Annotated in this window: 54 protein-coding genes (2 of these 54 cut by a window edge); 21 read left to right on the top strand and 33 right to left on the bottom strand. The window is 43.1% G+C overall.

Annotated elements, in window-relative coordinates; genetic code table 11:
* Both AB6E52_RS03215 and AB6E52_RS03210 read left to right on the top strand, forming a co-directional pair.
* Positions 1-800, top strand: the 3' portion of a protein-coding gene (locus tag AB6E52_RS03215; RefSeq protein WP_017067418.1) for a YjiH family protein. The gene continues 571 nt to the left of window position 1, outside the view; the window shows 800 of its 1,371 coding nt (coding positions 572-1,371); its start codon lies off the left edge, out of view; it ends in the stop codon at positions 798-800.
* Between the two features lie 435 nt (positions 801-1,235).
* Positions 1,236-3,107 carry a methyl-accepting chemotaxis protein gene (locus AB6E52_RS03210; RefSeq protein ID WP_102321342.1) on the top strand — a complete coding sequence of 624 codons (1,872 nt, stop codon included), beginning with the start codon at positions 1,236-1,238 and terminating at the stop codon, positions 3,105-3,107.
* A 112-nt stretch (positions 3,108-3,219) separates the two neighbouring features.
* Here the strand turns inward: AB6E52_RS03210 and AB6E52_RS03205 are convergent, their stop codons facing one another.
* Together AB6E52_RS03205 and ppiC are read right to left on the bottom strand one after the other, a co-directional pair.
* Entirely contained in the window at positions 3,220-4,626 is a 1,407-nt protein-coding gene (locus AB6E52_RS03205) for an alpha-amylase family glycosyl hydrolase (RefSeq protein WP_017062749.1), read from the bottom strand.
* 283 nt (positions 4,627-4,909) lie between these two features.
* Complete coding sequence (gene ppiC, locus AB6E52_RS03200; RefSeq protein ID WP_258185064.1) at positions 4,910-5,191, bottom strand: peptidylprolyl isomerase PpiC; 282 nt, start codon at positions 5,189-5,191, stop codon at positions 4,910-4,912.
* Between the two features lie 281 nt (positions 5,192-5,472).
* On the opposite strand from ppiC, the gene AB6E52_RS03195 reads away from it, so the two are divergent.
* Entirely contained in the window at positions 5,473-6,387 is a 915-nt protein-coding gene (locus AB6E52_RS03195) for a chemotaxis protein (protein ID WP_017062751.1), read from the top strand.
* A gap of 94 nt (positions 6,388-6,481) precedes the next feature.
* Here the strand turns inward: AB6E52_RS03195 and AB6E52_RS03190 are convergent, their stop codons facing one another.
* The 4 genes from AB6E52_RS03190 to hutW form a co-directional block, all read right to left on the bottom strand.
* Positions 6,482-7,042 carry an ATP:cob(I)alamin adenosyltransferase gene (locus AB6E52_RS03190; RefSeq protein WP_102321341.1) on the bottom strand — a complete coding sequence of 187 codons (561 nt, stop codon included), beginning with the start codon at positions 7,040-7,042 and terminating at the stop codon, positions 6,482-6,484.
* A gap of 113 nt (positions 7,043-7,155) precedes the next feature.
* Positions 7,156-7,686 carry a heme utilization protein HutZ gene (gene hutZ, locus AB6E52_RS03185; protein WP_004731858.1) on the bottom strand — a complete coding sequence of 177 codons (531 nt, stop codon included), beginning with the start codon at positions 7,684-7,686 and terminating at the stop codon, positions 7,156-7,158.
* Between the two features lie 155 nt (positions 7,687-7,841).
* Positions 7,842-8,363 carry a heme utilization cystosolic carrier protein HutX gene (hutX, locus tag AB6E52_RS03180; protein ID WP_016784265.1) on the bottom strand — a complete coding sequence of 174 codons (522 nt, stop codon included), beginning with the start codon at positions 8,361-8,363 and terminating at the stop codon, positions 7,842-7,844.
* Between the two features lie 48 nt (positions 8,364-8,411).
* Positions 8,412-9,821: a heme anaerobic degradation radical SAM methyltransferase ChuW/HutW gene (gene hutW, locus AB6E52_RS03175; RefSeq protein ID WP_102321340.1), complete on the bottom strand. Its 1,410-nt coding sequence runs from the start codon at positions 9,819-9,821 to the stop codon at positions 8,412-8,414.
* Between the two features lie 161 nt (positions 9,822-9,982).
* Between hutW and AB6E52_RS03170 the strand changes: the two genes are divergently transcribed.
* From AB6E52_RS03170 to AB6E52_RS03145, 6 genes are all read left to right on the top strand, one after another.
* On the top strand, positions 9,983-10,774 hold the full coding sequence (locus AB6E52_RS03170) for an energy transducer TonB (protein ID WP_102321339.1): 792 nt from the start codon (positions 9,983-9,985) through the stop codon (positions 10,772-10,774).
* Positions 10,775-10,776: 2 nt separating this feature from the next.
* Positions 10,777-11,478: a MotA/TolQ/ExbB proton channel family protein gene (locus AB6E52_RS03165; RefSeq protein ID WP_102321338.1), complete on the top strand. Its 702-nt coding sequence runs from the start codon at positions 10,777-10,779 to the stop codon at positions 11,476-11,478.
* Complete coding sequence (locus tag AB6E52_RS03160) at positions 11,475-11,888, top strand: biopolymer transporter ExbD (protein WP_102321337.1); 414 nt, start codon at positions 11,475-11,477, stop codon at positions 11,886-11,888. Before AB6E52_RS03165 ends, AB6E52_RS03160 begins: the two co-directional genes overlap by 4 nt.
* A gap of 148 nt (positions 11,889-12,036) precedes the next feature.
* Positions 12,037-12,924 carry a hemin ABC transporter substrate-binding protein gene (locus AB6E52_RS03155; protein ID WP_102321336.1) on the top strand — a complete coding sequence of 296 codons (888 nt, stop codon included), beginning with the start codon at positions 12,037-12,039 and terminating at the stop codon, positions 12,922-12,924.
* A 103-nt stretch (positions 12,925-13,027) separates the two neighbouring features.
* Entirely contained in the window at positions 13,028-14,065 is a 1,038-nt protein-coding gene (locus AB6E52_RS03150) for an iron ABC transporter permease (RefSeq protein WP_102321335.1), read from the top strand.
* Positions 14,065-14,847, top strand: a complete 783-nt coding sequence (locus AB6E52_RS03145; protein ID WP_050620596.1) for a heme ABC transporter ATP-binding protein — start codon at positions 14,065-14,067, stop codon at positions 14,845-14,847. The genes AB6E52_RS03150 and AB6E52_RS03145 overlap by 1 nt, the downstream gene beginning before the upstream one ends.
* 384 nt (positions 14,848-15,231) lie before the next feature.
* Here AB6E52_RS03145 and AB6E52_RS03140 read toward each other — a convergent pair whose 3' ends face one another.
* On the bottom strand, positions 15,232-15,693 hold the full coding sequence (locus AB6E52_RS03140) for a TetR/AcrR family transcriptional regulator (protein ID WP_017062760.1): 462 nt from the start codon (positions 15,691-15,693) through the stop codon (positions 15,232-15,234).
* A gap of 530 nt (positions 15,694-16,223) precedes the next feature.
* Here AB6E52_RS03140 and AB6E52_RS03135 point away from each other — a divergent pair.
* Positions 16,224-16,523 carry a YfcZ/YiiS family protein gene (locus AB6E52_RS03135; protein ID WP_017062761.1) on the top strand — a complete coding sequence of 100 codons (300 nt, stop codon included), beginning with the start codon at positions 16,224-16,226 and terminating at the stop codon, positions 16,521-16,523.
* Positions 16,524-16,559: 36 nt separating this feature from the next.
* Here AB6E52_RS03135 and AB6E52_RS03130 read toward each other — a convergent pair whose 3' ends face one another.
* Positions 16,560-16,856, bottom strand: a complete 297-nt coding sequence (locus AB6E52_RS03130) for a YnjH family protein (RefSeq protein ID WP_017067955.1) — start codon at positions 16,854-16,856, stop codon at positions 16,560-16,562.
* Between the two features lie 103 nt (positions 16,857-16,959).
* Here AB6E52_RS03130 and AB6E52_RS03125 point away from each other — a divergent pair, with 103 nt between their 5' ends.
* Positions 16,960-17,559, top strand: a complete 600-nt coding sequence (locus AB6E52_RS03125) for a hypothetical protein (protein ID WP_102321334.1) — start codon at positions 16,960-16,962, stop codon at positions 17,557-17,559.
* A 149-nt stretch (positions 17,560-17,708) separates the two neighbouring features.
* On the opposite strand, the gene AB6E52_RS03120 is transcribed toward AB6E52_RS03125, so the two are convergent.
* On the bottom strand, positions 17,709-18,815 hold the full coding sequence (locus AB6E52_RS03120; RefSeq protein ID WP_102321333.1) for a 1-acyl-sn-glycerol-3-phosphate acyltransferase: 1,107 nt from the start codon (positions 18,813-18,815) through the stop codon (positions 17,709-17,711).
* A 175-nt stretch (positions 18,816-18,990) separates the two neighbouring features.
* Between AB6E52_RS03120 and AB6E52_RS03115 the strand changes: the two genes are divergently transcribed.
* Positions 18,991-19,617: an AraC family transcriptional regulator gene (locus tag AB6E52_RS03115; protein WP_102321332.1), complete on the top strand. Its 627-nt coding sequence runs from the start codon at positions 18,991-18,993 to the stop codon at positions 19,615-19,617.
* A gap of 133 nt (positions 19,618-19,750) precedes the next feature.
* Here the strand turns inward: AB6E52_RS03115 and AB6E52_RS03110 are convergent, their stop codons facing one another.
* Both AB6E52_RS03110 and AB6E52_RS03105 read right to left on the bottom strand, forming a co-directional pair.
* Entirely contained in the window at positions 19,751-20,236 is a 486-nt protein-coding gene (locus AB6E52_RS03110) for a hypothetical protein (RefSeq protein ID WP_017067958.1), read from the bottom strand.
* Positions 20,237-20,263: 27 nt separating this feature from the next.
* Positions 20,264-20,785 carry a nicotinate-nicotinamide nucleotide adenylyltransferase gene (locus AB6E52_RS03105; protein ID WP_102321331.1) on the bottom strand — a complete coding sequence of 174 codons (522 nt, stop codon included), beginning with the start codon at positions 20,783-20,785 and terminating at the stop codon, positions 20,264-20,266.
* A 109-nt stretch (positions 20,786-20,894) separates the two neighbouring features.
* Between AB6E52_RS03105 and nadE the strand changes: the two genes are divergently transcribed.
* Entirely contained in the window at positions 20,895-21,725 is an 831-nt protein-coding gene (gene nadE / locus AB6E52_RS03100; RefSeq protein WP_102321330.1) for an ammonia-dependent NAD(+) synthetase, read from the top strand.
* A gap of 106 nt (positions 21,726-21,831) precedes the next feature.
* On the opposite strand, the gene AB6E52_RS03095 is transcribed toward nadE, so the two are convergent.
* Both AB6E52_RS03095 and AB6E52_RS03090 read right to left on the bottom strand, forming a co-directional pair.
* Positions 21,832-23,703: a hybrid-cluster NAD(P)-dependent oxidoreductase gene (locus tag AB6E52_RS03095; protein WP_102321329.1), complete on the bottom strand. Its 1,872-nt coding sequence runs from the start codon at positions 23,701-23,703 to the stop codon at positions 21,832-21,834.
* A gap of 209 nt (positions 23,704-23,912) precedes the next feature.
* Positions 23,913-24,677, bottom strand: a complete 765-nt coding sequence (locus AB6E52_RS03090) for an EAL domain-containing protein (RefSeq protein ID WP_017062770.1) — start codon at positions 24,675-24,677, stop codon at positions 23,913-23,915.
* 269 nt (positions 24,678-24,946) lie between these two features.
* Here AB6E52_RS03090 and AB6E52_RS03085 point away from each other — a divergent pair, with 269 nt between their 5' ends.
* Positions 24,947-25,903 carry a helix-turn-helix domain-containing protein gene (locus AB6E52_RS03085; protein WP_102321328.1) on the top strand — a complete coding sequence of 319 codons (957 nt, stop codon included), beginning with the start codon at positions 24,947-24,949 and terminating at the stop codon, positions 25,901-25,903.
* 96 nt (positions 25,904-25,999) lie between these two features.
* Entirely contained in the window at positions 26,000-27,010 is a 1,011-nt protein-coding gene (locus AB6E52_RS03080; protein WP_102321327.1) for a helix-turn-helix domain-containing protein, read from the top strand.
* Between the two features lie 255 nt (positions 27,011-27,265).
* On the opposite strand, the gene AB6E52_RS03075 is transcribed toward AB6E52_RS03080, so the two are convergent.
* The 7 genes from AB6E52_RS03075 to AB6E52_RS03045 all read right to left on the bottom strand — a co-directional run bounded on the left by AB6E52_RS03075 (position 27,266) and on the right by AB6E52_RS03045 (position 34,527).
* Positions 27,266-27,529 (bottom strand): hypothetical protein, encoded by a 264-nt coding sequence (locus tag AB6E52_RS03075; RefSeq protein WP_017062773.1) that lies wholly within the window; start codon positions 27,527-27,529, stop codon positions 27,266-27,268.
* 533 nt (positions 27,530-28,062) lie between these two features.
* Positions 28,063-28,803 carry a LysM peptidoglycan-binding domain-containing protein gene (locus AB6E52_RS03070; protein WP_102321326.1) on the bottom strand — a complete coding sequence of 247 codons (741 nt, stop codon included), beginning with the start codon at positions 28,801-28,803 and terminating at the stop codon, positions 28,063-28,065.
* A complete protein-coding gene (locus tag AB6E52_RS03065) occupies positions 28,800-29,927 on the bottom strand; it encodes a hypothetical protein (RefSeq protein WP_102321325.1) in 1,128 nt (375 codons plus the stop codon). Before AB6E52_RS03065 ends, AB6E52_RS03070 begins: the two co-directional genes overlap by 4 nt.
* The gene (locus tag AB6E52_RS03060; RefSeq protein ID WP_229648578.1) at positions 29,884-30,588 is read right to left on the bottom strand and encodes a hypothetical protein; all 705 of its coding nucleotides are present in this window, start codon (positions 30,586-30,588) and stop codon (positions 29,884-29,886) included. Before AB6E52_RS03060 ends, AB6E52_RS03065 begins: the two co-directional genes overlap by 44 nt.
* Positions 30,589-30,601: 13 nt before the next feature.
* A complete protein-coding gene (locus AB6E52_RS03055; RefSeq protein WP_102321324.1) occupies positions 30,602-33,403 on the bottom strand; it encodes a CS1-pili formation C-terminal domain-containing protein in 2,802 nt (933 codons plus the stop codon).
* The gene (locus AB6E52_RS03050) at positions 33,403-33,930 is read right to left on the bottom strand and encodes a hypothetical protein (RefSeq protein ID WP_240800848.1); all 528 of its coding nucleotides are present in this window, start codon (positions 33,928-33,930) and stop codon (positions 33,403-33,405) included. The genes AB6E52_RS03055 and AB6E52_RS03050 overlap by 1 nt, the downstream gene beginning before the upstream one ends.
* A 66-nt stretch (positions 33,931-33,996) precedes the next feature.
* The gene (locus tag AB6E52_RS03045; protein ID WP_102321323.1) at positions 33,997-34,527 is read right to left on the bottom strand and encodes a hypothetical protein; all 531 of its coding nucleotides are present in this window, start codon (positions 34,525-34,527) and stop codon (positions 33,997-33,999) included.
* Positions 34,528-35,345: 818 nt separating this feature from the next.
* Between AB6E52_RS03045 and AB6E52_RS03040 the strand changes: the two genes are divergently transcribed.
* The 3 genes from AB6E52_RS03040 to pyrC all read left to right on the top strand — a co-directional run bounded on the left by AB6E52_RS03040 (position 35,346) and on the right by pyrC (position 38,625).
* On the top strand, positions 35,346-36,959 hold the full coding sequence (locus tag AB6E52_RS03040) for an adhesion domain-containing protein (RefSeq protein WP_372189942.1): 1,614 nt from the start codon (positions 35,346-35,348) through the stop codon (positions 36,957-36,959).
* A 286-nt stretch (positions 36,960-37,245) separates the two neighbouring features.
* Positions 37,246-37,404 carry a YqaE/Pmp3 family membrane protein gene (locus tag AB6E52_RS03035; protein WP_017059962.1) on the top strand — a complete coding sequence of 53 codons (159 nt, stop codon included), beginning with the start codon at positions 37,246-37,248 and terminating at the stop codon, positions 37,402-37,404.
* A gap of 192 nt (positions 37,405-37,596) precedes the next feature.
* Positions 37,597-38,625 carry a dihydroorotase gene (pyrC, locus tag AB6E52_RS03030; RefSeq protein WP_102321321.1) on the top strand — a complete coding sequence of 343 codons (1,029 nt, stop codon included), beginning with the start codon at positions 37,597-37,599 and terminating at the stop codon, positions 38,623-38,625.
* Between the two features lie 117 nt (positions 38,626-38,742).
* Here the strand turns inward: pyrC and AB6E52_RS03025 are convergent, their stop codons facing one another.
* Positions 38,743-39,648, bottom strand: a complete 906-nt coding sequence (locus AB6E52_RS03025) for a DUF808 domain-containing protein (protein WP_102321320.1) — start codon at positions 39,646-39,648, stop codon at positions 38,743-38,745.
* Positions 39,649-39,822: 174 nt separating this feature from the next.
* Here AB6E52_RS03025 and AB6E52_RS03020 point away from each other — a divergent pair, with 174 nt between their 5' ends.
* Entirely contained in the window at positions 39,823-40,749 is a 927-nt protein-coding gene (locus tag AB6E52_RS03020) for a M14 family metallocarboxypeptidase (RefSeq protein ID WP_102321319.1), read from the top strand.
* Between the two features lie 219 nt (positions 40,750-40,968).
* On the opposite strand, the gene AB6E52_RS03015 is transcribed toward AB6E52_RS03020, so the two are convergent.
* The 10 genes from AB6E52_RS03015 to xsc all read right to left on the bottom strand — a co-directional run bounded on the left by AB6E52_RS03015 (position 40,969) and on the right by xsc (position 53,250).
* Complete coding sequence (locus AB6E52_RS03015; protein WP_102321318.1) at positions 40,969-42,576, bottom strand: BCCT family transporter; 1,608 nt, start codon at positions 42,574-42,576, stop codon at positions 40,969-40,971.
* A gap of 485 nt (positions 42,577-43,061) precedes the next feature.
* Complete coding sequence (locus AB6E52_RS03010) at positions 43,062-43,634, bottom strand: malate synthase (RefSeq protein ID WP_017070684.1); 573 nt, start codon at positions 43,632-43,634, stop codon at positions 43,062-43,064.
* Between the two features lie 236 nt (positions 43,635-43,870).
* Positions 43,871-44,791 (bottom strand): cache domain-containing protein, encoded by a 921-nt coding sequence (locus AB6E52_RS03005; protein ID WP_102321317.1) that lies wholly within the window; start codon positions 44,789-44,791, stop codon positions 43,871-43,873.
* An 11-nt stretch (positions 44,792-44,802) separates the two neighbouring features.
* Positions 44,803-46,143, bottom strand: coding sequence for a TRAP transporter large permease (locus tag AB6E52_RS03000; protein ID WP_102321316.1), 1,341 nt, complete (start codon positions 46,141-46,143; stop codon positions 44,803-44,805).
* A gap of 37 nt (positions 46,144-46,180) precedes the next feature.
* Complete coding sequence (locus tag AB6E52_RS02995) at positions 46,181-46,723, bottom strand: TRAP transporter small permease (RefSeq protein WP_017059970.1); 543 nt, start codon at positions 46,721-46,723, stop codon at positions 46,181-46,183.
* A 164-nt stretch (positions 46,724-46,887) separates the two neighbouring features.
* A complete protein-coding gene (locus AB6E52_RS02990) occupies positions 46,888-47,889 on the bottom strand; it encodes a TRAP transporter substrate-binding protein (RefSeq protein ID WP_102321315.1) in 1,002 nt (333 codons plus the stop codon).
* Between the two features lie 117 nt (positions 47,890-48,006).
* A complete protein-coding gene (locus tag AB6E52_RS02985) occupies positions 48,007-49,473 on the bottom strand; it encodes an FAD-binding oxidoreductase (RefSeq protein ID WP_102321314.1) in 1,467 nt (488 codons plus the stop codon).
* 48 nt (positions 49,474-49,521) lie between these two features.
* Entirely contained in the window at positions 49,522-49,959 is a 438-nt protein-coding gene (locus AB6E52_RS02980; RefSeq protein ID WP_050643310.1) for a nuclear transport factor 2 family protein, read from the bottom strand.
* A 265-nt stretch (positions 49,960-50,224) separates the two neighbouring features.
* A complete protein-coding gene (locus AB6E52_RS02975; RefSeq protein ID WP_102321313.1) occupies positions 50,225-51,040 on the bottom strand; it encodes an FRG domain-containing protein in 816 nt (271 codons plus the stop codon).
* Between the two features lie 398 nt (positions 51,041-51,438).
* Positions 51,439-53,250, bottom strand: coding sequence for a sulfoacetaldehyde acetyltransferase (xsc, locus tag AB6E52_RS02970; protein ID WP_017057935.1), 1,812 nt, complete (start codon positions 53,248-53,250; stop codon positions 51,439-51,441).
* A gap of 264 nt (positions 53,251-53,514) precedes the next feature.
* On the opposite strand from xsc, the gene AB6E52_RS02965 reads away from it, so the two are divergent.
* Positions 53,515-54,495 (top strand): AAA family ATPase, encoded by a 981-nt coding sequence (locus AB6E52_RS02965; protein WP_102321312.1) that lies wholly within the window; start codon positions 53,515-53,517, stop codon positions 54,493-54,495.
* 3 nt (positions 54,496-54,498) lie between these two features.
* Complete coding sequence (locus tag AB6E52_RS02960; RefSeq protein ID WP_102321311.1) at positions 54,499-56,217, top strand: cobaltochelatase CobT-related protein; 1,719 nt, start codon at positions 54,499-54,501, stop codon at positions 56,215-56,217.
* An 84-nt stretch (positions 56,218-56,301) separates the two neighbouring features.
* Here AB6E52_RS02960 and AB6E52_RS02955 read toward each other — a convergent pair whose 3' ends face one another.
* Complete coding sequence (locus AB6E52_RS02955; protein WP_102321310.1) at positions 56,302-57,066, bottom strand: sulfite exporter TauE/SafE family protein; 765 nt, start codon at positions 57,064-57,066, stop codon at positions 56,302-56,304.
* A 66-nt stretch (positions 57,067-57,132) separates the two neighbouring features.
* Positions 57,133-57,671 carry the 3' portion of a phosphate acetyltransferase gene (gene pta / locus AB6E52_RS02950; protein WP_102321309.1) on the bottom strand. The gene runs 535 nt beyond the window's last position, so 539 of the gene's 1,074 nt are visible here — the last part of the coding sequence; its start codon lies beyond the right edge, outside the window; it ends in the stop codon at positions 57,133-57,135.

Here is a 57,671-nt window from a genome sequence, read left to right as displayed (position 1 = left end):
GGTTGGGTGACGGCAGTGTTGGTATCCTGCTTACAAGCAAACAGTACGAGAAGAAATTCTACACTCAGCGTGAAGCTGCGGTTGTTGGTACGACTTTCTCAGCAGTATCTATCACATTCAGTCTTGTGGTTATTGCTCAGGTAGAACTAGAGCACCTGTTCCTACCTTTCTACGCAGCAATCTGTTTAGCGGGTATTGTGGCAGCGGTGATCATCCCTCGCCTTCCACCACTAAGCATGAAGAAAGATACTTTCATTGATGGCAGCAAGCCGCACAAAGACGCTGACGCGATCCCAGCAGGTCACTCAACGTTCTCTTGGGGTCTTGAGCTAGCGGTAAATAAAGCATCTCAAGTAAAGTCGGCTAAATCTGTATTTGGCGAAGGCGTTCGTAACGCCGTAGATATGGTATTTGGCGTACTGCCTGTTGTTATGGGTTTAGGTACAATGGCACTGGTTATTGCGGAATACACGTCTGTGTTCTCAATCCTAGGTCAGCCTTTCATTCCATTCCTAGAGCTACTTGGTGTTCCTGAAGCGGTTGCAGCATCTGAAACGATTGTTGTTGGTTTTGCGGACATGTTTATCCCAGCAATCCTTGCGGCTTCTATCGACAACGAGATGACTCGCTTTGTTATTGCAGCAATGTCGGTAACTCAGCTGATCTACATGTCTGAGGTGGGCGCTCTACTTCTAGGAAGTAAGATTCCAGTGAACATCTTAGAACTGTTTATTATCTTTATTCTACGTACGTTAATTACGCTTCCAGTTATCGCTGGTGTAGCGCATCTAATATTCTAAATTAGATACTACTTATGTAACTCAATAAAGATTCAGTTTATAAAGCCTCACTTTTGTGGGGCTTTTTATTAGCACAAATATATACACAGCATTATTTAGAGTTCAATCAATTTATAAGTTCTGTATATCACTTGATTTCATATCATTTATTCAACCCAACTCTTGTTAATAGAAAACTGAACGCATAATCGTCAAATTAATACATTCTTAATCCCTCCTTAAACTCTGTCTAGCCCCATTCCCCAACTCATTGAACCAAATACTAAAAGTAACAAATATGTGATTTAGTGAATTTTGTATTGTTTATGTTGTTGTATTTTTGCAGTCTATTTTGTGAAATTACATTCAAGTAAAACCCAATCTAGTCGATATATATAATTACAAAAACACGATTAACTTTAGTCTTCGCAAAGCCTGTGAGAAGGGGAAAACTCAATGAAATTTAGCCATAAGGTGGTTGCTGCATCATCAGCCTTGCTGCTAGTGACAGTATCATTGCTTTCAATACAACAACTTTACACTGTAAGAAGTGCAGTAGAAAACCACGTCAATGCGAGCCTGAAAGAGATGGTCTCGGGCGTGAAAAATACCGTCGTATCGGAGATGAACGCCAAGAAAGCGTTGGCTCAATCGACGACTGAAGTCATCGAGATCAACCCTGAAGATCGCGCTTACGTTAAAGAAATCTTAGAAAAGCCAAAGCTTAAAAACAGCTTCCTAGCGGTTGGTTTTGGTTATGAAGCAAACGGTTTCGTTATTGAAAATGATGATGGTTGGGATGCCGGTCCAGACTACGACCCACGAATTCGTCCTTGGTACATTGATGCTAAATCCAAAAACAGTTTAGTTGTTACCGCTCCTTATGTGGATGCATCAAGTAAGAAAGTCATCATATCAGTAGGTACTCCAGTTAAAGACAACGGCCGCTTTACTGCGGGTATGTTCTACGACCTAGAATTGACGAACCTTGCTACCTTGGTCAACCAAGTGAACTTGTTTGATGCGGGTTACCTGTTCCTAGTAACAGCCGACGGCACCACGATTGCTCACCCAAATGCGAAAAACAACGGTGAAACGCTATCAAGCTACATGCCACAAGCGACTATTCGTGAAGGCTCTCAAGAAATTGAAGTCGACGGCAAAATGTTCCTAGTTAATTTCACCCACATCCCTAGTGAAGATTGGTATATAGGTGCCATCCTGGATGAAGAGATCGCGTTCCAAACCGTTGAAGAATTGAAGAACAGCTCAATGATCTACTCGTTGATTGCAGTTATTCTCAGCATCATTGCACTGACTGTTCTGATTCGTGTGTTAATGCGTCCACTGGATGCGCTTAACCAAGCCATTCAAGATGTGGCGAGCGGTCAAGGTGATTTAACTAAGCGCCTAGATACCAACACAGACCAAGAGTTCTCTGACCTAGCGAAAGGTTTCAACACCTTTACTGAAAACCTGCAAAATCAGATCATTCAATCGAAAGCGATTGGTGTTGAAATTAAGCGTGGTACTGAAATCACGGTTAAAGGTGCAGGCGAATCAGCGAAAGCGATGAATACCCAACTGGAAGAGCTTGAACAGTTAGCGACTGCAATGAACGAGATGGCGGTTACTGCAACTGAAGTTGCAAACAATGCTCAAGGCGCAGCAGCGGCAGCCCGTGAAGCAGACGAAGCAACGCTAGGCGGCACATCTGTCGTAAGTGACACCACTCAAGCGATTGATAACCTTTCAGCACGTATCGACCAAGCGGTTGCCGAAGTACAAGTACTTGAATCAGCAACAGCCAACATCGAAACAATTCTAAAAGTAATCAACGATATTGCAGACCAAACCAACCTACTGGCATTGAATGCGGCTATTGAAGCGGCGCGTGCTGGTGAATCAGGCCGTGGTTTCGCAGTCGTTGCCGATGAAGTTCGTACTCTGGCACAACGTACTCAAGAATCAACTACGGAAATCCGCAACATGATCGAGCAGCTCCAAGCGGGTGCAAGCTCAGTATCGAACGCGATGAACCAAAGTAAAGACACAGCCACTGACGCCGTTGAACGCGCTCAGCAAGCGAACTCTTCACTTGACCGTATCCGTGACGCGATTCAACGCATCTCAGATATGAACATCCAGATTGCTTCAGCGGCAGAAGAGCAGAGCTTAGTAGCGGAAGAGATCAATAACAACACTGTTAAGATCAAAGACCTTTCAACACAAGTATCAACAGCGGCCCAAGAAGCGAATACCGCAATGCAGCAGCAAACTGACAATGTTCGCCAACAAGACGAGCTATTGAATAAGTTTACGGTTTAACCAAGGTTTGGCTCAGTTGCCGTTTGGTTTAGTTACCGAGCAATAGCTTAAAATAAAAAGCCCCGATTACTGATTGCCAGTAAGCGGGGCTTCTCTTTCTAGTCTATCCAAGTTAACTCGTGACAGGCTTCAATTCATTCGTCGTTAACATCATGCATTGGTTCGATTCCACCTTGATGGTTAAATCCTTACCAACACATTCAAACACATCATCCGACAGTAAATCGGTTACCGCACCAGTCCAATTTAATGAGGCTGTTTTGCTTCGCTTCGACTTGTTGATCACCACAATGCCTTTATCGCCACGGACAAACACCAACAAATCATCATTCGCTTCAACCACACGCATCGCTTCGCCATGAACATGGTTATGGAATTGAATCATGCTTTTCATGTAAGGCGCTTGCCAGTCGTTAAGCCAACGAGGCTGACCGCTCTTGTCCAGAATACCGCTGGTGCTCAGTTCACTGTAAACAAGCGGCACACCGCCGTCTCGACCAAGAATGAAAGCATGAGCCAATCGCTCATCCACTTCATCCATCACATGCTCCAAAAACACCTCGTTATTGGGAATATCATGAGTGACCGCAAACGTGATCGCTCGCATATTCGACAGAGCCTGACCAAAACAGTATGGGTTAATCAAAGACTTAAAGCTGCCCTGCTCTTCAAATGCTTTGAAGATGGTGTTGAACAACGGGAAATCGTAAGCGCCTAAGCGAGTGTGTTTAAGATAAGGCTCAAGGAACAGCTCATACTCTTCTTCTGTCGCGCCGCCATCGGTAATGATCTCACCGAAGATGTGCATTTCTTCGCAGATGTCATCCGTCCACACCTTGCGTAGGTGTGCCAGTGTCATATGCTTTGCCGCATCAATGCGAAATCCTTTCACACCAATCTCTTTCAGTGCTTTTAGGTAGGCTCTTTGTTGTGCCACCACATTATCGTTATCGAGTAGCGTTGGCAGGCCAGGATCGCTGGCGCCACCGGTAATACGCCCGTTTTGCACTTCCCACGTGTCTTTCCAGTTCTTGATACCAAACGCTTCCACGAAGTCGTTCTCATCAAAAAGAGGCTCAGAAAGGTCACCAAACAAACGTATGGATTCATAATAGTCAGCATCTTTTTGATAAGACGCCATGTCTTGCTGATTGGGATACGTTAGATCACCGCGGATACCCGATTCGTTGGCCATGTGGTTAAACACCACATCCACATAAGTACGAAGCCCATGTCGCTTTAACGTGTCGACCATCGCTTTAAAATCTTGTGTGTCACCCAACTGATTATCGATCACACGATAGTCTTGGGGCTGATAGCGTTGCCACCATTGAGTACCAGAATTTCGATCGCAACCTTTAGGGCCGCGCAGCGATTTCATCGCCGGTGATACTAAAACAGATTTATAACCCAACTCTTGGATCAGTGGGGCGTTCTTCATTACGTCAGCGTAGCACCAGTCAAAGGCATGCAATATGACATCTGTCGCTGGTTTGCTTAACATAGCTGAACTCTCCATGTTGTTCTCCTACCAAACTCGTTTACAGCTTTTTAGAAAAGGCAAAGGCTAAAAGGCAAAGCTGCAATAAATTTCCTCAAGAATGGCATTTATTATATGAGTTACTCATTAAAAACCCTCCTCCTCCTACCAATTACTCACGGTGGATGGTTGAGGGCGTAGCACCAATTATCGCATAACGTCTGGGATGAACACTCAACCGTAGTGCTTTAAAACGCTCACAAAAGTCACAAAAAAGGAGCGTATATACGCTCCTTTTATTCAATCTAACACATATTTATAACTAAGTTCTGTAAAGAACCTTCACGACGTGCCAGCCAAATTTTGTTTTCACAAGGTGTGGTACAAGCGTCTCGCCAGAGAAACAAACCTTATCAAACTGAGGCACCATTTGACCTTTTTTGAACTCACCTAGGTCGCCGCCCTTTTTACCAGATGGACAGGTTGAATGTTTCTTCGCTAGCGTTTGAAATTTAGCGCCCTTTTTAAGCTGCGTCATGATGTCTTCTGCTAGTTCTTTATGCTTCACCAAAATATGAAGCGCTGCTGCTGTTCTTGCCATGATAATTCTCAGTTTGTTGCTGCCAGTTTACTTACGACGATTACTTAGAACATCGCGAATGAACTGACTGTTGTAAATCTGTTTGCCGCTAACGGCTTATCGACATAAATTCATCGACAGCCAGCGTTTAGCGTGATTTTAACCCAAGAACCGCTATTCTTCACTCTATAACCGAAAACAACTGCCTTAAAGGCCATTAAAAACCGCATCGCGACTTGCTGCGGCTTCCATTTCCCTTTAAATTAATCCTTATAAATTAAGCGCGTATTAAGTAGGAGCCACTTATGGCCAAACCGATCAGTAAAGCGAGTCAGTCACAGGGAATGTTGATGTTCAAGTTGTCCCTCACTCAAAGTTTTGCGATTGGCACGCTTAAGGTCAGAGAAATCGTCCCTTTTCAGCCGATGACTCAGATCCCCTACTCCCATCATCACGTGATTGGTACAGTGACTATCCGCGACCTTACAGTTCCTGTGATTGATATGTCCGCTGCGATTGGCTTCCGTCCGATAACACCCGCTGAATACCAAGATTGTGTACTCATCGTTACTGACTGTTTGAGAACAGTTGTGGCGTTCTTGGTTCGTTCAATTGATAAAATCATTGAATGCGACTGGAAGAGCATTGAATCTCCACCCACCAGTGTGGGTCGCAATGTGTTTGTAACGGGTATTACACGTTTTGAAGACCGTATTGTGCAAATGCTCGATGTGGAACTGCTGCTTTCTAAGATCTACCCAGCTTATGAGAATGCTCATATCCCGATGCTGACCGATGTAGAAAGGGAACGCCTCAAAGCATTGAACATCTTATTAGTGGATGACTCTTTGATTGCACGTAAACAGTTATCTGATGCCTTAGACAGCATCAACATCCCTTACAGCATATGTAACAACGGCTTAGATGCCATCGACCTAATGCGACGCCAAGCCAGCGCTGGCAATGCCATTGATCTTCTGGTGAGTGATATCGAGATGCCGGGATTAGATGGTTATGAGCTTGCATTTGAAGTGCAAAACGACAGCGCTTTAAGTCACGCTTACTGTATTTTGCATACCTCACTGTCCAGTGAGATCTGTGTCGACCGTGCTAATCAGGTGGGGGCGCATGAAGCGCTTGAGAAGTTCAACGCGGGTGAATTAATCGAAGCTATGCTACGCGGCGCAAAAGTCTTAAACGGCGCCTCTACGGCTGCTTAGGCTCTGTTATAGAAGCTAAACCTGGCATAGTGCTCAATGGTTTAGCTTCTTAGTCTCTTCTTTCTTCAAATCTTAATAAGAATAGAGCTAACCGTTAGTCTTTGTTTTCTGGCATAGACTTTTTCGGCATAGAGTAGCTCTTACTCACAAATTCCACTTCCTCGACTTCATTCACATGATTGGTAAAAGAGGCCAATGCATAGAGAGTGTTCGCGACTAGGTTGGCGTATTTAAAAAGAATCGGGTCTGGCGACTTTTTGCTTTCATGATGTTCAATACTCACCAAAGCTCGCACAACTTTCTTAGCCTGACAACGACACAAGTGAAGTTCACTAGACACTCGGTGTCCACCGGGTAAGACAAAGCCTTTAACCCCCCCTTCTAACTGCTCACGGATACGATGATAATCTTGCTTGAGCTCGACCAATTTAGACTCGGTGATGGCAAGCTTACCGCGCACAGAGCCATTCAAATGGTAGATGTTTGGCTGCAAGCGTTGCAGGATCTCACGAACCTGAGGCTCTAGCTCTAAAGACAACACCAATCCAACTCGGCAACAAAGTTCATCCGACAAAATCTCAAAATCACAGATAGGACTGTCTTCATAGATAAACGGATAACAAAACTCGTCCCAATCTCGACTTACTGGTTTCACGTACCGATCCTTACACATAAATAGTCATCAAACGTCAATATACCAAACTCTTTGATTTAGACATAAAAAAGCCCTCACATTGGAGGGCTCCTGAAGAAATCGGTTAAACGAGATTACTCGTTAGATACTTTTTTGTGGCCTTCTTGTAGGTGAACGAAGTCCACCAGATCGTCGCCTGACACTTGGTATGCTTGACCAAAGCCTTTAACGAACAGGCCGTTCTCAGCTTTAAGGTTAAACAGAGAGAAGTCTTGAAGTTGGCTCAAACCATCAATGATTTCACCAAAACGCTCTTGCATCTGGCCAATCACTTGAGTCCAAAGTTCCGTTTCACGCTCCACAACACTTGCTTGAGCATCAAACGTTAAACGCTTACGTGCGTAAAGCTGCTTCGAGCTCTCTTCGTCTTCAATCATCATCAAAGATACCTGAGGGTTCGCTTTCAAGTTACGAGCATGACGAGCAATATCAGAAATTAGAACAAAGTAACCTTCTTGGTTCTGAACGAAAGGTGCGTAACTTACGTTCGGGCGACCTTCTTCATCAACCGTTGCAAGTTGAAGGGTACGGCGCTCTTGGCGAAACTCTTTAATTTCTGGACCTAGGCGACCTTGTAGACGTTCTTGTTTTACTTGCTGTTCCATGGGTAATTCCTTTCTTCACTTTCTCTGATTTATTATTTTTGCCCAAGGTTGAGCGATCATTAGCGAACTAAACGATCCTCGAGCATTGATGTCTTGTTTAAGCCAGTTGGCAACCCTATGTAAGATTGCTGCTGATTATTTACTGTAAATTGAACTTAAGCTTGTTCTTTTAGCGCTTTGAAGCGTTCTACTTGGTCGGCAATAAGCTCACGCTTTTCGTTGCGGCCTAGGTAAATCTTAAAAATGTTCTCACCGGTTTCACTGAAGAAGCCGAAGTAATGACTTTCACGACCCATGAACGCCTTGCTCACCAAACCGATATGTTTAACGTTATCAAGTTTAAGGTGACCATGAAGCTCGCCCTCTTTGCCCATTAGGTTGTAGTAACCACGCGCTACCTTACCTTTCGGGAATGGCGCTTTAACTTCAAAGATAGAACCAAATGAATGCACGATAGTGGTCACAGGGCCCCAACCCACTAAACCTTCTAGAATCTCTTGAGCACGGCTGCCATCTAGCATTACCGCCATGTCGTTTGGAAAAGCAGCAACCACTTCAACCTCTGAAACACCTAGCTTCTCAGCAATTGCTGTTGGCAGTAGTTTTGGCTCTTCTTCTAAAATTAGAGCTACGCGTTGTTCTAGAGTTTCTGTCATTTCTAATGTTGTATCTGTCATTGAATATGTTCCGTATAAACGAGTAAGTTATAAACTAAAAATTCGATATTAAGCGTGCTTCAAACTTGCATGCGGGTGTACGCCCGAACCTGACGCTTTAGGCGCTGGGTGCATAGCTTGGTATTCAGCGTTAAGCACTTGAATCACACTCTGCGCTAGGCTTACCGCCCAAAAGCTGCCAGCAATAGTCAGGCTCAGATAATCTTCCGAAAGCTCAACTAAACCGTTCTTTTCCCAATGCGCGAACAAAGGCTTGAGGTAGTCGAACGTATCTTGCCCCATAAATCTCGGTAGCGTACTTCTTCTAACAACACCAGAATCGAAACCTGCCTTTAATGTTGAGAAGATAGGCTCTAATGAGCTTTGCTTAGTCATCATGGCAATAGGTAATTGACCTTGCTTTATAGACTCCATGTAGCTGTCTAAAGTTCGATGCTGCATCACACCATGACCGCCGATGTTGCCACCAGCGCCACAACCAATGGGTAGAACTTCGGCATAATTTTTCGCTAAGCTGTTGTAAATGCTGCGTTCGCGGTTATCACGAGTCCAGTGGTTTACGCTCAGTTGCTTGACCTTATTTTTTGCCATGAACTCCACACCCGCCAAATACATGCTCGCCTTATCTGGCGTATTCGCAGGCGGTGGGATTTTTCCTTTCTCAACAAGATTAAGCATAGGTGCATTGCCCGCAACAATCAGTTGGTAGAGGTCAATGCCGTGTGCGCCAGTAGACATGTAGTCTTCTAAATCTTGTTGGAACACTTCCATAGATTGGTGTGGTAATCCGTATAACAGATCAAGAACGATTGGCGCTTGCTCGGTGCGGCTTAGTGAACTGATACGTTCTAGCACAACCTCTCGGTCATCTAGGCGCTTAGCACTACGTCGAACCTGAGTATTGAAACTTTGAATACCGAACGAGAAACGATTGAAGCCACCTTCAAGCGCACGATCAAACATCTCGTCACCAAATCGATTGATGCGCCCTTCCAATGTCATCTCAACATCGTTTGCTAGTGGGAAATATTGACGAATCGCTTTACCCAGCTGCTCAACTTGTTGAGACGACAAATCGGTGGGAGTTCCGCCACCAATATAGACGGCGTGAAATAGTCCAGACTGAGCCCAAGGTGTTTTGGCTTTCTGCTTTAGCTCGACCATCAGTGCATCGAAATACTCATCCACTAATTTACGGCTTGCGGCATTTTGGAAGAAATTGCAGAACGTACAACGCACACGACAGAAAGGAATGTGGATATACAAGCAACGCGTATCCTGTTTTTTCCCTTCACTCAGCATCAGTTCGTCAAAGAGTTCTAACTTCTTACTGGGGTCGACCGGAATTGAACTTCCTCCGGCGTGTGCAGAATGCTTTTTCGCAAACGCAAAACGAAGCGGATCAGGGCTAGAAACGCCCAAGATTGATTCGTCAAATTTATAAATATTAAGACTCATATAATCTCTCTAAACACTTACATAGCAAAGTCTGGAAGACTATTCGCTAAAAACTGAGAGAATCATAAATACACGCAAATGATAATGCAATTGATAATTGATCTTATTTAGATTCTAAGCAATAATCCGATACAGAATTTTGATTTGGTAAAGGATTGATTGTGAACGTTCCTAGATATGTTATTGCAGGCGGTGCATCGTTAGTGATTCATGCCGCGTTGTTGTTTGTCGCTCAAGAATCCAAAGTATTTGCGATGCCTGCAGGTAGCCAATCGAACACGGTATCGATCAACTTCACTCCTAAGAGCGTTCCTTCACAAGCTCAGCAAAAAACAATCACAGAGCCAGTTAAACCTGAGCCAATAAAAGAAACCGTCTCACAAGCCGAACCAAAAACGGTTGAGCCAAAGCAAACTAAGCCAACCCCAAAGAAAAAAGCGATCACCAATAAACCTCAACCAAAGAAAGTTGAGAAAAAAGTGATTGAAAAGAAGGTTGTCGAGAAAAAGCCTGTTCAAAAGAAACCAGTGACTGAGAAAAAGGTGGTGAAGAAAGAACGCCCAGAGCCAGCCACTCAACCAGAGAAACTGGCCGACAAGAAAGTCGATAAGAATATGGACGAATCTGCCAACCAGTCTCAGGAAGTAAACCAAGGCGTATCAAACCAAGAGCCGGTTTTAGTCACTAAGCCTTCGTTCTCTGCGCGTCCTACCCCACCGAATTACCCTCGCCAAGCAAGACGTCGTGGCGTTGAAGGTGTCGCGACTTATGAGATCTGGCTAGACGCTGAAGGCAAACAAATTAAACAAGCATTAGTAAATTCATCAGGCGCGCTAATGCTCGATAACGCCGCATTAGATGCCATTAAACAATGGAAATTCTCACCTCACACTGTCAATGGTCGAGCGATTGCTCACCGAGTACAAATACCTGTTCGTTTTAGGTTGGATTAATCATGCAACAAATCAGTTACTTACAAGATCAACTTGGCTTAATGACTTGGCCTCTTCTTATCTGCTCAGCATTAACAGCAATGATCATCGCTGAACGTGTCTTCCAAGTCATGTTCAGCATTGGTGTGGGCAAACGTGCTATTCGTCGTGAGCTTAACCAAATTTCACCAACCAACAGTAAAGAGATTGAAGCGCTTGCTCAGTCGATTTCAGGTAAACGCCCGCTACTGTACAAGGGCGTGTCAATGTTGCTTGCTCACCACTCTTTCTCAAAAGGGCTACGTGAAGATGCTGCTGGAATCTGGCTACAAGAAAAACGCCACCAGCTTCATGCCGGTTTAAGACTGCTTGGTTTGATCGGCGTGATCAGCCCACTCATCGGCTTGCTTGGTACGGTACTTGGTCTTATTGAGATGTTTAAAGGCGTTGCCGCGACAACAGGCAGCATCACGCCTAATGATTTGGCAGATGGTCTTGGATTAGCAATGCGAACCACAGCAGCAGGTTTAATGATTGCGCTTCCAGCTATTTCTGGTGCTCAGCTACTCGGGCTATGGGCCGATCGAGTGCTAGCTCAATTGGAGCATACATTGAACTATGTGAATGTGTGGTTAGAAGGCATGTCGATTCAAACCAATCAGTCAGATGATACTCAAGGTAAGCCTGTCAACAAAACCTCTATCGGTGATGTGAGCCAAGCATGATTAAAACGCCCCACTCATCTCACACACAGAGCCTAGCGCCGGACTTAACACCGCTGCTCGACATCATTTTTATCGTGATGGTTTTTCTATTGCTTACGGCATCGGTAAAGCTGGAATCGCTAGAAGTTGAGCTGCCAAGCTCGGATGTTAAAAACGCTTCTGAAGTCCACAAGGATTCAATTAGCGTCAATATTTTAGACCGCGAACCCTACTGGGCAATTAACGGCCAAGAATACATCGACTGGGAAAACTTCAAGATTGCGCTGTTAGAAGAGACTGGTTCAACGGATAAAAAACCGATCATCATTGGCGCAGATAAAGCCGCTAACGTGGAGAACCTAGTGAAGTTGCTTTCATTCCTTCAAGAAAACGGAATACCAGCGACTCAATTGCTCACGGACGATGGCTAGAGCGACACTCAATTTTCACGAGGTTTGGCTTCTGGTTGATAAAACTAAACAAGCAGACTAAGCCTCTCTATCGATTCGAACTCACAATGCGAACGGACTGCTCACTGAGTATCTTCGCGATACAAAAAGAAAATATAAAGAACTTATTATGAACAACTTAAACGTGCTCAATAAATTAAAGACCAAGACACCTCTTCTTTCATTAGCTGCAATCAGCCTGGCACTTAGCGCACCCGCAATGGCCAACGACGCTGAACAACCTCGAATCATCAGTGCTGGTAGTGCCGTTACTGAATTGGTTTTGGCATTAGGTGCCGAAGAGCAGTTAGTCGCGATTGATGTGACCAGCCACTTCCCTCAAGGAGAAAACCTGCCAAAGATTGGTTATCACCGAAACCTGTCTGCGGAAGGCTTACTTGCCCTAGAACCGACCACGTTGATTGGCTCAGATGAAATGGGACCAGACAACGCGATTTCTCAATTAAAATCGGCAGGCGTCGATGTAGAGATCGTCAACACCGAAGCAAACGTGGAAGGGCTGTTAAAGCGTATTGACCAAATCGCCAAGATTACCCATACCGAAGCGCACTCGCAGCAAGTTAAAGCTGAAGTAAATCAGAAGATTGCAGCACTGAAAGCGAACCAGGTACCAAGTAACGAAGCGAAGAAAGTACTTTTCCTGTTGCTGCACGAAGGTCGCCCTGCGAACGTTGCTGGCGGTGAAACTTCGCCAAACGCAATCATCGAGTTAGCTGGCGGTATCAACCCTGCAGCTCAAAGCCTAACGTCTTACAAGCCACTGTCGATGGAATCACTGGTAGAAATGCAGCCAGATGTGATTTTAGTCAGTGGTCGTAGCTACCAAAAAATGGGCGGTGCTGATGCCATCCTGAAATCGCTACCTATGTTAGCGGCAACGCCTGCAGGTATGAACAAGCAAATCATTACCGTAAATGGCAGTGCTTTGGTTGGCGGGCTTGGCCTAGAAAGCCTCTCTGAAGCAAAGCGTCTAAACGCACTTATCTACCCGCTATAACTCAACCACCCTATTTCTGCTATCGCTAATTCGCTTCCCTCACCAACTGACTCACGCTGTTGTTGAAGGAGGTCGAAGTTAGCGATAGATATTGAGGCCCTTTATGTTGTTACGCTCCGTCCCACTGAAAACGTCGATGTTAGCTCTAGGTGCAACCCTAGCTTTTGTCGCGCTGTACTCGATCACTGTTGGGCCAATGAACATTAGCTTAGCGGACAGCGCCACAAGCTTAATTAAACCAAACAATGACTTAGCACCTCACATCAACTTAGTGATTCAAGAGATCCGCTTACCTAGAACCATCTTGTGCATGCTGATTGGTGCGATCCTCGCCTTGTGTGGTGCAGTGATGCAGGGTTTGTTTCGAAACCCACTTGCAGAACCTGGCATCATAGGTGTGTCTGCGGGCGCAGCATTAGGTGCTGCACTGGCTATCGTTTTGTTCTCTGAGCTATCGCTTCGATACCCTGCTTTCATGAACTTTGCTGCGGTTCCTGTGTTCGCTTTTCTTGGCGGCGCTTTAACCACGCTGCTGGTGTATAAGCTGGGTACAGGTAAATTCGGCACCTCTGTCACCATCATGTTGTTGGCGGGTGTGGCGATCAGTGCGCTCTCTGGCGCAGGTATTGGCTTCTTGAATTTCATTGCTGATGACCAAATGCTGCGCGATCTTTCATTGTGGTCGATGGGTTCATTGGCGGGCGCTAAGTGGTCAGGAATTTTGCTGGCAGCTGTCACGCTCGTTGGCTTGTTTGTTGTTTTCTACCGCCAAGCGATGTCTCTAAATGCTCTATTACTGGGCGAGTCAGAAGCGCAACACCTTGGTATCCCAGTTCAAAAGCTGAAACGAAAGCTGATTCTACTGACGGCTGCGGGCGTTGGTATCACAGTTAGCCTGTCTGGCATGATTGGTTTTATTGGATTGGTTATCCCACATTTAGGTCGCATGTTGGCAGGCCCTGACCACCGAGTTCTGTTGCCACTATCAGCGGTACTAGGCGCACTGCTGCTAACCGCCGCAGACATGTTCTCACGTGTGGTACTTGCTCCGGCTGAACTTCCTGTTGGTATTGTCACTGCGATTATCGGCGCCCCATTCTTCTTATATCTACTATTTCAACAGAAAGGGAGAATCCTTTAATGTTTCCTTCAGCTTTAAAAGCGACCGATATCGAAGTGAAGTTCGGCAGTAAAGTGATATTAGATGGCGTTTCTATTGAGATTGAAGCGGGAAAGGTAACCACACTGCTTGGGCCAAATGGCGCAGGTAAAAGCACGCTGCTTAAAGCTTTATGCCAAGAGATATCAAGCAACGGCGATATTCAATACTTTGGACACAGCAAAGACAAGTGGCCTTCTCACAAGTTAGCTAAGCACCTTGCTATGCTTCCTCAACACAGCACCTTGACCTTCCCATTCTTGGCACATGAAGTTGTCGAGCTTGGTGGGATTCCTCTGCAAGAATCCAACAAAAAACTAACTAGCATTGCTAGCCAAAAAATGGATGTTGCTGATGTGACTCACCTGAGTGAAAGGCTTTACCCTTCACTATCAGGCGGTGAAAAGCAGCGAGTGCACTTGGCTCGAGTATTAACTCAGCTTCACCACTCTGGTGACCAATGTATTTTGATGCTTGATGAACCAACCTCTGCACTGGATCTTGCCCACCAGCACAACACCTTAAAGATTGCGAGAGAATTAGCCGATAACCACAATGCCGCGGTTATCGTGGTTTTGCATGATCTCAACTTAGCCGCGCAGTATTCCGATCGATTGGTGGTATTGAAAGATGGCAATTTGGTGTGTGATGGCAAGCCTTGGGATGCACTGAAACCTTCGATGATAGAAGATGTGTATGGTTACAAAAGTATCGTAGAAAAACACCCAACCATGAGCTTCCCTCAGGTTCACCCCGCACAATAAGTCCGATTAAGGAGCGACTCGTTTTGAGTATTCGTTCTTGATAACAATGACGTAATCCTAAGCCTCGATTTGTTCGGGGCTTTTTATTGGCTCACAGCCACTCTCTCGGCTTAAACTCAATTTTATTAACAACCACAACAGCAAGCACCAAAACGACTCACCTTGAGCATTTGAGGCTCTAGAAATGAACTCTACTTGTTAGGGTTACTTAGCTTTTAACACTGAAGAGAAAAACAAGCCGCGGGCGTAAGCATATAAAAAGAAAAGAAATAACATCATTCAGCAAACAGCAACATCGGTGTGGGGTTGAGAGAAAAACGCACAAGAAGTGAAACGGCAGGCACAAAAAAAGCCCCCGCAGGAGCTTCTTTTATTGAGTGCTGATTATTGGCTCATACGAATCAATGATTTACCAATCAACCACTCTAGTTCTTTACCGCTAGTATCGCCAAACTGAGTTTCAGTCAGCTTGTATAGACGATCAATACCGTTTGCAGCGAACTCATGCGCGCTCTCAGCAGTAACGATATGATGGAAAAGTAAACGTAAGATTGCTAGGAACTCAGCGTCTTCAAGTGCTGCAACCCAGCTAGCTGAAAATGCGTCAAGGCCATTTTCGAAGTCAATGTGTTCCACGAACATCTTGAAAATACGACCGTCTAGAGCAGCAGTAAAATCCGTTTTCTTTGGAAAGTGATGACTTATACCTGTACGAGAAACACCCGTTTGTTGACTCAACGTCGTGTATGACATCTTGTCGTAACCCAATCTTAGTAGCTGGTCTACAACGGCATCCATGATTTTCTGGATCGTGATTTCTGTATCTTCTTTACTACGCTTTGGCATATTCAGGCTCTTCTCTTTGTAAATCCATCTAACTCAATCAAATGAAGTCAGAATGAAAATCGTTATCAGCATTATGTGAGCAAGGTATTTTTTCGCAAGTATTTATAACTAAATTCACACAAATACTATGTACGAACAATTTTACAGTGATGCCTCTTTGGACACTTTGTCTAATTATTCTTCGAAAATCACCTTACAATCCTAAGTCGATAAGTTTAAATAACTACTTAGAATATGAAATACCCAACGAAAAATTCATTGTATAAATACCTATCAAGCGATAGATAGTCTTATAAAATCATTTCTGGCGCAACTAAGTGAATGATATTCTGACATATTAATAACATTCCTCTTCAACAAAACGTGAGGTAAATCACATACATATTTGGCGGCGCGAATATAGATATTCATCAAACACCTTAACAAACAACATAGCATACCAGTATAAATTAGTTCAAAGGTTTTAATTTTTGTAGATACAGTTCAAATTGCTCGTTAGAATAACCTCAGACTTTGTAAGAGGATTATTTATGAGCCAAGATATTGGTAACAACGATGTATGTGAGGCTTGCGGCTGTGCAGGCGAAATCGGGTTCATCATTAAAGAAGGCGACGATGTTGCTGAAGTAACGGTTTACGGAAACTCAAAAGCACTGATTGAAGCTGAGTTTGCTAAGTATGTTGAACTTGCTAAACAAGTGTCTAGCAACGTTGAGTTCGAAGCATCAGAGATGACTGAAGAAAGCACAGAGTTGCACGCTCGCTTTAAATTTGAAGTTAGCGCCGAGAAGATTATTTTTGAACTTAAGACTCGCTCTCTAGCGCGTTAATATAAGCATTTATATGCTTATTAAAAGACGAGTGAATTACTCGTCTTTTTTTAATTGAACCCAAGCCAGTGACCCATTTTGCTCAAAATCGTTTTCTGCAGCGCACTGAATCACTACGCCCCCCACCTCTAACACTGCCCCAATGCTATAAGCCTTGTCATCGTAATAACAAACTCGTTGCTGTTGGCCGCCTTGTGTCACCACCACCGCAGCTTTACCGGGCGTTGAAATTACTTTGTTGGCACTCGCAGACATTGAGCCAAACACTGAAGCGGCTATCAGAAAGACCTTAATAATTCGTATATTTACTCTAATCATTAATTTACCTATCATCTTTGCTCCATTCCTCGTTAATCTACCGCCAAATGGGTAAAACACTATGCGAGATTAATTTTTCCATTATAGTGTAAGCGTCTATCGTAATAAGAAGCCTGTTATGCTCAGAATAATTGCACTTATTATTGGTTCCTTAACCATAACAAATGTCAGTGCTGAACCACTCGATCACTATCAAATATTGAACCATCTCGATAATTACGGAAACTTATATCTACGAAATAAGCCTTATACATCACTTCCAACTGGCTTGGTGGTAGATGGTAATCTCAATATAGAGAATACTGCGATAACACGCCTACCCAAAGGGTTAGAAGTGAACGGCAGCCTTAAAGGCTCTAACAGCCAACTCGCTCGAGTCCCGAGCGGGGTTAAGATAAAAGGTTACGTCAACTTGATTGGTAGCCAAATCACCAGCTGGCCAAGAGGTGTAAGAATGGGCGGCTTTATCAACCTCACCGACACTCCACTGGAAAGGCTACCGAATGGCTTTAGAGTAAAAGGCGATCTGAGCGTGATCCGCACTCCTTTAACCGAGTTACCCAACGGGATCGTGATTGACGGCGACCTTTATATAGGCGGTTCTGGGATTACAACATTCCCCGAGACCATGACAGTCAAAGGCAACATCTATCTGGGCGGTAACACTGTAACCACATGGCCAACCAATCTAGAGCTCGGTGGCGTAGTCGCTCGCTAATTCAAGCTATTGCTCTAATGCTCTAATGCTCTAATACGTTAATGCTCGATCGCAGCAACAAATGGTGATTCAGAAACAAAAAAGGAGCCCAAGGCTCCTTTTTCAATTCAATCAAGTTGCTAATCAACTAGCAAGCTAACTAACGCTCGTTAACCAATGTTCTTCACTGGGTTGGCGTAGCTATCGATCAAGTACTGACGCGCACCTTGTGGCAGGCTCGACAGTTTAGCTTCAAACTCTTGTTTAACGGTCGCTGTAATCGACTCATCTTCTTTTTCTGCTGCCAGCAAGTTTACTGGGAACAGTTTGTAGTTATCGTGGATCTGACGATCGATCTCTTCAGCAAGCGCTTCAGGCGTATCAAAATCTTGGTCGATAACCTGACCGAAACCAACGTGAACGCGTCCTTTATCACCGATGATGCCTTGAATGATACTTTCGATATCTTCAAACTCACCCTTTTCGTAACTGCCGTTTACGTCTTTTTCGAAAAGCTCTATCGCTTTAGCCGTGTCACATGGGTCGTTCTCATAAGAAATAGCCACAGGAACAATCTTCAATGACTTCACGTATTCAGGGAAAGCAATTTTTTGCTTACGTCCTTCAACGTGGAACATTTTCAAAATTGCTGGCTCAGTAAAATCGTTACCGTCTTTCGCACGACCTTCCTTTTGAGCGATCCAGATTGAGTTGCCCGTTTCTAGAGAGTGCTTAATGTAAGAAGACAACTGCCCTAGCGCTTTCATCATCTCACGCGGTCCTTTCAAAGAACGCTTTACGATGAAGCTCTTGTTTAAACGCATCAATTCAGTCGCACATGGCTTTTTCAACAGGTTGTCTCCGATAGCGATACGACAAGTCTGATGATTATTTTGATGCAGAGCGTAATTTACTAACGCAGGATCCATAGCAATGTCACGATGGTTTGATACAAACAGATAAGCTTGGTTCGCATCCAGTGACTCGATACCAGTGTACGTCACACCGTTAGTGGTTTTCGCTAACGTGTCGCGTAAGTACTTTTTCACTTCAATCTGAATGGATTCAACGCTAGTCAGCTTGCTCCACTTCATTTTTAAGTACACACGCAAAATCGGGCTCATTAATGCTTTGAACCAAGACGCATGGTTTGAAAAACGGTAGTGCAAGATTGCACTGATAAATTCTTCATCATTAATAAGACGGTTTAGTGCCGCTGGAATTTCATCATCGCCGTAAGGACGAATATCAACATATGGATCGGTTGGAGAGGTCATTTTTTAATTCATATAATAAAAAGCTGGCTCATTCTACGCGTTGTTTTGACTTCTCGCAGCTACAGAGCCCATACTTTTGACAAGGTCAGACCAGAAACATTGAAAATCCCCTGTTATTGTTGGCATTCTTTAAGATTAACGGTAATCTTGACGCCCCAAAATTAAGGTACTATCTATGAACTTCGCTATTGAATATACATCGGCTTACTTTTCACACTTGGTGATCACACCACGCAAGAAAGTACTTAAACATAGCCTTGTATCGGTTCAAAGTGGCTTGGTTTTGATTAAGTTAGGCAAACAAGAGTATGCCGTTGAACCAGGACAAAGCGTCTGGATTCCACACGACTGCCTAACGTCACTGACCTACTTTCCAAACACTCAGGTTAACCGTGTCGATTTTTCTGTTCGTTTGACGGATTCATTCCCAAGACAAGCGGGTTACATTACGCAAACCAACCTCTCTTCGGCACTACTAGAAAAACTAGAGCAAACCAACGCTCGCGCTTCCAATGCCAATAATACGGAACAAGCGTTTAAAGATATGCTTTCTGTCTTGAAGCAAGAAGTGTTGTCGTTTAAACCACTGCTTTGTGAAAGTGCTCTTTCTCAGCGATTCAATCAATGGAACATTGATGATTCAAACCTGCCACAAGAGCACACTCTGGTGATGGTGATGCGAGAAGCGAAGAAGCGCATGCAGTCAGGTCAAAAACGTTCACTTGTGATTGATGATCTGTTCTCAGGTAAAGAAGAAGAGTTCGAGCAACTGTGTATGCTTGTTTTTGGTGAAGATTTATAGCTTGCCGGAAAGTGAGTGCTGGTATTAAAACTCGCAAGCCAGATACTAAAAAGCCGCAAAAACTGAGTTTTTGCGGCTTTTTTAATTCTTACTATTTAGACGTAGATAGCAATCTATCTGTGTATCTGCCTGTCTAAAATGGCAACTCAACCTGCATCATTAGGTCGGCGTCACGTGAGTCGTGCCAACGATAATCAAAGCGCATACGCGGCTGCCCTTCGACTTTCTCGCCAAAACCGATGCTGAGTTGAAGACCATGATTCATCAACCACTCTTCAGTCGACATATCATACTGCTCATCTTCAAGGTCTTCTGGAAACCACATACCCAAGCCAACATAGTTTGACTCAATGCTTTGTGTCAGCAATGGCGAGTCTTTGGTTTGAAGAACCCAGTCAGACCAATAGTCCGGTGTGCTTTCCGGTTCATCATCGCTCAGCCCACTGATTTCCATCATACGTTGGCCAAAAGAATCAATGCTGGTCGAGAAATCTAGACAATTGTCATCTTCATCAGAAGTCAGCATGATTGAATCTAAGCTAAAAAAATCACACTCAGCATACGCAGGCATACTACATGCTGCCATGATCAACGTCGCTGGTATCGCGCTCTTTAGCATAGTCCTCTGACCTCTTGATTAGTGAACTCACATTATCTGATACAGTCCACTATCTTGCAACATCTTTGTAACTGACTTTGTACTCAGTTTTGCAACATCGCTTCCACTTATCAGTGCATTACGTATGTCTGTGCTGCGAATTTTCACTTTTTCAGGGCAAGCCATTACAGACCACTGCTCGGTAATCTCATCTGATTTATAGAAAGATGAGAACTTAAAGAAGTTATCTGGGCCAATAACAAACGTCAGTTCAGCGTCACGATGTAACTTTTGCAGTTCACTGAGTACAGCAAAAGTCGTCACGCTTTCGCCGGGTGTAAATAAGCTCTTTTCGATCAACGAAAGCTCAACTTGATCCAGTGAAAGATCACTGATAAATGCATTAACTAACTGACATCTCGTATCAAAGTCTAGCATCTCTTTTCCCCAAGCATGGGCAATACTTGGAACGAGTAGAATTTTGTCAAAGTGAGCCAACGAATCAATCACACTTTTATGCCCTAGGCTCGGTGGATTAAACGCACTACCGAAAATGGCTATTTTTTTCATTGTTTATTACTGCCTTCTCTTTCTAAGCTTGTGCAAAGAGGTTTTTAAATCGGATGATTTAGGTATGATAACACTAGATTTTTAATTTGCTTGCAGGAAAGGAATACGAATGGAACAGTTAATTCGTGACGAAATGCGCGTACTACCTTCAATTGACCCTCACTTCGAAGTGACTCGTCGTGTGGACTTTATTAAAACGAAACTTCAGCAGTCAGGCTGCAAGTCTCTGATCCTTGGTATCAGTGGCGGTGTAGACTCAACGACCTGTGGCCGCTTGGCACAAATGGCCGTGGATAGCCTGAATGAAAACTCTGGCAGCAACGACTACCAATTCATTGCGGTTCGCCTACCTTACGGCGAACAAAAAGATGAAGATGAAGCACAACTTGCTCTCTCTTTCATCCAGCCTTCTCAATCTGTTTCTGTAAACATCAAAGCGGGTGTTGATGGGCTTCACGCAGCATCTCACGTTGCACTTGAAGGTACAGGTTTACTACCAACAGACTCAGCAAAAATCGACTTTGTTAAAGGTAATGTGAAAGCTCGCGCTCGCATGATCGCGCAATACGAAATTGCGGGTTACGTTGGTGGTCTTGTGATTGGTACTGACCACTCAGCAGAAAACATCACTGGCTTCTACACCAAACACGGTGACGGTGCATGTGATTTAGCGCCTTTGTTTGGCCTGAACAAGCGTCAAGTTCGTGAACTTGCAGCAACGCTAGGTGCGCCAGAGCTATTGGTTAAGAAAGTGCCTACTGCCGACCTAGAAGAGCTTGATCCACAGAAAGCCGACGAAGCAGCATTGAACCTTTCTTACGACCAAATCGATGATTTCCTTGAAGGTAAAGAAGTCCCTCAAGACGTGTCAAACCGCTTAGTAGGCATCTACAAAGCAACACAGCACAAGCGTCAACCGATCCCAACGATCTACGATTAATTGTTTGAATTAATCTTAGAATCAAAAAGGCCGGAAGTTCATTTCAGTGAACTTCTGGCCTTTTCTATTCAATGTGCTTTTCTTTCTGGCCTTCCGACCTACCGAGTTAGTCTACAACTTCGATATCAGTTTGAGGCACACTGCAACACGCCAGTATTTGCCCCATGTTGCGTTCATGATCTTGCAACGCCGGTACATCAGGTTGATGAACTTGCCCAGACTCAAGGGTCACTTTACAAGCACCACAGAAACCCGCGCGACAGCTTGATGCGATAGACACACCTGCCGACTCAGCTTGCTCTAGTAGTGTTGATTGGTTGTTGCCTTCGAACAGGTAGCCGTTAACGCTCAACTGCAGTTGCTTCACCGCTTCTTCCGTTGATTGAGCAACACCAAACGCTTCTTGATGATAATGCTGAGGATTCAGCCCCATTTGAATCAGCAATTTCTTGGCATTATCCATAAAGCCGTCAGGGCCACACACGAATGCTTGGCGCTTATGAAGGTCCTCAATTTTGGCGACATGAGACACACTCAAACGACCTGACAAACCATCCCACTCTTTCGTTGGTTGGCTTAGTGAATAAATCACACTTAGACCAGCATGTTCGCGAGCGATCTTATCAATCTCAGCTTGATAAGGGATATCTTCTTCACTGCTGCATTGGTGATAGAACACCACATCATCAATCTGACCATGGTCGGCTAAGTAACGAAGCATCGACAACATAGGGGTGATGCCGCTTCCCGCTGATAACAGCAGTAATGGATGTGTTGGGTTATCTTCTAAGTAGAATGCGCCATCTGGATTCTGAGCAACTAGCGTGTCACCGACTTGGAAGTGATCATTGAGCCAGTTTGAGATTTGACCATCGTCCACTCGCTTCACGGAAATCGCCAAACGACCTGCGCGTGAAGGGCTAGAAGATAACGTGTAACGACGAGACACTTTCTCGCCATTAATCACCATTTCAATCGGTAGATGCTGCCCCGGCTGATAGCTTGGTAATAAATTGTTCTCTTTCGCTGGCTCTAGCCAAAAGGTTGTGAAGTCGCGAGCGATCTCTTCACGCTCGACGCAAGTTAAGTGCAGTGACTCGACCCAAGAGTCTTCGTAATGTTCTTTCTCTTTGGTTTCAAGTACCTCAACAACGTCACCCGCTTTCACCAGACCTTCATTTTTCGCCACAAGGTTCTGACCAAAGAAAACGCCACCACGTTCATTGGCTCTGAACGTAGAAAAGGTATTGAGTGGCTCTTTTGTTGCTCTGAATTCGCCGCTCTCAACATCGACTGTCGTTAGGATACAGCGCTCACAAGGCTTCACCGCTTCGAATTCAACCTCACCAATTCGAATGCGCTTCCAACCATCTTCAGCAAACGCTTCAGTGTTTGAGACGACAAAATTGGTGCGGAACTGATCCATTGAATGGGTTTCAGGGCTGCGGCGATTGAGTTCATCAAGAGAGGCTTGGCTGATCACTAACATTGGGTAACCGTCAGCAAAACTCACATTGTGACCGAGCTTTTCACGAACACGATTCGATTGCTCGCCAGAAAACAGTAGCTCAACGCGCACGCCCAACACATCACTGAACCAATCATCCGCCTCGTCGTTGGTGGTATACGCAGTGAAGCTATCTTTCCACACTGTTGCAGGCGCTTCTTGCATCTTGAAGTTTGCATATTTTAGGCGCAGCGGTTCTTTGCCTTCGTAAGTAAAAATCAAACCGTCTGGCTGCAAGCTAGAAGACACATTGACCATTTTAGGGTACTTACGCGCCGTCACCATTGAGCCGTCAGCCAAGGCCAACATAAAACGTCTGTCGAAGGTAAGGCCCTGTTTTTCGACCCAAGCAGAAGAGAGTGCAATCCCACCTACTGATTTAACCGGAAACACATTAATTTGAGATAAGGAGGGCTGTTGACCTGAAAGCTCTTGCTCCAAAGCCTTTTGATCCAAAGGTGACTGCGACATAACGATTCCAATGTTTTGTTGTTTGTCCCAATGCTAACAAATGGTTATAAATAGATAAACTGGCAGGCATTAAACACTTGATACTAAGTAGGCATGATTAAACTAATAGAATGGCATTATGTTCCGGCAAACCTAAAACTCTTGAAACTAACGATGATGCTTTACACACTAAAAGTAACCCGAATTTATTCACGCTATTTTTAAGTAGATCAGCAATATGCTGCACCTTGTTTCGACAATTGACTCAATGAGCCAGGTTTGCCTAAGTGATAGCCCTGAAAATAATCTATGCCCTGCGATTGTGCAAAACGTAAATCTTCATGGTTTTCTATACCTTCAGATAACAATTCAATCTGATACTTCCGAGCTAAAAATCTAAGACGCTCCCAAAAGGTCGAATTATCACTCCGGTTTCTCATTAACGACCGATCTATTTTCACTATGTTCGGTTTAACAACCCTAATCAGTGCTTCACCAGTGTTATAACCACTGCCATAGTCATCTATCGCGATTTTAATTCCAAGACCACGACATACTCCAAACTGGGACATCATCCTTTTCTCGTCAATGCCAACCGGGTATTGTTCATTCTCAGTAAGCTCAATCCATAAGGTTATACCCAACTTATTACATGCTTGCCAAATTGGGGAAATATCACGTAGAAAAGTGAAACTTAAAACGTGATCAGGGGAGATATTAATAGTCAGAAAATCAATCATTTTCTTCTGAGACAATAATTCCTCGGACACTCTTAACAAGAATATTTGAGTAAACCATGCAATCTTCTTAGAGTCTAACAGACAGCGAATTGACGATTCAACATCGTGCCCTTTTTCCCAACGTAACAAAACCTCAGCACCGACAGTTCCATTGCCATTAGTTATCGGTTGAAAAACAGGATAAAACAATCCCTGATTAACATCGTCAATAAGTGCTTCGGCTTGTAAATTTTCAGACAACATATTCGTATTCATAAACAAACCTCTTTTTGTGATTAATCCATACTACAGATCAATAACTAGCAAGGATTAGCATGAACAAATCATATGTAGCTTTACATGCCTACTTCTTAACCGTGAAGACAAACTGCATAAGTAGTTAAACGAACTCCTGTACAAATACACAATGCCGTTTCAAAACGGTAATCTCGAGTCTGTTACATTTAGATAGGTTATTAAAAACGCCATAAACCATCATAGATGACTATACTTCAATTAGATCAAATTACGCTTAGGGATAATGTATGTTTGGTGACTATTTAAAGGAATTGAGAGTCTCACTAGGTCTTACTCAGAGTGAGCTTGCTGTTAAGTTAAACCTTGCAAATGAAGAGTTTCGCTCTGTAGACGTGGTAACTCTCAGTCGTTGGGAACGAGGAAAAACCAAACCAACACTTGCAAAATGCCTAAGAATCTTGCGTTGTTTACAGGTTGACCTGAGTGACTTTTATGAATTAATACCTAATCCAAACGAAACAAAGCTACTAGACGAGGTTGAACAACTTCGTTTTAATAACAGGGTAACGAAGCTTTCATCATTAAGTTATGAAGAGCCACAAGAGCCACAATCAACTTTAATTACTGAGATGCCACTTCTTTTGAAAGATGATGACAAGATACTATCTAGCCTTAAAATCTTTTACGAAACAGCCATCCATACACCGAAGGGTTTTTTCGACATTAATCTATATGACTACCAACAAAACAAACGAGCTATTTTAAAAAGATTTATAACAGAAAGCGGGCAGTTGGTAGGTCACTCAATTAGTTTTATATTCGAAAGTGACTATTTTGACAAAGTTACTCATTCAAAAATCATTGATATCGACCTGACAAAATCTGTCAGTTATAAAAATTCGACTAAGTTATCGGTTTGTAATTATAATCGTTACTCTTCTAACTTCCAGATATTTCGATGTATGTTAGTTTCTCAATTTATAAACCTAATTCACTATTCAAATGTTCAACGTTATTATTTCTTTAGTGCATGGCCTGAAATCGGACAAATTTTAGAGCAACTTGGATTTAAGAAAATAGCATTTGATATTGAGTCAGAAAAAGGAGGTTTTAAATTAGGCAACCGCTCATTCGAACATTGCTTATACGAAATTGATACAGCGACACTTCTTTCTCAACCCGAAATAATAACCCTCATAAAAACAACCCAGTGGGATAACCAATACTCAATCAAAAATCATTAGGCATAGCCAAACAGACTTTAAATTAAGATGCCTACCATCTTAAGTTTCTACACATAATAATACTTCGCCTTATGCAAAAGATTGGAGAAAACTACTGTGTTTGGCGAATACTTAAAAAAATATCGAATCGCGAATGAACTAACACAAAGTCAAGCAGCTACAAAGCTCAACTTACTCGGAGGAGATCTATCGAACATTGATACCGTTACACTTAGTCGATGGGAAAGAGGAACAACTAAACCAACTCTTAGCCGTAGTATTCGTGTTTTGCGAGAATTTACCAACGATCTTGAGCCTTATCTATCTAAAGTTAGTCATTTACAACATCAAGACCCTAGTTCTAAAAATAGAGTTGATCAATTCAATACTCTGATGGAAGAGAAATACCGTAGTTTAAATAACTTGATCGCCAGAGCAAATTATCAGTCAACATCGATGATCGAACACAATCCTGTTTGTGAATATCCGATTGGAAATTCTAATGATAGTGAGATTGTAAATTCTGTACTTGTTTTTCATGAGAAAACCTCTGATGAGAATATTAAGCATGGACTCTATAAAATCGATTTTTTAAAATATTGCAATGAAAAACGTTTCATTGCCTATAAATATGTCGACAGCGTCACAGGGGAGCTATTAGGACATAACATAGGCACTATATTCACGACTGAAGGTATGATCTCCGAAATTGAAACACTTTCTCAAAAGTCGATTGATGAAATAGATTTAAGAAAAACCGTTCCTTATAATAAAAGACGAAAATTAGCTTATTTTGCGGTGAGCCATCATTCGCTGTACGAGCGACCTTTTCGTCTACAATTAAATAGAGAATTCAGGTTTCTAGCAAAACACGCTAACATTACCGACTACTACACAACAGTTGCTATAAAGAGCTCAGCAGAAGTACTCGAAAAAATGGGATTTTCTGTTGTTTCGTACGAGAAAAAATCAACCAACGGTGCAATCAAAATTGGTAAACACTATTATTCTAAAGCTTTAATGCACATAAAAACAAGCCAGCTATTTACTCAACCCGAGTTCTTGAACTTGCTTACAGGCTGTCAAACCTGTTCAAACCCATGCTCAATTAGCTCTCAGTGTTGCTAAGCGGTCTCTTTCCGCGCACATTAACAGGAGTACCAATCCATCGAAAGATAGTTCTGATGGATGAACTCCTGCTTGCTTCAATCTTTCAAAACACAGCTCTACAGTTTTGACATTCGTATTCGATATTATTGAACCAATATACCTCATTATTTTCCCACTTAAATTATCAGTACAATCTATATACTATGTAATTAAGCGATTGAGTATTAAAGCATATGGTAAAAAGTTAGAATCTAATATGCTATGTTCGCTTGACTACATGTCAACCTCACGAACAATTACATCATCTACTTCATTGTTTAGTAATGTTACATAACTGCTCTGAGTCATGCCTCTTACAGCTTTCGTGTTTTGCATGCCATCCACATTCGTTAGACTTTTGTCAGAATAAATTGCTCGTATATCTCCATCGACTCGGCCTGAAAACGTGACATCATCAGCACTAATAGAAGCAATCGCTGAGGTTGCAAAAAATAAAAACGAACATAAAACGACCTTAATATTGACAAACGACTTCATAAACACCTCAAATGTAATTGGTTACATATGAGAGTTTAGCTTATTCGCAGGGAAAAAGAAGTCTAATGCCTACCAGCCACTCTTGCATCCGTGATGTTAGATTTGTAAACATTAATTTGTTCAGAAAAGTCCATTCATAACGATCATGATATAGCATGGATACGACCACATCAATTCACCAGACTTATGCATATTATGCACTGGTTAGCGATTTGATGGCAGTTAAACCTTAGGGAGAGACCGAAGAGTAAAACGCTAATACATATCTTGCAAGTCTTCATAGTAGTTTAATGGTTTTACATTAAGAGAATTAAATTTTATCTAACTTCGTAATATTTAATACCTGAACCTAAGATCTGGTATGTAAACCATGATTCTTGGCAACACTTGATTATTCACATCAACGTAAGCTATGTAAGATCATAGATGAATAGTTAGACAGATTTAATCGAGTGCAAAAAAAAAGCATCACCATACCTTATAAGAAATAGGTCTAGTAATACTTTAATATTGATCAGGTTACCGGTAAGAGCTTATTCTAATACTTGGCCAGGAATGATCAAATCAGGATTTTCAATATCATTACTCTCAATGATCTCTTCTAAATCGAAGCCGAACTTTCTACGTAGTTCATATAACCAATCACCTTCTTGTACGACATAAGGTAATGTCGGCTTAACAGCAACTTCGGATATACTGTTAGACATAGTATCGAAGTCACAGTCCGTATCAGTTGGGTCAGATGTGCAATCCGGAGCTTTCGTAATTTCAAGTGACGAAGGGCGAGGTTCAACTTGGTCAGACTCAATCTTACGCTTGCTGTCATTGAAATAATAAGATAATCCAACCACGGCTTCTCGTTGATTTTGCCCAAAATCATCATTCAACGTTTGATTAAGTGCGATACTCGCACCGAAATATTCATTCAAAGCATACTCAGCAAGGTACTCTATTGTTGGATATTTATCTTCAAATCCGACTCCAACCTTTAAATCAATTTCTTCTCCATCATGTATACTATAAAGCAAACCAAAATCAGGTATGTACTCAGAATCATCTAATAATTTATAATGTTTGATACCTAGATTCAATTGAAGTCGGTTATATTGGTAGAGAAAATAAATAGATTGAGAATTCTCAAACATATCTCCATCAAAATTATAGCCATAGTTTGCCCCTACCCCCAAAATATGAGCAGTTGGCTTCTCAGCAACCGCTGCACCGCTGGTTAGTACTAGAAACATAAAAAAAATATTATTAATTAGTCGGTTCACAGGTTCACCTCATAAACAACATTAAACGACCCTTGGTAATTACCTGAACTGAGTGCATTTCCATCGACATCAAAACTAACATCGTATGCTACATCAACTTTGTTACTACCTTCTCCATTCACTGTAATCACTTCTGAATCAGGAAAAGATACGGTATTAAGTACTCCGTCTTGGACAATCACCTTGTCAGGGCTTTCGCAGCCAATGGCACACGTGATTGTGTAGGGTATCTTTTCTAGCGAGTTATCAATATTTGTAAGCTCATAGTCACCTGACGTAGGGCTAAATGTCATAATAACGCCTGTAGGTAAAGTCCCTAACAAGCTAACATCATACCTCGTTGTACCAGAGATCCTTTTTGTTGCAGTATCATACTGGGGTTCAATATTCCCGTCTCCAAGTACCGTTAATGATTCAAGGATCGCAGCTTGATAATCAATCGTGATAATTAACGTCTCCGGCACTCTGGTATAAGTCATCGTACCGGTTTGACTTGTAAAAAAGTAAGTGGGTGAAAGGTTAATTGATGCCGTAAAAGTTCCAGATCCAACAGGGGCTGCGAACACATCATTACTGATATTAGGCAAAGCGAAAGCAGGTCGATAAAACTTAAAAGGCTCTATTCGGCTTGTTGCTGTGTAACCCATTCGCGACACACACAAAGTCGACTCTTGGCCCACTTTCGCACTCGAACCACTTATATTTGTAGCTGCACACTCATTGGCAACTCCCATTCCCACATTTGACCCGTAGTCTTTTGATGTGAAATAACTAGCCGAGCTACCCAAATTATACTCAACGCCTAACAACTCCAGGCTGGTGTTAAAACTTTCGCCTGTAGAATGATTAACAAAGCTAACGTTATTAACGGGTTGGTTATCCATCGTTGCGGGATACCACTCTGCCGTTGGTTGCTCTTGCGCTATCGTCCATGCAGATGGAGATATAGCTTCACTACCGAAATAACTATTTGGCGCCGCATTGTTCCAAACCACAGAGTTGTTTGCTGTAATCGTTCCGTATACATCTGCAGCATGGCTACTATCTAAAGCCGTGAATAATAGCGCTATACTAATTAGGCTATTTCTTTTTAATAGTGATATTTTTGTTATAACTGTAATCATGGTTGGCTACCTTAACGGATAACGAATCGACATTTTGCAGGCCTTCTGCTAATTTTATGGTTTTCTTTCGACCAGATAGTATTGTATTAGTTTGTTTACATTTGTTACTAACAGAATTCGGTTTACAGTTATCAAACTGTATGTAGAAAAATGTGTTACCATTATTTTCCACATAAACTTCTGAACCGTTATATTTAACTTTGTAGTCAACATTAGTATTTTTTGCAGGTACAATATAATAAGGAGCATAACCATAATTAATACCAATTATACTTTCTTTTTTATCTCCATCGATAACGCTAGGCATGAAAGTCACTTGATAAACTTTGTCCTTCTCTAAATCATCACAATTAACCTGACATAAATTCTTTACTGATACACGACGTCTTTCCCCCGGATTTAATATCAGTTTATTGGGTAATAGCGCAAGATCCCATAAAGGTAAATTATCTTTTGTTAGCTCTACCTTTTCTAACTCTCCGTTTTCAACCTTTACTTGGCTAACGTTACCTTTTATATATTCAGGTTCAGTTTTCGAACTAGTCAGAGTAAAAACTCCATTACCATCTTCTCCAGCTATAAGAAGCATTTTATCTATGCTAAATGCATGGCTAAAAGAGGTCGTCATTAATAGTATCGAAGTAAATATTACACGTTGCATAATTTTCTCTATGTTAGTTATAAGCATATGGCGTCATCTCCATATGAACTGCATAATTAATGAGTTCATCAACATACAGTTTGTTTGCCGTAGTTAGTTGCTCAGGAGACTTAGCGAATATATACAAATAACCGCCAAGCTTTTTGTTTATAATTTCAACACCTGAGTTGTTCAGTTTGTTCTGATAGTTCAATACAATATTACTATCCTTGTATTGCCCTAAGTAGTAATAATAAACACCATCAACTAGGGCTATCTGATAACCTTCACTATTTTCTTCGAATGATGGCATACAGAAGTTATTACCTAAATTCAAATTATTAACCGATGATAACTCCGGTATTACACATTGGTTTTCCTTAGATATAATTTTGTAAGGTTGTTTATCTTTCACCTTAAATTGATACACACCTTCAACAAGCTTGTCAGTAGAAACACAACCTCCACCGATACATTCAACTCCGTCTATTGGATTTCCATTTATATCACTAAACGTCGATATAAATGATTTCAACTCAGACAACGACGTATCCAAACGGATAACAGTTCCTGGATAACTAGTAGCCGACGTATAAGACTCACCATTGTTGTAAAAATCAGAGGCTTCCGTATCAAGCTTGAATTCATATTCATAGAACTCTTTTAATGGATATACCGTCAAAGCATCTCCACTAACATAAGCATTGCTTTGTTTTCCATTCTGCTCGGAGTTAACTACCGCCAAGAATTTTCCATCCGAAGACAGTTCCCCTGTATCATTATTCGAAATAAAATAAGAAGATGACTTTTCACTCGTAAACTCTATTCCTTGAGAAGTTACGATATTACTTGTACCAATATATGCAGAAACACTTGTATTGCTACTTGAATTGATATAGGTATAAGAGTTTGAGTCAATATATTTATTCTTATAATTTGCAGACAATGATAAATCGGCACTGCTTTGGTCTTCAGTAGAATCTTGATAATAAAGTCCCGCAGAGCTTGATACATTTAGATTGTTTCTGTTAATTAGACTACTTGAGACTGTATCTCTATGCGATAGCGCAACATCACCACTATCATCTATTTGTGCTTGTGTACTATGTGTGTATGTGTTTTCCTGGCCTATTGGAATAATTATTGAGGCCATAACACCATAATTTATATCGCTCGATTCACTTGCTGATAACTCTAAGTTCACCTTTGAGTCAAGTGGTAATGATGATATCTGCACGCCACTTCTTGCAGACCAACTTTCTGATTCATTATTATAACCATTACTAAAATCTTTATATTGGTTTTTTGTTAATATACCCGATATATATGATGATATATTTCTCGTTAAGTACTTGTTGTAATTTACTGATAATGACGTATAGTTCGAGTTACTGAATAAAAGTTGAGACAAACTAATATCTCCAATACTATTATCATTTTCACTGTCAAATTTTGTGTAAGATACACTTAAGTTATAAATCCCCACATCAAAATTATAAAAACTAGATCCATCGTCAAATAATCCTGTTACTGCCGATATTCTGGACACTTCCCCTAAAGATAAGTGACCACCAACATAATTATAATTATCTTCCCCTGTAATAAACGAACCTGCACCCAGTGCAAAAAAATCCGTAACTTGATAGCTCAATTTCCCATTGGTGAACATTGGACTTTCATAATTATCATAAGCAAAGTTGATGGATTTCTGGTCAAAATCGTCCTCTAGTCCCGTATTCGTCAGGTCTCTTGATAAATAACCGGCTGTAATATGATAATCTAGTTCGCCGGTTTTAATCGACGAAGAGCTTGTATTGACTATCAACCTATCTTCTGTGTAAAACTCTTCACTGCCATCAAATATTCGAATTGTCGCAGTATAAGTACCAAATGGTAGCTCGTTATAGTCAAAGTATTCTTGCCCTGCATCCACATTACGACTTAATAGAACACGGCCTCTATCATCATTAATTTCTAGTCGACCAGCTCTTGAAATGTTCAAATATACTCGTCTAGAATTAGAAGATGATTTTTTTACTAGCTCTCTCGTCGATCCAATCGACAACATGTAACCAGAAGTTTTGCTGCCATTTTCTAAAAACTGAGTACTATTCCAAGGGCGTTCTTGGTATTTATACCCGACAGAGAAACGAGTATTACCACCAACATAGTTATACGATGAGTCATCCGAACTGAAACCATTGACATCACTAAAGTTTAGATCATTATGCAAATAGCCATACTTGCCAAAACCTGCATAATTTTCATGTTGATAAGAATAAGACGATGTATAATCAGTGTTGTCGCTATAAGAACCAGATAGATTCAAACCATGTGACATAATGATTGCGTTTTGATCGATCTCTTCTTTTACAAATTTTATTTCTGACTCTTCTATTATCTCAGTTAAGAATTGTGAGTTAACATGAATAATCAATGATTGGCTATCTGGCACATAAACAAAATCATATAAATCAGGTAGTAGACCACATTCACTTCGATAACCTTTACAATCTAGGCTCGATTCAACCCCATTTACCAGTGTTGTTGCCATCGCATCGCTAACATCTTTCTCAATACCAAGTTCATTCGCCAATGCTTGTGCTACAAGTTGTTTTTGTGAAGTGGGAATTCTTACTTCATCACCCGAGATGAAAGCTTCCGAATAGAATAATTTGTTGTTATCAGCCGAGAGAATTAGTGGCATTCTTATCAACTTCTCTTCAAACATATCTTCAAATCCATCTGGAATATTTGCGACGGATTTTGAACTATATATTATGGCCAAGAAAAATATGATAATTAAGTTTAAACCAAACCAAAGTCTAATAAACATTATAGTTGAAGCTCCACATTGAACGTAATACGACCATTGCAATCTAATGGCTCATCACTCGGTATATTTTTATTTGTCACTAATTCAAATTCATTGGTAGAGTTTTCATATTCAGTATTTTTAATATTATTAAATTCAAAGTTTGGTATATCTGAAATATCAGAGTAATGTTTTCTATCGATATAGAGATCGACAAAATCATCATACATAGTCTCACCGCTATCGTTGAAAACACATTTAGAAGTGAACTCTGATATGTTATAACTGTATTCAAACGAATCCCCAGAGCTTGTTGGTATATTCGTTCTAATATAAGAATAAAAACGCCCATTTAGAAAGGTTTCGTTCTCACCATCATACTTCAGTGCAATAAACTCATCAGATAAATCTACATTTATAGAATAGTCATACAAATTCGCTCTATTTATTTGTGTATTTACTGGAAATGAATAGCTTTCATAGCCAAAGCTATTGAAACTAAAAATAACAAGCAATAATAGAAAGAAATAATTTATATAGATATTCATTTTCATCAGCCTCGAAAAACAAGGCACTTAATTAATTAAGTGCCTATCAAATAATGAGATTTTTTCTTATGGCAAAGTTGCAATCATATCAACGTTAACGATAACTTCTGTACCAGCAATATCATCTGGAGTTGAGTGTGCTGTATCGTTAGCAACATACAGTTGAATCGTATCGCCTGCTGAAAGTTGAGTTGAAGCTAAGTAGTCAGCTGCAGTAAGTTCCGTCGCTGAAAGGTTATCGCCGACGACAATGTTAGGCTGTACTTCACCCATTGAAGCTGGAAGCACATTTACTTGTGATACCGTCCAGTTAGCTGGAGTTAAAGCCCCAAGCACAGCCCCCGTGTAGTCATGCGCTTCCAAAACAACTGCTTTAGTCGTTGCGAACGTACCGTCAGCGTTCACCTGTAACGTACCAACAAAAGAAGCAGGGTCTTCACTACCGCCCGCACCAGTAACAAGGATGTCACCGTTGGATACAAAACCAGGAACAAAGCCGCTGAATACTACAGAACCAATAGAGGTATCGCCAGGTGCAGAAAAAGCTGGAACAGATGTAATTGCAGATAGCAGTGTAATAAGTGTTAGTTTTTTCACTTTTATTTCCTTCGATATATTCATAATATGATTAGTTAGCCCCTTGCTAACTTCGGGTGTATGATATGCAATGAATAAACGTTTTGGTTAGCAAGTAAAGAAAAGTGACCTTCCGATATGCCTAGTGGATATTTGAGCAAGAAAACCATTCACCTAAAAAATAACCTAGGCATTTAATTCCTTAGGTTACTCATTCGCTAATTTAGTAACTGGTATTAGATCCCACCTTCGGTCTTATCTTATAAAAGTAGTTATTCACATGAACAACCCCACTTCAATATAAATACTAGAGACGTATAACAGTTTGAGTTTTAACTTATATCATTGCTAATAGCGCCAGCTGTCAACTAGGCACTCACCAGTGCCAGATACTAGCTCGTGCTAATTTAAAGTGATTTAGCCTTGTTAGAATACGCAAATAAATAATGGGCTGTGCTCTCTTTGCTTAATTCCCATAACATTCACTAATGAGTATTAAATACATGATGAGAATAAGTACATACGCACCTTTTCATAAATTTTCCCTGTCAGTAGCGATATCATTGGCGCTGTTTGGGTGTGGTGCATCTAGCGACGAAGCGACTACTAACTCCAAACCCGAATCTCCAACATCAGGAGATACCCTTTACTATGCTCAGGATGTAATTCGTCAAAGCACTCCCACAAATACCTTTTTTGTTGATTTGTCGAATAATATGGAGTCATCTGATGATTCGTCAGTTACATTAACGACAGTTACGTCTTTGAATAATAGCTATGATTGTAATGTTGTATCCCAAAATGCCAATGGCTTCACCATTAGCGCTCAAAGTGCAAAAGTGTGCGACTACCGCTATCGAGTTGGCGCTGCGCTACCTTCTGACATCGCTATGAGCTCCCATAGTAACCATGGAGAGGCGCGTATTAGCGCTACTTCAGCAACATCAGGAGATGGTTTTGCTGAAGCGACAGTTCGTGCGGCTGTCGGTGAGTCAACTGAGCAACTTACACCGATTTCAGGACTAACCTCCTCTTTCACATCTGTACAAATAGATATCGCTAAAGAGCTTGGGAACGCGGGGTACTCTCTAGACACAAGCACATATGCATTAGCAACCACGGTTACATTGCCTAATGGTGATGCGACAAATTCAACTGCTATTGCAAACACATCAACTAATACGATTGATTACACCCCAGGAGATGGCATACCAAGCGGCGTAGAACGCATCCTATATAGCTATAGTGATGGTTCAAGTGTGTTAGCTGGTAGTATTGATATCGCGGTCTCAACAGACACAAACAGTGCACCAACAGCAGAATCTCGTAGGAAAATCAGTTATATAGATCCAGACTCTGGTGACGAGGTAGCTAAAATTCCTTATGGTAAACAATTAAGGTTCAATGTTGCGGATCTTATAAGTGACCCTGACGGTGATACTCTTCATCTCGTTGACATATACAGCTTTGGTGCAACCATCTTAATTCCAAACGATGCCAACAACGATGGTAATCTTTTCAATGATACTGAGTTTGATTTCACTAGTACCCAACCTGGAGAAACATCTGTGTCCTATGTTGTGTCTGATGGAAAAGGGGGCTATGCCACAGGAATTTTGCAAGGTTACGTCGGTAACCCATATGAGCCAATCGTCTCAGGGAATATCTACCTACCACCGTTGATGTACGCAGATGCTAAAGATGCTGAAATCATCGCCACACCTCAAGTTGGTAACGGTACTACCGCTTTAAATGGTATCACCACGGCTTCTCACGATTGGCACACTGCTAATCACTTGTGCCAAGCTAGAGGAGCACGATTGCCAACGGTGACGGAACTTCGAAGCCTATATGATGATGGCAATACTAGTGGCCGTTTGTTTACTAATCACAACTGGCCAATTGACGTTAGCTACTGGGCTAGTAACCAAGGAGCAAGTGGAACTAGCTATCATCATTCCGTAAACATGGCAGATAGAGTTGTTAGTACATATGATGCCAATTCGAGTGTTCGATTTGCTGCTTGCGTCGATGCAACACCTCTAGGGTATCCAGTTAAATTCCTTGGTGATGACATTGGTAATGATTATCTATTTGATACTCGTATCAATGCTCAAGTGACGTTTGGCTGTGGGTTTATTGTAGATTCTATCTCGCAGGTAGGAGGTGCTCATATTGGAGGCACTGGCGGAGCCAAACATACAATAAACGTTGCTGACATAGGTAGAGTTAGAGCTGTCTGGGGACCCACAGAGTTTGGGTCTGGAAACGATATGTCTCGACTCTTTCTATATAATAAATCTGGTGGCTTACTGTTAACCTGTGGTAGCAAATCTTACTCAGGTCACTATAGCGATGAATATACTCTAACCGCAGATGAGCAGTTAACAGGCTTTAGGGCCACAGGAGACAGCTACCTAAATGGATTAGAGCTTTGGGTTGATACCGAATAATCCTAAGACGCTAGCGTTAAACTAGTTATTCGTAACTAGTTTAACGCTAGACTGCACACTATTTATGTTTCAATTTAAACAATTTCAACTCAAACCTCACTATTACATCCAATCTAACTTTAGTCGAACTGGCAGGCATTAAACACTTGATACTAGGCTAGTATCTTGAGATGTTTAGCTTTCTATTTTGGTACATTAAGGCAGCAATGCCGTAACACTCTCGAGACGTTCTATAATATGAACACGTTTACCGCATTGAACTTTCATTGAATAAAAAGGATTTATCATGAACAAACTCGTCATTATCATCTTATGTGTACTGCTTCCGCCTGTTGGCGTGTTCTTCGCTCGCGGCGCCGGGAAAGATTTGGTGATTAATATCATTCTTACTTTCTTCTTCTGGGTTCCAGGAATGATCCATGGTCTGTGGGTAGCCACCCGCTAACCCTTATTAACAAATAGATACCGAATAAAATATCCATAAAAACAAGCTCCTAGCCATGAAGAGTTAAAAATAGGATGAAATGAAAGTACTTTTCCACTATCATCCTGTCGCCTAAACGTAAGCGATTGCTTTCACAGATTTCGCTGAGTTTAGGCTCCAACTACATAACACTTCAAATGGTGGGAGCCTTCAATGACACAACTTACGATTACTCGTCCTGACGACTGGCACGTTCATCTACGCGATGGCGAAGTATTAAAAGATACAGTTCGCGATATCAGCCGTTACAATGGTCGAGCGTTAATCATGCCAAATACGATCCCACCGGTAATCGATACCGAAATGGCTCTTGCTTACCGTGAACGCATCATGGCAGAGCAGCCAAGTGAACAATTCCAGCCTCTAATGGCACTTTACCTGACAGACAACACAACACCTGATGAAATTCGTAAAGCGAAAGAATCTGGCGCTGTTGTAGCAGCGAAGCTATACCCTGCTGGCGCAACAACAAACTCTGATTCAGGCGTAACTTCTGCTCAAAAGATTTACCACGTACTAGAAGCAATGCAGGAAGTTGGCATGCTACTTTTGGTACACGGTGAAGTAACGACTCACGATGTTGATATCTTTGACCGTGAGAAGCAGTTCCTGGACACAGTACTTGCACCGATTGTGAACGACTTCCCTAACCTGAAGATTGTTCTAGAGCACATCACAACTGCAGATGCTGCGACTTTCGTGAAGAACGCGAACGACAACGTTGCTGCGACTATCACCGCTCACCACCTGCTTTACAACCGCAACCACATGTTGGTTGGCGGCATTAAGCCACACTTCTACTGCCTTCCTATCCTAAAGCGCAACACGCACCAATTAGCGCTTATCGAAGCGGCAACAAGCGGCAGCAAGAAGTTCTTCTTGGGTACAGACTCTGCACCACACGCTAAAGGTGCAAAAGAGTCAGCGTGTGGTTGTGCAGGTTCTTACACAGCGCACGCTGCGGTTGAACTGTACGCTGAAGTATTCGATTTAGAAGGCAAGATTGAGAACCTAGAAGCATTCGCGAGCCACAATGGCCCAGACTTCTACGGCATGCCACGTAACTCAGATACAATTACGCTCGTTAAAGAAGAGTGGAATGTTGCTGAAACGATGCCTTTCGGTTCAGACATCGTTGTGCCAATCCGTGGCGGCGAGGCGATTGCTTGGTCTGTAAAATAAGCACTTGGGCTGTTAAATAAACACCCTCCATTTAGCGAAAAGGGTCACCATAGTAATTATGGTGACCCTTTTTTGTTTCGATGAAAGACTGTCTTATTCCCAGCAGTAATTTAACGATTACTTACCGCGAATTTTTCCGATAGCAGTCCAAATAGCAACGACAATCAATCCAGATAAAACCCCAATCACACCATTTAATAGCGTTGGTACCACCGCAGTCGCAATCGTATGCCCACTGAAGTCCATAATAATCGGCTCAATTAAGTGATGAATCGCAGGAACGTTGTGCACCACAATACCTCCGCCAACCAAGAACATCGCCGCAGTACCGACCACAGCAAGCGTCTTCATTAACTTGGGCGCAAACGCGACTAGCCCGTTACCCAATTGAGTTTTAATGGTACTCCCATTCGATGTTCGCTGGAGATAGAAACCTAAATCGTCCAACTTCACGATCCCAGCAACTAAGCCATAAACACCAATCGTCATCACAACTGCAATCAAACTCACGACAAGAATCTGAGTGACGATACTTGTACCCGTCACGGTACCCAGAGCTATCACGATGATTTCCGCAGATAATATGAAATCAGTACGAATCGCGCCTGCGACCTTTCTCTTCTCATATTCCTCTATGGATTCGCCAGTACTCGTATCCTCTCCCTTTTCATCATCTTGATGAGAATGAGGAAACAGCTTCTCTAAGATTTTCTCTGCGCCTTCAAAACAAAGAAACAGACCACCAATCAAAAGCAAAGGCATGATCAGCCAAGGAATAAAGGCACTGATCAATAATGCCGCGGGCACCAAAATCAGCTTGTTTTTAAATGAGCCTTTTGCAACCGCCCATACCACTGGGATTTCTCTTTCAGCAGAAACACCGGATACCTGCTGAGCGTTCAGCGCTAAATCATCCCCCAACACGCCAGCGGTTTTTTTAGCTGCCACCTTAGACATCAGTGCGACATCATCCAACACGGTTGCAATGTCATCCAGTAGCGTTAATAAACTTGCTCCAGCCATTTTATGGTCTCTTTTAAGGGATTAAACAATTGATAAAATGTAACACCATCAATCCACTCATCAAAGTTATGAGTCTGTAAAAAATAGAGTCACAAGTTGTGTTTTCTATTGCCGTCTCAGCTAGACAGGACTAGTCTGTCTTCATCTTTCACGAACATAAAAGAAGAAGTATAGATGAAAAGTGAATACTCCTACCCAATCGGTGAGCCTGGAAAAAAATGGCAACAAGCAGAACGTCAAGCATGGTTCGCTCAAAGAACGGTTAAGCGTGAATATCAACAAGAAGTTGTGCCAAAAATCCAAGCACTCGCAGACCGCTTCGACATCGAACAATACGGTGCATTGAGCTACGACGAAGCTCGCTTCCCGCTTTTTGCAATCAAGAGCAAAAACTGGGATGAATCAAAGCCAACGATTCTGGTCACCGGTGGTGTTCACGGTTACGAAACCAGTGGTGTACATGGCGCGATCAAGTTCGCCGCCACTCAAGCAGAACAATACACTGCGCACTTCAACATTGTTGTTGCACCTTGTGTGAGCCCTTGGGGTTATGAAGTGATCAACCGTTGGAACCCAAATGCTGTCGATCCAAACCGCTCTTTCTACGACGGTACGCCAGCAGAAGAATCAGCAAACCTACGTGCATTAGTCGCTTCTTTACCAGAAATCTTGGTTCACGTTGATCTACATGAAACGACAGATTCTGATGAGACAGAATTCCGCCCGGCACTTGCTGCTCGTGATGGCATTGAGTACATCGAAGGCATGATCCCAGACGGTTTCTACACGGTTGGCGATACTGAAAATCCACAGCCTGAGTTCCAAGCGGCGGTAATTGCTTCAGTTGAAAAAGTAACGCACATTGCGCCAGCAGATGCAGACGGCAAGATCATTGGTTCTGAAGTTACCCAACATGGTGTGATTAACTACCCAATGAAGAAGCTTGGGTTATGTGGCGGTGTGACTGATTGTAAGTACGGTACAACCACAGAGGTTTACCCAGACAGCGACAAAGTGACAGACGAAGAGTGTAATGACGCTCAGGTTGCTGCAGTAGTCGGTGCTTTGGATTATGTAATTCAACACGAACTAAACGCGTAAACTAATAGCTAGTAGCTAGTGCACTAGAGCTAAGCCCTAAAACTAAAAAGAGCCACAAGTGACGATTCGCTTGTGGCTCTTTTTTTGTCTCTTTCTCTTACCTATTATTTCTTATCAGGCATAAAAAAGCTCCCTTGCAGTACAAGAGAGCTTTGAAATAACGCTTCCTCTGGAATAAGTCGTTAATTAACTAATGACTTACTCAGCGGCTTAGCTACTTTATTTCGCTGTTTCGCTAACGCTTGTTTGTCCTTTGTCTACTTCAGTCAGTAGACCTTTCAACAAGCTGAAACAACCAATCAGAAGAATGATCGTAAACGGCAGTGCAGCAATGATTGTGATCGATTGCAGTGCTTGGATAGATTGAGTACCACCAATCCACAACATCACCATTGCGATAGCGCCTGAGATAACCGCCCAAACCACTTTCTGTTTAACTGGAACTTCAAGCTTACCGCCCGCCGTCATGCCATCGATAACGATAGAACCTGAGTCTAGTGTTGTAACGAAGAACACGATGATCAGTGCTACAGCGATAACCGATAGAATGCTACCAAACGGGTAAGCGTCTAGCATGTAGAACAAGCTTAGAGATACGTCTGTGATGCCTTGGTCGAGGCCAAGTTGCCCCACATGACTGATCACTTGCTCGATAGCCACGCCACCAAAGATAGACATCCAAGCAGACGTTACCAGTGTTGGGATAATCAATACGCAAAGTAGGAATTCACGAACCGTACGGCCCTTAGAAATACGCGCTACGAACATACCGAAGAATGGTGCATACGCAACCCACCATGCCCAGTAGAATACAGTCCAGCCATGCAGCCATGTTGTGTCTTCACGGCCAGAGCTTTGGCTCAAAGCTACGATATTTTTCACATAGCCCGTTGCCGCCGTTGCCATTGAATCAAGCACAGTTGTGAAGTTCAATACAGCGATAAGACCAAGGAATATGAATGCAATAACCATGTTCAGGTTACTTAGGAACTTAACACCACCGTCCATACCACGTAGTACAGAGATGATCGCCAAGCCCATGATCAGAACGATGATAGATTGCTGAAGGAAGATGTTGTTTTCCAAGCCGAACACGTGGCTAATACCACTTGCTGCTTGTGTACCACCTAAGCCCAATGAAGTCGCAAGGCCAAACAGAGTAACCAGTACGGTTAGTACATCGATTACATCACCAGTTTTGCCCCACACACGTTCACCCAGAATTGGGTAAAACACAGAACGCATTGATAGCGGTAAGCCTTTGTTATAAACAAAGTACGCCAGACAAAGCGCCGTCATGCCATAGATAGCCCATGCATGAAAACCCCAGTGGAATACGGTTGCGCCTAGCGCCAGTTCACGACCAGCGGCTGTGAAAGGTTCTGCGTCTAATGGCGTTCCGAACCAGTTAGTGAAGAACGCAGTTGGCTCTGCAACACCCCAGAAGATAAGTCCAATACCCATACCTGCTGCGAATAACATCGCAATCCAAGATGACATTGAATAGTCCGCCGTCGCGTCTTCACCACCTAAACGGATTTTACCCAACGGTGAAAAAGCAAGAACTACAGCAAACGCTAGCATGATGTTAGCTCCCCACATAAACAGGAAGTCAAACTTTGATAGAACAGCACCCTTAATAGAATCAATTGCAGCTTTAGCATCTGCAGGAGGAAGAGCAAGAAGAGTGATGATGAAGAGAAGAGATAAGCCTACTGAGGCTACGAAGACTGTGTTATGGACATCCATGCCCCATTTACTGACGTTATCTTGACCAACTTGATAGTCAGTAGAATCAATACTGTATTTTTTTGATTTAAAACTCATAAATTATGATGTTCGCATATCCGAATCAACGAATATAAGGACGCTCTCCGTATCCAATTACTACTTGATTGGCTCGCCGAACCGCCTAAATAAAAGGCAATAAAAATCACAATAGTTAGTGACAAATGGACTTACTGGCTCAATCCCAAGGCGCGCATTATAGCACAGCTCAAAGCATTTTGACTGAGTTTTAGCTCAATAGTCACCCAAACCGGAGCTGATAGTGATAGTTAACCCAATAAAAACAGAATAAAATAAAAGAATAAAAACCATCAAATACAACAATTTAAATTAAAATGACGCACCGTAAAATCACATCCAAACTTTTTTCAGATAATTTTAATAATCACCCAATTTACTTATAGCTCTAATAAAAAAGCCCCGCTATAGGGGCGGGGAAAGTTACCAAAGGTAAAAGAGAAATCAGTGCTAAATGTCAGCGCTGCGTCTCACAGATCAGCACTGCACATTTCAAAGACAGTTCGTTAGATTGCGAAGCAAAAACCTAGGTTATAGTCTTCACCATTTTTCGCAGTGAACTCTTTGTCTTCACTTGATGCATTCGGGCGGCCACTTTCATCGCCTTTTACTAAGCTCACCCAGTGACGGATGCCAGAAGAACGGCTGGCCTCAGTTTGACCAAACGTAGTGCACGTCTCTAATTGGATATCTTGAATATCAACCAACTCCAGACGGCCTGTGCCTTTACGAGCGCCGATTGTCACTTCAACGTGCGTACCGCTTTCATCACGGAATAGGATTGCTGAAGGCTTAGATTTATCACCTGTGTAAGCTACAAAGTGTTTAGCGCGTTTTAGGCCGGTGTGCTCACCGTTTTTGAAGTAAACCTGAACATGTCGGTAATCAATCTCGTAGCTCACCGCGTCTTCGTGTGAACCCGCCTCAAGAGGAAATAAAGTATCAAGCAACTGTTTCGCCATTTTCTGTTTTTCGAGTTGCTTGTCTGCTTTCACCATTTCGACGGCAAAGACAGCTTCAGCAATAAATGTTGAATGGTTTCTGTGAAGTTCTGTTTTGTCTAGTGTCAGCATATTCATAGTCTATCCCTCGTACGGCTTTAAATTTCATTTAGGTCAAACATCCCAATAGACCCTTTTCAAAATTGTTCTTTACTGTGTGGTTTCCATGTTTTTCATACTACTGTTATTTTTGAAACAATTTCACAACAAAAATTACACAGTGTGAATTTTACTAAATTGCTTTTTTACACAAACCGGCATTTCGAGCCCCCAGCCCTTTATTTAACTGGGTTGAGGGTTCCGTAGAAACGCGTTTACGTGTTGTTTGAATTTGTGTAATAACCCACCCCAACCAACTTATTGTCGATAACTCGATAGTAAGTGTGCTTAGTTTCCACTTTGCTCGACAGCGGATTTAACCATCGATAGGTGTAAACGCCACGACCATTTTCTTTGGCTAGATTTAACATCTCAGTGAGAATCGGTTTATCGTCAGGACTTAGAATCTCGCTGTGCGAACGCCCAACTAGCTCAGGAGAGACCCCATGCGCCAGCAACTTTCCAGAGCTCATATCCATCACAAACACATACAAGTCCCCTTCAACAAAGCTGCCTTCACTATTATTGAACTCAGTAATGCTGTCTTGCTCAGACTCTACTATTGCGGTCATCGCTCTCGCCAATAATCGCTTAGCTTCTGCAGCACTGGAACGTTCTGGGTAATACCCCACCGCCACGATTACATCGCCGACACGCTCGAAGAAAGTGGTTTTCGGCTCACCCATGCGATCGGTCGGGTTGGTCCAGTGATACTTCACTTCACCAAAACCCTTGTGTACCGCTTTGGTGATCATTTCACGGAAAAAAGGATTGCCGTAAACATCTTGTGTGTCCAATACACTGTCGCCCACCAGCACCATGGAAGAGCCGCCACTGGCAAGAAATTGACCATCAATTCCGAGTGCAAACACGTATAGCTCACCGTCTATGTATTCGGCATCACTCATGAAGTCTTTCACGCTGTCGTCACCTTCTTTTTGAACGTGCACCACCGCTTTCGCAAGCAAGGTTTTAGCTATTCTTTCAGCGTCACTGACCACATGTGGCTCAGAAATATCGAGCACATTGACTGGCTTAATCTCTTTCTCGACTTCTGAATGCTCTGCACGCAATCCAATGCCGCTGACCACAGCAAACAAGGCGCAGCCAATAAGGATGATTCTGGATAGATTCATCGTTGTGTCTCCTAATAGCCGACTAAGGACGGTAGCCAAAGCGTGATTTGTGGGAAGAAAGCGATAACGAAAACGCCCACGACAGATGCAAGTACAAAGGGATGGATCTTCGCGGTGATCTGCTCAACCGTAGAGCCACCAATCCCCGAGGCGACAAAGATATTTTCGCCGAGCGGCGGTGTAGCAAAACCTATCGACAACGTACACACCACCACAATACCTACGTGGGTTGGATCCGCGCCTAGCATGTACATAATAGGCAATAGCACTGGCACGATAATCATGATCGCGGCTAACGTTTCCATGAACATGCCGACGAAAAGCAATAGCACAATAGTCAGTGCCCACACCATATACATGTTGTCAGTGAAACCTAGTAATGACTCTGCCACCACGACCGGAATTTTTTGTTCGATTAACAAGCGACCAAATACCGTTGCAGCGAATAGAATCAGCAACACACGCCCGGTAATCCATGTGGTTGTCGATAATGATTTGATGGTGCTTTTAAACGATAACTCTCGGTGAATAAACACACCCACAAACAGCGAATAGAAAATTGCCACAACCGCTGACTCTGTTGGTGTGAACATACCGCTGTAGATACCTCCGAGAATCAAGAACGGCGCTAATATCGACCATAAACCGCGGCGCAAGTAGTGCCTTACATCGCCAAACGACCAGGTTTCAGTCAACCCTTTATAGCCTTCTCGCTTAGCAATGAAGTAGTTGGTTACCACCAGCGTCGAAGCCATGATGAAGCCCGGTACAACCCCAGCAACAAACAGTTTTGGAATAGACAAAGAAGCAAACTGGCCGTGTTGAGCAATGGCTTCCGGTGGCGCCATTAAGCCCATTGCGGAGATACCAAAGATAACCAAGGGAATGGATGGTGGGATGATAATGCCCAAGCCACCAGATGCAGCAGTAACTGCCGATGCGTAGCTCTTATCGTAGTCACGCTTGACCATCGCAGGCACCATTAGCATGCCTACCGCAGCGGTGGTTGCAGGGCCTGAACCCGAGATAGCACCAAAGAAAAGACACGCCATTACCGTTGCTGCGCCAAGGCCACCTGTTACGGGACCCGCTAAGCTTTCGGCGATATCCACCAGACGTTTGGAGATACCCGCCGCCTCCATTAATGCACCCGCAAGAACAAAGGCTGGCAGGGCCATTAGCGGGAAGTTACCCACCGAGGTAAACGCGATTTGTACTAAAGCGATGGGATTTTTGTCGAGCAACATATAGGCCGCCATCGAAGCGCCAGCCAGTGATACTGTGATTGGTGCGCCCAGAATTAACAGCGTTAAAAAGCCACCAAATAAAATTAGAGTTAAATAGGATTCCATTATTACATCTCTCTATTACGACTATTCTCTGTGATGACTATTGCGCTGACTTTTGTGCCGTCATTTTGCGCAGCTCTTTGACTTCTGGATCTTCGTTGGTTGCGCCTTTGAATAAACGCTCATAGTTGTTCCAGATAATTCGAATCATCATCAGTGAAAACGCGATAGGTAAAATCATGTAGAAGTACTTCATCGGGATACCTGTAGTCTGAGACTTCCAAAACAGATTCATTTTGTTGAACACGAAGTCGTAGCTGAGGTAAACGAAGTAGCCGTTGAAACAGAGCCATAAGAAGTCAGCGATGGTTTCACTCACGGTCTGCACGATTGGCGGAAAGAATTTAAAGTGAAAGCTCACTCGGTTGTGCGCCGACATCTTGGCCGCAACAACAGCCCCTAGATAGGCAAACCAAACGAACATGTAAGTAGCGACCTCATCCCCCCAAGGGATAGAGTAATCAAAGAACTGACGAGTAAGGATTTGTGTAAACAGCAATAGGACAAAGCTTGCGAGCAGCAGACAACAGGTATATTCCTCAATGTTGTTTAGGTGCGTTTTTATTGTTTTAGCGACTGACATATAACCTCCAATGTTGATTTCCACATGACAACCAGTCGCTCACGGTCCTAAAAAGATCAGGTACAGAACAGATCAACGAGTACAGCCATGTAAATGCCCTATCTCACTGTTCTATAGCTAGGTGATTAAGTAGCGCAGAACAGCAGATAGGGCGAATCTAATCGTTACTTTCTACCTAGTAACTCAAGAACGTCGTCTAGCTTGTCTTTGCCTCCAATACTTGAGTAGAACTTAGGCCAAACTGACTTAGTCACCTTGCTGATCCACTCTTGCTCGTTGTCTGCTGGGTCTGTGAATACCATGCCTTTCGCTTGTAGCTCTTCGCGAATCTTGTTTTCTGTGTTTTCTAGATAAGCAAAGCTGTGCTCTGTCGCTTCCTGACCTGCTTCAAGGATGATCTTTTGCATTTCAGGTGTCTGTTGTTGGAAGACCGTTTCACTCACGATTAGAGGTTCTAGAGAGAAAATGTAGCGAATGTTGGTCACGTACTTTTGTACTTCGTTGAACTTCATCGCGTGGACTGTGATGTAAGGGTTATCTTGTCCATCTACCACGCCTTGTTGCAGGCCAGTGAAAGTCTCAGACCACGCCATTGGTGTTGGGTTTACACCCCATGCTTGGTACGAAGCAATCATAATTTCGTTACGAGGGACGCGAATCACTAACCCTTTAAGGTCTGCTGGCGAAGCCACTGATTTTTTAGAGTTGGTTAGAACCCTAAAACCAGAATAAGCCCAACCTACGATGCGAACACCTGCATCACGAATCGTGTTATCGACAAGGTCTTGACCTACTTGGCCTTGAGTTAATAGCACCGCTTCTTCTGCACTTTGAATGACGTAAGGCATGGTCAATAGACCAACCGTAGGAGAGAAAGGCGTCACGTTGTTGATCGCCAATACAGAGAAGTCGAGAAGGCCGATTGCCGCGTCGTTGACGGTGTCTTGCTCATTGCCTAATTGGCCATTCGGGAACAGGTCGATTTTCACTTTACCGTCTGTTTTTTGCTCCATCAGTTCAGAGAATGAGGTCGCTAATTCCCACTGCGTACCACCAGCAGCATCGCCGATAGCCATTTTAAAATTCGCTGCTGCCGCGGTATGAGATAACACCGCTGTTGCTACAATAGTGACACCAGCAATAATTTTATTTTTAATCAATTTCATAGTCTTAACCTTTCCTATCATACAGACGTCCTGCCTGTACTTTGCTCACAAGGTGACCTGGTACAACTTTCCCGGTCGTAATTCTATTTCCCTATTTTGGAAACAATGTTCGGGTAGTTACAGCCTTTCATCCTTTAACGAATACCATTGATAAAGGAACCGCTGCCCCATTCTTCGAAACGGTGCAAACATCTCTGATTCCACCACTTCCCTCACGTTGGGGAACGGAAGTTTTGATTCAAAAATTGGCAAGTCCAACTTGTGGCCTTCACCTGCAATCCACTGAGCGAGGCGCTTACCTGCTTGAGCGGAGTACATCACGCCATTACCGCCATAACCCAGTGCGTAGAAGATGGATTGCTTTGGATTCGGCTGATAGATTCTCGGCATCATGTCGTGGCTAACATCCACCCAGCCCCACCATGAGTAGTCGATTTTGATCTGATCGAGAGACGGGAATTTTCGAGTTAAATCCGCTCTCAACATGTCTTCGTATTTCTTTTCAGGTGCATTCTTGCCACTGATGGCACTGCGCGTCCCAATCTGGACTCGGTTATCCGGTAGCAGACGGTAGTAATGGCGCAGGATTCGGGTATCTGTAATCACCTGATTAGTTTTGAAGTTACACGCGGCGATTTCGTCTTGAGTTAGCGGACGTGTCACCATCGAGTTAGAAAGCACTGGCAACAGGCGGTTCTTAAGCTCGGAATGTAGACCTTGGCTGGTGTAGCCACCCGTGCAAACACCGACAGAACGCGCCTTTACCACACCACCTGGCGTTTTCAGGTAATGCACACCGCCACGAGTTTCCCACCCCATCACAGGGCTTGCTGGGTGAACTTTTACGCCGAGTGCTCTCGCCTTTCTTAGATAACCAAACGCCAGTTTCCCTGCATGGATGCCAATACCTTCTGGCTCATGCATTGCGCCTGCCGCTTCTTGGTCACCAACGTAATCACGCTTTACGGTTTCCGCATCTAAGATCTGCGCATCGTAATCGAACGTGTCACGCAGCAACTTGGCTTCTTTCTCGAGTGTTGCCATCACTTTTGGACGGTGAGCAACGTATAAGTGGCCGCCCGGTTGTGGGTCACAATCAATGTCTTTGATTAGAGACTTAAAGGTGTTCATGCCATCGACGCATTCGCGGTGCATTTTTAGCGCAGTTTCTAATCCCCAGCGTTCAATCCACTGAGAACGCTTCAAACGCCCTGAAGCACACTGTGCCTGACCACCATTTCGGGTGCTGCATCCCCAACTCAAACGGTTGGCTTCAATCACTGTCGCTTTAATACCGTACATTTCAGCAAGGTGTATCGCGGTGCTTAGGCCCGTGTAGCCTGAACCGATTATCGCCACATCAACATCCATATCCGATGTAATTGGACCATCATCTTCAGGTGGCGCGCCTGCCGTATCTACCCAGTACGTTGGTGCGTATTCCTTACCGTGACCTGGGCTCTTGTCTTTAAGTGGATCGTATTTTGGATCGTATTTATCTTTTGCTTGGGTACTTTCTTGTGCTTGGGTGCTTTTCACCTTTGGCGACACATCGGCTGCCGGTTGTTCCATTACTAAACTCATAATTCGACTCTCCTAGTCATAACACGTGAACGGGTTGTGGTTTCGTGTCTAGCTCTTGGGAGTATTGTTGGGAGTCAAAAGAGGTCGTGTTTTACGGAAGGCATTTTTTACGCTGATTTTTCCATCTTTCAGGGTAAACACGTCGACCATGCGAGCTTCGATGATGCTGCCATCAGGATTAGTCGCAGAGAACGTCGATTCACTCACCGCGCGGTCACCACACACAAAATGGACAGGATCGCTCCAAGCTGCATCTGGAAAGTTCTGCCAAACCAATTCAAAGCTATTGCGAACGGCTTCGTACCCTTCAATAGTATTTCCAAGCAAGCCTTCACCTGCCACGGTGTGGAAGACACAGTCTTCAGTCATAAACGACATCAGTGCTTCGATGTCGTGGTTATTCCACGCATCACTGAAAGACTGTAAAAAGGCGGTGTCGACTTGGTTTTCCAGCACGAATGTCGCTGCATTGGTTTGCATATTCATATTCCAGAATCCTTTATGTTTTCGTTATTGGTTTAAATTTCAGTGGCTTTGCGCCACTTTTTTATTAGAGTGTTTAAACTAGATTTGTGGAAATTTAACAACTTGATAACAAGCTTCGCCACTCTAACTTCGAGTTGCTTTATAAACAATCTCTAAGCTCACAGATTTCATCTTTTTATAAACTAATTAGTGTTCTAATTTTATTTACCAGAAAAACAACTACGTTAAGTCTAAAACTAATTTAAATTGATATAGATATTAGCCTTTAGTCGAAGTCAAAATCTTGATGGTACTTTCGGCCATACTGCTCAAGTTTACGGTTATGGGTATTCACTTGTAATTCAATATTACCCTCACCTTTATTAATAACTTGATTGTTATCTACATGGGCTTCATTTTTTATATCGGTTAGCTTCTCTTCGATATAATCAGTCGGTTCATTTAAAACATTCATGGATATTAACTCCTTTATCAGGTTTACTTTCGCTGACGGAAGAATATGAACGGATACTAGACCGTTTGAATATTCTTTCTCATCGTACAAAGGCTGAATGGCATCATTACTGCCGTCCTTAAATGGATGAATGGAATACCACTTATCCGTTCGTTGCTCCTGCTTATCGCAGTCCGCCACTTTAAAGATCTGAGTTCTTTCAAGTTCATAGGGTGAGTTAAAAACACTAACCCTATGATAATTAATCGCTTTAACAATATTGATGCAGTCTTTACTTTGGCTATGGCACACAGACCACAACGCATTAATCAGGCTATCTGTCCATTCAAGTAACCGGGTTGGAAACCCCTGCTTCTTGGCTAAGCACATCAATAACCAATCGTTTATCTCGTGTGAACTCAGTGAATGCCCACCGTAAACTCTCACGGTTGAAAGCAACTCTTGTTCGACACGGCGAATGTTTTTACGATTTGACCGGCCTAAGCTTGGCATCAGATTACGGTTTTCATAATCACACACGTTATAAATTAAACCACGCTCTCCACTACACCCCGAGATAAGTGAATCGATTATTTCATACAGCTCTTCGAGTGAGCTTATATACCATTTATTGTTCACAGCATGCATGTAATAGGTCGCTTAATTTAAATTTATTGCAATCAAAATTAACTATTATGGTTAGTCAGTATCGTTACGAATGATTTTAAAATGGTAATAGCTATATATCTTTATCAATGACCATATATCCTCATCAATAACTAGCAGTTATAAAACCATTAACTAAAGAGCAATTAGCTAAGGGTCGATTAATAAGGAACGACAAAGTTTATATAACTAAAAACACTTATATGTACAACAGTCATTTAATTCGTGTTCTAACGTTTGACTAAGAACTATTGAAATACGGGTTGGCGGTATTCACTTAAGTACATTGCCAATACCCGTTCGTATTGCCCGACCACATTCTCGATTGCACTTTCGTTAACACTCTCGAAAATACCGTGGCCGGACAAACTTCCTATGGCTTATACGTAATCTTTGTATTTATCTAGGAAACGAACCGGTGTTGATAGCGCATCTCGGCGGAACGGGTCGCCCAATTCCTGAGTACACATGATTTCAATGATGGTTGTTTTGCCTTCGTTCATCTGCATGTCGATGGCTTTTTGCAAGGTTGGACCTACATCTTCTAGCTTATCAACCGTGATACCTTCAGCGCCCATTGCTCGTGCGATTTCAGCAAAGCTTTGGTTATCTAGCTCACCAGCAACAAAGCGTCGGTTGTAGAAGTCGACTTGGTTCTTCTTCTCTGCCCCCCATTGACGGTTGTGGAATACCACAGCTGTCACTGGAATGTTATGACGAACACATGTCATGGTTTCCATCAGGCTCATGCCCCACGCACCGTCGCCTGCATAAGAGATAGCTGGGCGATGAGGTGCCGCGGCTTTCGCGCCAATAATAGTTGGGAACGCGTAACCACAGTTACCAAAACTCATTGCCGCAAAGAAGCTACGTGGTTTTTCAAAGCGTAAATAGCTGTTTGCCACCGAGTTGATGTTACCGATATCGGTTGAGACCATTACGTCTTCTGGCATCGCTTTTTCTAGCTCACGCAGTACTTGGCGTGGATGTAGGTATTCACCACCAGAGAACGGAGTCTCGTGTGAGTTTTCTTCAATCATATCCAAGCTGAAAGAGTCACGTTCGTGTGTCCACTCATCAAGCTCTTTTTCCCAAAGTGCTTTCTCTGTTGCGACTGTATCTTGGCGAGCGCCTTTATTGTCATCACACAACAGTGCACGGCCTTCCAATCTTTCAGATAGAGCAACCGCAGCTGCTTTCGCATCACCACAGATACCAACTGAAATCTTCTTAACCAGACCTAGCATCTTGTTGTCTGCATCAATCTGAATGATTTTCGCATTCTTCGGCCAGTAGTCCATACCATGTTGAGGCAACGTACCAAATGGACCAAGACGTGTACCCAAAGCGATAACCACATCCGCTTGAGCCATCAACTTCATTGCTGCTTTCGAACCTTGGTAACCTAAAGGACCACACCATAATGGGTGACTAGCAGGGAACGAGTCATTGTGCAGGTAGCTGTTCACAACGGGTGCGCCCAGTCTTTCTGCCAACGCTGCACACTCTTGAACGGCATCTGCCATTACCACGCCACCACCAGAGATGATGACTGGGAATTTCGCTTCAGCAATCAGGTCTGCCGCTTCATTCAGAGATTTTTCACCACCTGGACCACGGTCTAAACGCGCGGGTTTAGGGATCTCGGTTTGAGTTTCACCGTAGAAGTAGTCACGTGGAATGTTCAGTTGAGTTGGCCCCATTTCGCTCATTGCGCGATCGAAGCATCGGCCTGTGTATTCCGCCATACGGTCTGGGTGCGTTACGTGTCCTTGATACTTAGTAAACTCTTGGAACATTGGAAGTTGGTTACACTCTTGGAAACCACCTAAGCCCATTGTTTTTGTGCCAGTCTCTGGCGTCACAATCACGACCGGGCTGTGTGCCCAGAATGCCGCTGCAATCGCAGTTACACAGTTACTAATACCTGGGCCATTCTGCCCGATAACCACACCATGGCGACCAGATACACGAGAGTAACCATCTGCCATGTGAGCAGCACCTTGCTCGTGAACCACTGGGACCAATCGAATGCCAGCAGGAGCAAAGATATCCATTGCGTCCATAAATGCTGACCCCATGATGCCGAACATGTCGGTAACATCATTAGCAACCATAGTTTCAACGAACGCTTCTGATGGTGTCATTGTTACTGTGCCGGAAACAACCGTACGTTTTTCTTGCTCACTCATTCTTCCATTCTCCTTGAGTTAACCAAAATTTCATTTTTCGGAATGAATCGTCTCTTTTTTGAATTCATTTTCACCTTAGTAGTAGATTTTTTGCGCGTCAACTTTTTATATTAAATTGGAACAATTCATTCTAATTAATAAAACTGGATCACATTATTGATAGTTTTTCGTACAAAAAGTGCCGTTAACTTAGAGTGAGCTGTTAATAATCGATGACATACCGCCCATCGCGGCAGTCATGGAAGCTATTAAGAGGGAAGAAAAATGAATGATGCGGAATTGATACCAACACAACCAATAAGTGTGAGAGAGTGTTTTGGCATCGACAGCAACCTAACCGTATTGGCGTTTGAACATGCGGGAGAGTATGTACCCAAGGTCGATCCTAACTACTGTTTTGATCCTGAAGTAACGCTAGCCATATTGGCGGGCTTCACTTCTAATCGCCGCACGTTGATACAAGGTACACACGGAACGGGCAAGTCTTCCCACATTGAACAAATCGCCGCGAGATTGAACTGGCCGTGTTTGAGGATCAACCTAGACGGGCACTTAAGCCGATTGGATTTCATAGGAAAGGACAGCATCGTCATTAAAGATGGAATGCAGGTGACAGAATTTAAAGAAGGCATTCTTCCACAGAGTATCCAGCAACCCATAGCTCTGGTATTAGACGAATACGATGCAGGACGACCTGATGTAATGTTTGTGATTCAACAACTCTTAGAGCAAGACGGCAAATACACCTCTTTAGAGCAAAACCGCGTGATCACTCCCCACCCTTCTTTCCGCCTGTTTGCTACGTGCAACACGCTTGGCTTGGGTAATTTTTCAGGTTTGTATTCGGGTACTCAAGTGCTTAACCACAGTCAGTTAGATAGATGGAACATCATCGCTACGCTCAACTATTTAGACCCACAACATGAAACCAAGATCGTGTTATCTAAGCTTCCGGAACTGAATAATGAAAGTGGTCGACAACTGGTCGAGAAAATGATCGCCACCGCAGGATTAACGCGTAACGGGTTTAGGGCTGGTGACCTTTCAACGGTGATGTCTCCGCGAACGGTGCTCACTTGGGCTGAAAACATCCAAATATTCGATGATGTAGCCACCGCATTTAGGTTGTCATTCTTAAATCGCTGTGAAGACGAAGAGAAAGAGCTGGTTAGCGAATACTATTTCCGTTGCTTTGGTGAAGCCTTGGAAACGCCTACTCAAAACTATTCGCACTCGGAGTCGTAAACCATGGCCAATGTTTCTTCCCAGCAGAAAAAGATCCTCGATATTGGTGTGTCTGTCGCCAGAGCGATCAGCGGTGAGTTGAGTCTGAATTATCGGGGAGAACGTCTCTATAAAGGCAATAGCCCCTGCTATTATCAGTCTGCGCATACTAACGATCTCACCTTTGTGTCTCGCCACGAGCTAAAAAACAGCAAGCTATCGATGCAAGGCAAGATCGATTCATCGGCACTGCGATTATTACTTTCAGACGCTGACCTCCATTATTCATTGCGCCCTCAAAACGAGATAGAACGCCTGCTTTACGACTTCTGCGAACAGGTTCGAGTTGAATCTCAAGTCCCACCTTATCTAAAAGGCGTGACCACTAGCATCCAATTCAACTTTGCGTATTGGAGCGACCAATATCATCAGAATGGCTTCACCGAATCACGAATAGGCATGTTGCTGTTTACTCTGATGCAAGTCATCCACACCCGCTTAACCGGTGTTCCGGTTTCGGAACCCATTGCTGAGACCATTGAATCGACTCGCGCCGGCATCGTGCCTACCTTCGGTCACAGCTTTAAACGCTTAAAGCAACATAGAACAGACCAAGAACAGTTTGCACACAGTGCCAATGAGCTTGCAGCCCTTGCACAAGAGTTAATCATCCAAGAACAGGAAAGTGATAACTCACCCACACCAACCGTTGAAGAAGACATCAAGATCCTTGCACAGCTTGCCCTTATCGTTGATGGAGACATTCAAGATCAAGACGTCGATACCGACATCACAGGCAGTAGCAAGGTATTCAAGTTGTCGGGCGCCAATTATCAGGTCTTTAATTCAGAATTTGATCAAGTCATCGCCGCAGACAAACTCGTCAGGCGTACCCTATTACTCGAACTGAGACAAAAGCTAACCGATGACATCATGGCGAGACAAGTCAACACTCGCCGTTTAGCCGCTATGCTTACTAGCTTTGTTGCCACACCACAGAGGAACCGACGTCAGGACCATTTAGAAGAAGGCATTGTTAACGCCACCACCATCACCAAGCTCGTCACATCGCCATTGGATAGCACTGTCTTTTATCAACCTGACATCGGTACATCTCATCAATGTGCCACCACATTTTTGATGGACTGCTCTGGCTCAATGCAAAAGCACAGTCACAAGCTAAGCCTACTGATTGATACAATTCTCAAATCCGTTGGACTGGCCAACATCCCATTCGAGATTATTGGCTTTACGACCAATAACTGGAACGGTGGCAAGGTCTATCGGCAGTGGCTTAAACAAGGCCAACCAAAGCATCCAGGCCGCTTGAACGAAGTTCGGCACATCGTGTTTAAGGATTTTGATACGCATTGGAGACGATCTCGCCTTGGCATTGCGAGTCTTCGTAAAGCAGATGTCTTTAAAGAAGGGATTGATGGCGAAGCGGTGCAGTTCGCTAGCCAGCGGTTGCAACAGCACACTGCTCAGCGAAAGGTTTTGATCGTGTTCTCAGACGGCTGCCCAATGGATACCGCCACCAGCACCGCCAACGATCAGTTCTATTTGGATAACCACCTCAAACAAGTGATTGAACGTGAGTCGATCAAAAACGGAATTGAGATTCATGGTGTGGGGATGGGAGTGGATTTGAGCCCATATTACCGCAACAACATTACCTTGGACGTACAAGAGAGCTGCTTGTTCGGGCTATGTAGGAACATCTTTGAGATGCTAAAGCGCTGACGTGTCAGTGAGGAGGGTGTCATCAAGCATTAAACGAGAATCAAGCCCTCCTCCTTCAAAGATAATTTTGATAAAGAAAACGTTCTAAGCCAAAAACAACGACCATGCAGAGACCGCCATCAAGTACCCACCAATCAACATCAACACAATAAACACTAACTTTCTGAGTTGATCATTAGACAACGGCGGTGGGAAACGTCGAGCAAACATCGTGACAAGCGCCACCAAGGGAACAGCAATAGCAGATAACCACAGTATGCTCTGTTCCATGTCGCCTGCAGCGTAGACATTGACAGTACGCGACATCGACGTACAAGCGAAAACCATCAGCAGTGTGCTTCGCACCAGATTGAGCGTAAAAGGCTGCCGATAAAGATGATAAACAATCGGTGGACCTGCCATCCCAAATAACCCACCCGCGAGCCCAGAACTAAAACCAGATAACAAGAAAGTTACCGTTGCCGAACGGTTCTTTCTGGTTTTAGGTTTGAACATAAAACTCAAACCTGCGAATAGCACCATCGCACCCAATAGTCCTCGGAGAATATGCGTTGCCGAATCGCTTAACTCGTCCAGCAAGTACACCCCCATCGAAACGCCGGGAATAATACCGATGACCAACACCACCAGAATCTTGAGTTCCCCAAGCAGTGGCTTACCCATCAATGCAACCAAGCAATTGAACAAGGTCACAATACTGACCACAGCGGCTATAACGGGTAAGGAAACCAGATTAAGGCTAACCGTTAAACCAATCACGATGATACCGAGGCCAAATCCGGTGACAGTTTGAAAATAGGTACCTACCGCAATAGTGGTAAGAATGGCGAGTAAAACAGGTAACTCCACTAGCTATCCTAATTAGGTTGTTTGGGGGTTGATTAGAATGTGAGTATCAGCTTCCGGAGCTAGATTTTAGTATCTAAAATCAAATGTCGATTCATCTCTTTTTTCAGAATCAGCCGCCACGTCAGTCTTTGAATTTGCTGTTTTTCCTTGCTGCGCTTGTACCGCGGTCACCGCGATCACATTAAAGATGTCTTGTGCGTTACACCCTCTTGATAAGTCATTCGCAGGTTGATTCAACCCTTGTAACAGTGGACCAATCGCAACTGCTCCGCCTAATCTTTCCGCAAGCTTATAACCAATATTACCGGCTTCTAAATTGGGGAATATCAACACGTTCGATTGACCTTTCACCTCTGAATCTGGCAGCTTCTTCGCGGCAATCTCAGTCACAATCGCGGCATCGAGTTGAACATCCTGATCGACGGCGATTCCGGGACAACGTTGTTTCACGAGTTGAGCCGCGTTACGAACCTTATCGACCGATTCGTGTTTGGCACTGCCGTTGGTCGAAAACGACAACATTGCGACTTTAGGTTCTTCCATCAGTAGCGTTTGAGCGCTGTTTGATGCGGCTACAGCAATCGATGCTAGCTCGGTTTCATTGG

The sequence above is a fragment of the Vibrio sp. 10N.247.311.13 genome, from assembly GCF_041467595.1.
Lineage (GTDB): Bacteria > Pseudomonadota > Gammaproteobacteria > Enterobacterales > Vibrionaceae > Vibrio > Vibrio crassostreae_C.
Note: the sequence above shows the minus strand (reverse complement) of the source record. Positions and strands in the feature narration are given on the sequence as shown.

What these genes read in the sequence shown, in the direction of transcription:
- AB6E52_RS03135 (WP_017062761.1), top strand. Translation starts at nt 16,224, where the DNA reads ATGAGCCAAGATATTGGTAACAACGATGTATGTGAGGCTTGCGGCTGT.
- AB6E52_RS03085 (WP_102321328.1), top strand. Translation starts at nt 24,947, where the DNA reads ATGTTTGGTGACTATTTAAAGGAATTGAGAGTCTCACTAGGTCTTACT.
- AB6E52_RS02975 (WP_102321313.1), bottom strand. Translation starts at nt 51,040, where the DNA reads ATGCATGCTGTGAACAATAAATGGTATATAAGCTCACTCGAAGAGCTG.
- AB6E52_RS03005 (WP_102321317.1), bottom strand. Translation starts at nt 44,791, where the DNA reads ATGAATCTATCCAGAATCATCCTTATTGGCTGCGCCTTGTTTGCTGTG.
- AB6E52_RS03020 (WP_102321319.1), top strand. Translation starts at nt 39,823, where the DNA reads ATGAAAAGTGAATACTCCTACCCAATCGGTGAGCCTGGAAAAAAATGG.
- AB6E52_RS03055 (WP_102321324.1), bottom strand. Translation starts at nt 33,403, where the DNA reads ATGTTTATTAGACTTTGGTTTGGTTTAAACTTAATTATCATATTTTTC.
- AB6E52_RS02960 (WP_102321311.1), top strand. Translation starts at nt 54,499, where the DNA reads ATGGCCAATGTTTCTTCCCAGCAGAAAAAGATCCTCGATATTGGTGTG.
- xsc (WP_017057935.1), bottom strand. Translation starts at nt 53,250, where the DNA reads ATGAGTGAGCAAGAAAAACGTACGGTTGTTTCCGGCACAGTAACAATG.
- AB6E52_RS03105 (WP_102321331.1), bottom strand. Translation starts at nt 20,785, where the DNA reads ATGAAAAAAATAGCCATTTTCGGTAGTGCGTTTAATCCACCGAGCCTA.
- AB6E52_RS03025 (WP_102321320.1), bottom strand. Translation starts at nt 39,648, where the DNA reads ATGGCTGGAGCAAGTTTATTAACGCTACTGGATGACATTGCAACCGTG.
- AB6E52_RS03090 (WP_017062770.1), bottom strand. Translation starts at nt 24,677, where the DNA reads ATGAATACGAATATGTTGTCTGAAAATTTACAAGCCGAAGCACTTATT.
- AB6E52_RS03145 (WP_050620596.1), top strand. Translation starts at nt 14,065, where the DNA reads ATGTTTCCTTCAGCTTTAAAAGCGACCGATATCGAAGTGAAGTTCGGC.
- AB6E52_RS03035 (WP_017059962.1), top strand. Translation starts at nt 37,246, where the DNA reads ATGAACAAACTCGTCATTATCATCTTATGTGTACTGCTTCCGCCTGTT.
- AB6E52_RS03165 (WP_102321338.1), top strand. Translation starts at nt 10,777, where the DNA reads ATGCAACAAATCAGTTACTTACAAGATCAACTTGGCTTAATGACTTGG.
- AB6E52_RS03050 (WP_240800848.1), bottom strand. Translation starts at nt 33,930, where the DNA reads ATGAATATCTATATAAATTATTTCTTTCTATTATTGCTTGTTATTTTT.
- nadE (WP_102321330.1), top strand. Translation starts at nt 20,895, where the DNA reads ATGGAACAGTTAATTCGTGACGAAATGCGCGTACTACCTTCAATTGAC.
- hutX (WP_016784265.1), bottom strand. Translation starts at nt 8,363, where the DNA reads ATGACAGATACAACATTAGAAATGACAGAAACTCTAGAACAACGCGTA.
- pyrC (WP_102321321.1), top strand. Translation starts at nt 37,597, where the DNA reads ATGACACAACTTACGATTACTCGTCCTGACGACTGGCACGTTCATCTA.
- AB6E52_RS03210 (WP_102321342.1), top strand. Translation starts at nt 1,236, where the DNA reads ATGAAATTTAGCCATAAGGTGGTTGCTGCATCATCAGCCTTGCTGCTA.
- AB6E52_RS03065 (WP_102321325.1), bottom strand. Translation starts at nt 29,927, where the DNA reads ATGATTACAGTTATAACAAAAATATCACTATTAAAAAGAAATAGCCTA.
- AB6E52_RS03155 (WP_102321336.1), top strand. Translation starts at nt 12,037, where the DNA reads ATGAACAACTTAAACGTGCTCAATAAATTAAAGACCAAGACACCTCTT.
- AB6E52_RS02990 (WP_102321315.1), bottom strand. Translation starts at nt 47,889, where the DNA reads ATGAAATTGATTAAAAATAAAATTATTGCTGGTGTCACTATTGTAGCA.
- AB6E52_RS03140 (WP_017062760.1), bottom strand. Translation starts at nt 15,693, where the DNA reads ATGCCAAAGCGTAGTAAAGAAGATACAGAAATCACGATCCAGAAAATC.
- AB6E52_RS03115 (WP_102321332.1), top strand. Translation starts at nt 18,991, where the DNA reads ATGAACTTCGCTATTGAATATACATCGGCTTACTTTTCACACTTGGTG.
- AB6E52_RS03110 (WP_017067958.1), bottom strand. Translation starts at nt 20,236, where the DNA reads ATGCTAAAGAGCGCGATACCAGCGACGTTGATCATGGCAGCATGTAGT.
- AB6E52_RS02985 (WP_102321314.1), bottom strand. Translation starts at nt 49,473, where the DNA reads ATGAGTTTAGTAATGGAACAACCGGCAGCCGATGTGTCGCCAAAGGTG.
- AB6E52_RS03075 (WP_017062773.1), bottom strand. Translation starts at nt 27,529, where the DNA reads ATGAAGTCGTTTGTCAATATTAAGGTCGTTTTATGTTCGTTTTTATTT.
- AB6E52_RS03125 (WP_102321334.1), top strand. Translation starts at nt 16,960, where the DNA reads ATGCTCAGAATAATTGCACTTATTATTGGTTCCTTAACCATAACAAAT.
- AB6E52_RS03015 (WP_102321318.1), bottom strand. Translation starts at nt 42,576, where the DNA reads ATGAGTTTTAAATCAAAAAAATACAGTATTGATTCTACTGACTATCAA.
- AB6E52_RS03205 (WP_017062749.1), bottom strand. Translation starts at nt 4,626, where the DNA reads ATGGAGAGTTCAGCTATGTTAAGCAAACCAGCGACAGATGTCATATTG.
- AB6E52_RS02980 (WP_050643310.1), bottom strand. Translation starts at nt 49,959, where the DNA reads ATGAATATGCAAACCAATGCAGCGACATTCGTGCTGGAAAACCAAGTC.
- AB6E52_RS03150 (WP_102321335.1), top strand. Translation starts at nt 13,028, where the DNA reads ATGTTGTTACGCTCCGTCCCACTGAAAACGTCGATGTTAGCTCTAGGT.
- AB6E52_RS02995 (WP_017059970.1), bottom strand. Translation starts at nt 46,723, where the DNA reads ATGTCAGTCGCTAAAACAATAAAAACGCACCTAAACAACATTGAGGAA.
- AB6E52_RS03130 (WP_017067955.1), bottom strand. Translation starts at nt 16,856, where the DNA reads ATGATAGGTAAATTAATGATTAGAGTAAATATACGAATTATTAAGGTC.
- AB6E52_RS03000 (WP_102321316.1), bottom strand. Translation starts at nt 46,143, where the DNA reads ATGGAATCCTATTTAACTCTAATTTTATTTGGTGGCTTTTTAACGCTG.
- AB6E52_RS03095 (WP_102321329.1), bottom strand. Translation starts at nt 23,703, where the DNA reads ATGTCGCAGTCACCTTTGGATCAAAAGGCTTTGGAGCAAGAGCTTTCA.
- AB6E52_RS03060 (WP_229648578.1), bottom strand. Translation starts at nt 30,588, where the DNA reads ATGCAACGTGTAATATTTACTTCGATACTATTAATGACGACCTCTTTT.
- hutZ (WP_004731858.1), bottom strand. Translation starts at nt 7,686, where the DNA reads ATGGAACAGCAAGTAAAACAAGAACGTCTACAAGGTCGCCTAGGTCCA.
- hutW (WP_102321340.1), bottom strand. Translation starts at nt 9,821, where the DNA reads ATGAGTCTTAATATTTATAAATTTGACGAATCAATCTTGGGCGTTTCT.
- AB6E52_RS03010 (WP_017070684.1), bottom strand. Translation starts at nt 43,634, where the DNA reads ATGAATATGCTGACACTAGACAAAACAGAACTTCACAGAAACCATTCA.
- AB6E52_RS02965 (WP_102321312.1), top strand. Translation starts at nt 53,515, where the DNA reads ATGAATGATGCGGAATTGATACCAACACAACCAATAAGTGTGAGAGAG.
- AB6E52_RS03160 (WP_102321337.1), top strand. Translation starts at nt 11,475, where the DNA reads ATGATTAAAACGCCCCACTCATCTCACACACAGAGCCTAGCGCCGGAC.
- AB6E52_RS03120 (WP_102321333.1), bottom strand. Translation starts at nt 18,815, where the DNA reads ATGACCTCTCCAACCGATCCATATGTTGATATTCGTCCTTACGGCGAT.
- AB6E52_RS03195 (WP_017062751.1), top strand. Translation starts at nt 5,473, where the DNA reads ATGGCCAAACCGATCAGTAAAGCGAGTCAGTCACAGGGAATGTTGATG.